Raw genomic sequence first — 57,671 nt, 5'->3', positions numbered from 1 at the left:
GGCATCGAGGTGTCCACGGGCTCGACGGGTGGTCGCGCAGCGGGTGCGTGAGCGCTGGTTGCCGGGGTCGCGGAAGCCGTAGGCGTCGCGGGCGATTGTCTTGATGACCCGGTTTACGCCTTCGGAGCCGGCGTTGGTGATCCCGGTGTGCAGGAACGCAAGAATCTCTGGCCGCCATGTCTCGACGGTCGTGGCTGGGCGCTGCGGTTCGGGAAGGTCGGCGTCGGCGCATCGGCGGTAGAACCGGTACAGCAGATCGCGGACCTGTTCCCGGTCCGGGCGGCTCCGGGCGGCGGCAAGCAGGCCCAGGAGGTCTTCCTTGGCGTTCCACGCGACGGTGATCGGCGCGCCGATCACCCTGGGCAGGTTGGACAGCTCGTCGAGGAGAGCGTCGACGTGCTCGCCGCACTTCCGGGCGGCGGAGCGGATGAGCCGGTTGCGCGGTTCCCACTCGCGGTTGCCCTTGCGGCCGCGGCGGGTCACCGTGACCCGGCGGCGGACCTCGGTGAGGGTCTGGTTCACCAGCCGCACCAGGTGGAAGTGGTCCACGAACAGGGCGGCCTGCGGCAGGACCCGGTGGGATCGCCGACTTGAAGATCGTGCACATGTCATCACGACGTACTGGACCGCGTCGCGCCAGGCTTGTTCGCGGCCGGCCAGGCGATGACCGCCTGGGCGGTGCGGCCTTCGACCTGCCCGAGCAGGCCCTGCTTGCCGGACAGGTCGACGAAGCCGACATGCCAACAGCGCCGGCGGCGCTCGGCCCACACCAGCCGTGGTCAGCGGCCACCGGCCGATGGGCCACGCGGCCGGGTCACCCGCCGGCCCTTCGACCGCCGCGCCCGGGCGCCACGGTCCGGGCAGCGGCGTGCCCGCTCATCAGCGGTGACCAGGTGTACCACCGCCCCGTCGGTGTCGTCGGCGGCCCCGACCACGGCCAGGCCGTCAAGGCCCGACAACCGCGTCGTATCGTTCGCCACGTCCGTAGCTCTTCTGTTGTGATCATCTTGCTTCGACAACAACATGATCTACGAGAGCTGCCGGCATCTATCGGTCAGGGTCCACAGTGGAACCCGTCCGGCGCTCAAACCCCCACCAATTTCGAAGAGCCGTCATGGATCGCATTCCAGGGTCGGGTTATCCCCACTCCGTAGACGGAGGCTGACCCCACAGACCCGCCGACCAGCCCCGCTGTAGCGTCCCGTTCCGGGGATCCCCCCGCTGAGAGACGCTGCCTCCCGAGAACCGAGAGCCCTTCATGATCAGCCCCGAACCCCTGTCCCGCTTTTCGGTCACACCGAGGCGGCAGCTCGGCCTGCTGACCGCTCTGGCCGGAGCGCTCCTCGTCGCCTTCTTCTTCGCGCCCAACGCACTGGCCCGGAGTTCCGTCAGCACGGCGAACGTCAGCGATTCCTTCCGCCGGGGTTTCGTCGCCTACTGGGGTTCGGGCAGCCAGGACTTCCCCACCGAGTTGGACACCACGGTCTCCTTCTGGTTCCGCTTCCATCTCGTGAAGGCCGGCGTCTCCGCGCTGCTCCTCACGGTGGCCGTGGCACTGGCTGTCGTTCTCCGGCGACGTCTACGGCAGCGGACCGCAGGACGGGCCGACCGGCTCCCTCTCGCACTGTCCGGGGTCGTCGTCGCGGCCCTCGGGCTCTTCGCCCTTGTCGCGCTCGTGGCCAATCTGCAGGGCGCGGCGGCGCCGTTCGCCTCCCTGCTGCCCATGCTGACGAGCGGTGGCGCTGACGGCGAACTCGCCTCGGCCCTTTCCGAGGTTCGCCGGCAACTCGCCGTCCATCCCGGCGGCCGTCACTCCCCCGCGCTCACCCTCATGATCGGCGAATTCGCCACCTACCACGCTGTACTGGCCGCCATGGCGGCCCTGGTGGCGCTCGTACTGGCCGGCGTGAGTGTCGTGTTGTGGAGGCGACCGAAGCCATCGACCGATGCGCGTTCGAGGCACACGCTGAAGCTGGGCGGGTACGCCTCGGCGCTCCTGACAGCTGTTGTGCTCGTGATCGCCTTCGCGAACACCACGAACGCGGCGGACTCGTCCCGGGCACTCGCCGGCTTCTTCGCCGGTGGGTGGTGACGCAGCCGTGGCGGGAGCACTCCGGGCGACGTCGCCCACCCTCCGCACCCAGGGCTTGGCCTAGGCTGGGCCCATGTCCGAGAACGACGCGCCACCGAGAGGCTCGGGCACTGAAGCCCCGGGTTCCGAACCGTGGTTGCCCACCACCTTGCAGATCGCCGGGCTTGCCCTGAGCCGGACGGAGAGCCCTCCGTCGCTTGCCTCCTGGACCGGCTACTTCGACGTGCCGGCAGGCGCGAACCCGGCCGGCGTAAGTCTGGTGACCGAGCCGGCAGCCCCACCGGACATGCCCACCCTCCAACTCGCTCACGACGTCGTGAGCCGCTTCGACTTCTTCGTCGACCAGGCCCTGGATTACTGCCGCACCCGACTGCGAGAACGGCACTTCGGACTCACACCCGACGAACTGAGCTGGCTGGACCTGGACCTCCCGGAGTTGCCGCTGGCGGCTCCCGAAGCAACGGTGTGGGCCGACCAGACCTGGGCAATCCGCTTCACCGAGAGCAGACTCCGGTTGGCGGACCCCTACGGAATCCTCGTGACGTTCCACAGAACACAGCCCGCCGATCTCCAGGGTCTCAGCGACGAGCAATGAAGCACTCGTTGCACGACAATGGAGGTCTCCGCGTCGGACTCGAACCCGATCAGCGGTCTGAGGGTGACGACGGATCACCGGGTAACGGTCAGCGACAACTACGCTGACAAGTACGCCGAGTGGACAGTCTCCTACGGGCCCGCCGGGCCCGGCAGCGTCGTGTGGGCCGACATCGAGCACACTCCCGGAGACCGCTCCGGCTCCTGGGGAAGCGGGTGCACAGTCCCGATGTGATCGGCCGACTCGTGGTGAAGCAAACCCCCGTCGAGCCGCACTGCTGGGCGTTGCAGCAGGCCGGCTGCGAGCCTCGTTTCAGAACCCGGTGGGTTGACCGGCTCGAATCTTGATCGCTGCCGAATCCGCTGGTCAGGTTGGCCGAATGACTGAGTTCGGAAGCATCGCCTGGCCACCTGCACCGATCAGGACCGAGCGGCTCGTGCTTCGTGAGCCCGAAGACCGGGACCGTGCGGCCTTCATCGAGCTGTTCGCCTCGCCGTTGGTGGGCGCCTGCATCGGTGGGCCCCGACCGCGTGATGAGCTCGAACGCGCGGTGCCCGAGGTGCCGAGGCGGCGGCCCGGCCTTTTCGTGATCGATCTCGACGGAGCGATGATCGGCATGGTCACATTCGATCGGCGCGACGCCGGGCGTCGCGGGCACGTCGGTCCGGAGGCCGGGGAGGCCGAGCTCGGCTACATGTTTCTGCCGGAGGCATGGGGATCAGGTTACGCCGCCGAGGCGTGCGCGGCGGCACTCGACTGGTTCGCCGACGCGCTTCCCGGCGAGCCGGTGGTGCTCTGCACCCAGACTGCCAACGAACCCTCGATGCGCCTCGCGGCGAAGCTGGGGTTCACGGAGGTGGAGCGGTTCGAGGAGTACGGCGCCGAGCAGTGGTTCGGTGTGTACTCCTCGGTCACACCCTCCGGTTGAGTTCGTCGATGCTTTCCGCGAAGACGACACGGATGACGGACCCCCGTAGCCGGAACCCCACCATGTAGTGGCTACCGACCCGCGCACCCGGACTTTTTCCAGCACCGCGACGAACCGGGGACCTGTCACAGCGGTCACATGAAATGCGATGGCGGAGGCTGGTCAGGGCATGTGACGGTGCGGTCCATGGGTAACTCGAAGGCATATCCCGTTCTCCGGACCACCGACGTGACAATGGCGTACACGCAGGCCAAACGTCTGTGCGCGCTGCTGGCGGAGCGCGATGACGAGGTCGGGCTCTTCGCCGAATTGCAGACGGTCGCAGACCTGCGGCAACTGGCCGGGGTGCTGCCCGAGGCGAAGTTCGACTACGTGGAGGTGCGCACCGGCCCGGCGGGTGAGTACGTCTGGTTCGGCCTCGACATCACGACGGCAGACGACACCACACTGGAGCAGTACCTCCCGCTGTACCTTTTGGAGGACGTCCCGAGAGACAGTGTGGAGGAACGCTTCATGAAGGCTCTCGGGCGGGGCATGGCCGGCATCGGCTGGCACGGGATGTGGCCGGATGAACCGGAAGCGGATCACTACGGGTCGGGGAAATACGACGGAGTCCAAGTCGTGTTCCACGGCGATGACTCCCAGTGGGGCCGGTGGACTGAGTACCACACCGTCTTCGTCCACGTGAACAAGTTCGGTGACCTGGCCAGGGCCCAGAAGCTCGCCGCGCGCATCGGCAGCGAAGTCCTGGGCGAGCCCCAACTCGGATGGTGAGCAGACGCATCTCCGCTTCCGCCACCCGGCAGACATGGCCGGCGGAAGCAAAAGGGGCGGGGCTGGGCAGTTTCGTCCGGATCACCGCGCAGACCAGAGGAAGATGCCCGCGATGTGGAGTCCGGCCAGGCAGATGGTCGCGGTCTTCTCGTAGCGGGTGGCGATGCCTCGCCACTGTTCAAGCGATTGATGCAGCGTTCGACGGTGCTGCGCTGCTCGTATGCCTCGCGGCCGAAGGCTGGTGGCCTGCCGTCCCGGCTTCCAGGCCGCAGCCGTCGGCCGCGCTGATCGGCCGGAACGGGGATTACCGCCCGGATACAGCGCTTGCGCAGGTGCTCGCGGATCGCGCGGGAGGAGTACGCGTTATCGGCCAGCACCACGTCCGGCCTCGTGCGGGGCCGCCCTCGCCGTCGAGGAACGCGAAGGCGGGCCATGACGTGAGCGAAGACGGGTGCCTCACCGGTCCGTCCGGCGGTGAGCACGAAGGCCAGTGGCGGGCATTGGGCATCGGAGGCCAGATCGATCTTTGTGGTCAGTCCGCCCCGGGAACGACCGATTGCGTGATCTGCCGGTTCGCCTGCTGGGGCCCCTTTTTACGGGCCCGGCCGCGTGCTGGTGTGCGCGCACGATGGTGGAGTCCACCGAAGCAGCCCGGTTGAGGTTGTCGTCGGCGTCGGCCTGTGCGACCAGCGCGGTGAACACCCGCTCCCAGGTGCCGTCGGGGGACCACACCCGCAGCCGGCTGTAGACGCCTCGCCAGTTGCCGTACTTCTCCGGAAGGTGGATCCACTGCGATCCCGTCCGGAATTTCCAGGCGATCGCGTCGATCACTTCTTGAGCTGATCCCGCCACCGGCCACCCCGCCGCGGTGTCCGATCTGGGAGTATCGGCTCGATTCGCGCCCACTGCGCGTCAGTCAACGGCACACACGAACAACGACCGGCGATGCTGGTCGGAACGGCGCCGCTGTCAGGCGGTCGGCCCGGTGCGGAGCCGCCGCGCGTCCCGCACGAGCGTGCACAAAGCGCTGAGGAAGATCACGGTTCCAGCCACGAGCCAGCGAAACGAGGCCCCAGAGCGGTACTCACGCACGGCAAGAACGAGCAGCACCACGCTGGCAAGGACGCCGAAGGCCGAGATCAGAGCGCTGATGCGGTGAGTCACATGGACATCATCAACGACAACCCCGGCCGGCGGAAGTGATCCGAGCGAACCGGCCTAGGCGACCCCGGAAGCGTCCTTGGACCGTCGCACGACGGCCGCCCCTCGCAGTGCGACGGCGCACCAGACGGTCACCAGGAGCAGCGCGGCCGCGGCCAGTCCCGCGACTTCGAGGGGCTCCGGCCGCCAGCCCAGGGACAGCCGGGTGCCGATCATGACGGTGCCGAGGAGGACCTCCGACGGGGAGTAGACGGGCACGTTGGCCGCCACGAACCGTAGGATGGCACTCAGCCCCAGGCCGATCACGGCCCAGGCGAGCAGATAGGGCCAGAGCGCTCCCGGCGCGGCGGGCGGCAGGCCGTACTCCTCCGGGCCGATGCGGAACAGGGCGCCCAACCACCCCACCGTCACTCCGGCGGCGGTGACGAGCGCCGCCCACAGCGCATGGCGCCACAGCGGGCCGGACCGCACTCGCTCGTCCTCGTGCTCGTCCTCGGTGCCGACGGAGTTCGTGGTCTCAGGAAGATCCATCACACCCGATGAGACGCTCACCGGCCGCCGAACGTTGCGTCGCGGACGGTGTCGCGAGCATGCCGAAAACACCGCGGCCTGCCCCGAGGGCCGTAGCTCGTCGGCGACGAGCCCTCCATGATCCAAAGGAGAGGCCCTAGCCGCCCGCGCCGAGTCGCACGCAGATGCGGGCGAGGGCGAGCGAACGCTCCAGGTCCTCGCGGCTCCACGTCCTCGTGACGTCCGCCCCCCTGCGGGTGTCGAGCACCCTCGTCAGGTGCGGCCGGAACTCCGGAGACCTGTCGGCGGCCAGCTCGCCGCCCTCCGACTTCGAGACGATGCGCCCGGTCAGGACCGTCGCCAGCAGTCGGGCCGGCCCCAGGGACATCCACTCGACCTCGAACGTGGACACCGGGTGGGCCGTTTCGTTGTTCAGGTAGATCTGTTCGGACAGGGTGATCCTGTTGCGCCAGTACTGGTCCAGATTGGTGCGGGAGAAGCTGATCGCGCCGTCGCGCGCGGTCTCCTCCTCGATCGGCAGCCCGGCGTTCCCCGGAGCCACCGCCGTCATCGCTCCGTCCTCCGCGAGGGGGACGCGGACACCGGACTGGACGATGTTGAGCCAGGTCGCCCAGTTCATCGGTCCGTCCGTCGACTCGGGGTGCAGGGCTCCGGCGACCGACGCCACGACGGACGGAAGGGCGTCAGGGCCCTTGGCCAGACCGTCTCTTGTCACGTACATCGCATCGATCGTGTGACCGTATTCGTGCTCGGAATTCTCGTGAAGCGGCGATACTGCGTCGCGTGCCCTCGAATCCAATGCGTTCTCCACCACACAGACGAGGTCGATGTCGCTGTTCGCCTGCCAGTCGCCCAGCGACGCGGATCCCACCACCACGACATCACGGAGAGTGTCGCCCAGGGCGTCGGTCAGTCGATTTGTGAAACGCCGTGCGAGAATCCACGGTTCCTGGTCGGGATCGATCACGCATGGAGAGGTCAACTCAGCGCCTTTCTTCGTATTTTTCATCGTGCGTGCAGGGCGTCCACCGAAGTCGGATCGAGGCCGGCGCCATACCGCTGTGGCGGGCAGGACCTTACCCGGGCTCTGACTCCTTCCCTCTTTCGGTTGGCCAACATTGAGCCATTTCCGCTTCGTTCACCGAAACTATTACCCCGGCCCGGGGACAGCACGGGAACGTCCCGGAAGCCGCCCGGAACAGCCCGGAAACCGGGCGACACCGGGCTGATCCGATCCGGTGGTTTCGCGCGAATCAATGGCGCATCGGGCGACTGTGTGCTTTCCGGTTGCCTCGAACAGCGCGGCGCGCGAGGTCAAGTGATTGGTCGCGCCTTATCAATGACAGTGATATTTCACCAGCGCCAGTATGTAACGGACTGCTCTTGGAGAAGGAATGCCCGCACGCGTCATGAGGCCGGTCGCGGTGACGGCCGAAAGCCGGGGTGGCGCGTCGCGGTGGGGACACGAACCGAGTATTCGCTAGAACGGGAGTTTGGAAATGCGGCGCAGCGGTGAGACGGTGCCGTTGGTTGGTTCCGTCCGGCGGGGAGACCGATGGACGGCCGAAGGGACTGCGCGCGGGCCGGCGGCTGGGGGCGCCACTGAACTCGGACACCAGGACCCGGCTCTCCGCGGCGTCCGTCCGACGCTGCAGACCACTGAACTGGGCAGCGTCACGGCGCACCGGATCACATTCCGAACGACTGGTTCCGCTCCCCATGTGCTGGAGGCCGGTACCGGGCGGCACGCCCTCGTGCTCAGTTCGCTCGGCGAGATCGGAGTGGCGCGTGCCGGGCGCGAACTCATCGTTCGGGACGCGGCGGTGGCGCTGTGCGATACCCGGCTTCCCCTGGGCATCAGCCCGACGCGACGGACCCGGACGGCCGAGGCGGTCGTGATGGTGTTCCCGGGCTCCGCGATGCCGACGGTTCCGCCGGACGTCGGCGCGCCGCAGCACAAGGTCCGTGACGCGGCCGGTTCCGGGCCGCTGCTCCGCTCGTTCCTGGTCGAGGCGGCAGGCCGGGCGACCGGGCTGGGTGCGCCCGAGCTGGCCCGGTTCGGTGATGCCGCCCTGCACCTGGCCGCGGCGGTGCTGGAGCGGCACTTCGTCGATGCCGGCGAAGTGTGTCCGCAGACCCAGCAGTACGAGCTGATAACGCGCATCCGCGGATTCATCGACCGCAATCTCGGCGACTGCGGTCTCACGCCGAGCCTGGTCGCCTCGGCGCATCACATCTCCATTCGCTATCTGCAACGGCTGTTCAAGACAGCGGGCAGCACGCCGTCGGAATGGATTCGGCAGCGGAGGCTGGAGAACAGCCGACGAGAACTCTGCGACGCGCGGCTGCGATCGGTTTCGGTCCGCGAGATCGGCCTGCGCAACGGCTTTACCCAGCCCTCCGACTTCAGCCGGGTATTCCGTGCCGAGTACGGAGTGCCGCCGGGCAGGTTTCGCGAAGACTGGTTCCGGCGGGACGCGATCAGCCAATCAGGTGGTCGCGTCACGGCAATGACAGATACTGCGGTGGTCTGAAAAATCAAGTAGAGGCAGGAAAGCGAGAAACCCGGTTCGCCATTGGCGGACTTGGCTGATCCGTTCCGCGGGAGGAGTCACGCCGTGACCGTGCTGACGTCCAGGACCGATCTCGACATCGACCCCGACAAGCTCCGCGAGTCGGTGGCAAGCCTGTTGGAAAAGCATCCGCTGGCCTTCGAGGGGACACGGCAGCTCGCACTCCAGCACCGGCCGGCGGCGACGGACCCGTGGTACGAGGGCTGCCTGCGGCAGTCGTTGATCTCCTCGGACTCCGACTTCACCGAGGTGCACGCCGAGCTGCAAGACAGCTACCTGGGCGAGGTGTTCGACCGGCTCCCGTTCAATCCCATCCGTACCAGGATCATGGCACTGGACCCGAAGCACTGCTATTCGGTGCACCGGGACATGACGCCGCGATATCACCTCGCGGTCACCACGAGCGAGCACGCGCGTTTCGTCTTCGTCGAGCACGACAAGGTCGTGAACGTCCCGGCCGACGGAAACCTCTACTACGTCGACACCCGGCATCTGCACAGTGCGTTCAACGGGGGCGACGACATGCGAATTCACATCGTTTTCGGCACGGACAACGAGCAGGAATAGCGGCCGGAGGAGTCGGGCGTGACGAATTTGGTGGCGCATTGGGACCACCGCGCCGGGAATTATGACGAAACACCGGGCAATTCGCTGTCGTCCGAGCAGGCGGAGGCCTGGAAGTCGATGCTCGCGGAGGCTTTTCCCACTCGTTCGGGAACGCTCCTCGACATCGGCTGCGGAACGGGCACCTACGCGTTGTTGTGCGCGGAGCTGGGTTTCGAAGTCCACGGTGTGGACACCTCGGAGCGGATGATCGCGCGGGCTCGGGAGAAGGCGCTCGGACGGCGAGGACCGGACGGCGGACCCGCCCCCAGGTTCTCGGTGCTCGACGCGCAGGACATCGACGGCCGGTACGACGCGGTGTTCTCCCGTAACGTGCTGTGGACCGTGGCGGACCTCGGCCGGCTGGCCGGGGCGGTGGCGGAGCACACGACACCGTCCGCCGTGTGGGTCGCCGTCGAGACGATGTGGGACGGCCGTCCGAACGGCGACTTCCGGAAGACGGGCAAGGAGCTGCCGGGGTTCGGCGGCTGGCACCCCAACGTCCTGCGCGACGTGTTCGCGCGGCACGGATTCGCCCGCACCACCTGGTCCAGCATCTCCAACCGGCCGGAGCTGGCGACCGCGGACAAGGACGTCCACGTACTGTTCCGGGCAAGCCGATGATCACCATCATCACGGGCCCCTGGGCGCTGTCGAGGATGGAGCTCGCACAGGCGGTCGCCGGTCGGCTCGGCGATGTCGATGCCGTGGACGTCGTCGACGGAGAGCAACTGGGCTTCGCCCTGATGCAGTTCCGTACCGACCTGCCGGAGAATTTCCAGGAGGCCCCTGTCTGGCAGGCGCTGTTCACGACGCTGTGCGTCCACACCGCCCGGCACGGCAACGGCTGCGTCCTGGCACCGATGAACATCCATTCGAGCGAGCGGCTGTCCCTCCTGCGCGCCGCCATCACGGGCCAGGGAGAAGCGGTCCGGGTCGTCGGCCTCCGGGCGCCCCGGGATTACTGCGAGCGGCTGGCCGACACCTTCTCGTTCTTCGAGCGGGATTCGGCGGACTACCACCGCGTACGGAACTGGCAGTTGGCACGGCTGGGCGAGTACCTGGAGTTCGTCGAGGACCCGCGGGCTCCGGTCGACCACTGGATCGATCTGCTGCCGGACGCGTCGTCGCAGTGGTTGGTCTCGTCGATCGCCCGGACGATGACGCCGCCACCGGCGAAGCGCTGAGTGGTGCTCATGACGATCCTTGTGGAGGAAGTCGTGACGGAGACACAGGACGCGGAGTGCGTGGTGGCGTACCGGCGTCTCCGGCAAGGGGTGTCCACATCGCGCCAGATCGGTTACGGCCGCAACATGTACCCGGCCGCTCCGGAGCTCGTGGCGCGGATTCGTGCCCTGATCACGGTGCTCTTCGAACAGCAGCGCATGACGGACTACTCGACCGGGTTCGACGGCTCCGACCGGCACCTGATCAGCGCGCTCACTGCGAAATGGCTGCGCCGTTCCGACATCGGGCCCGGCGATGTGTTCGTCATGTCCGGGTCGACGGAGGCGATCAGCGTGGTCACCGGGTATCTCGCCGGACGGGGGTACGAGTACGTGCTGCCGCTGCCCTGCTACTACGCCTTCGAACAGTCCGCCCGCCGTTGGGGCATGCCGGTCGCCGCCCACTACAACGGCGACGGTCAGCTGTACGGCACCCGGTCCGGCGCGCCCGAGGCCCTGGTCGACATCGTTCCCAACGGCGTGACCGGCCGGCGTTTCCGGTTGCCCGGCGGGGCCGGTGACGACTTCCGCATCCTCGATTCGGTGTTCCAGGTGTCCGCGGCGGCCGGCAAGGGGTCCGCGGTGGACGACCGGCATCTGCGCGAGGCCGTCCGGGACCTCGATCTCGGCCGGGGCTGCGTCATGCTCACCGCGAGCAAGGACCTGTCGGTCCCCGGACTGCGCGCGGGTTTGCTGATCACCAGGAATCCCGGCCTCAGACGGTATCTGGAGGCGGACCGGTTCGAGCGCTGCTACGCGCTGAACCCGTTGTCCACCGGTGTCGTCGCGCTGTACGTCGCCCTGATGTGCGCACGGGCGGCACAGCGCAAGGGCACCGCGGCGCCACGGCCTCCGCTGCTTCCCCCCGAGGTCGCATCGGGCCGGCCGGCCGCCGGCGACCCCCTCGCGGCGATGCTGTGGGAATCGCCGGTCGTCGACACCCTCGACCGGTACCTGCGCGGCATGGCTCGGCACTACGCGGCGGTCCTCACCGTCTACCGCAACCGGCTCGCGCCGCTCGGCATCGATCTCGACTCCCGGTATCCGGAGACCGGCTACTCCCTGTTCCTGCCGCTGCCGGTCCGGGTCGACGGACCGGAGGGCGCGGTCATGTGGTGCAACCGGATCGGCCGGGAGGCGGGGCTCAAGCTCAACCCGGCGGCGATCTTCGGGGGCAGCGACGAGCCGTGGGCGGTCCTGTACGACTGCACCCGCCCCTGGGTGCGGTTCAACTGTTCGGTCGCGGAGCCGGATGCGATCGGCACCGTGAGCATCCTCGAAACAGCGTTGAGGTGATGAGGTGACGGAGCGAACTGGCGGAAATACATCGGCGGGCGTCGACCCGCTGATGCTGGGCAGGGCGATAGCCGACGCCGACCGGCGGGCCGCGCACGCCCTCAACCTCGTACCCAGCGAGAACCGGATCTCGCCCCTGGCCTCGGTGCCACTGGGTTCCGACTTCTCCAACCGGTATTTCTTCAACACCGCGGGCGACCCCATGTTCTGGGAGTTCCGCGGCGGGGAGGACATCGCGCACATCGAGGCGCTGGGGGCCGGGGCGCTCCGGCGGATGGCCTCGGCGCGGTACTGCAACGTACGGCCGATCTCGGGGATGAGCGCGATGATCCTCACCGTCGCCGCCCTGTCCGCACCGGGCTCGACCGTGGTGAGCGTCGACCAGGACTCCGGCGGCCACTACGCCACCCCGGCGCTGCTCACCAGGCTCGGCCGGCGGTCCCGTCTGCTCCGCTGCGAGGACGGCCGGGTCGACGCCTCCCAGCTGGCGGACGCGCTCGCCCCCGGCGATGTGGACCTGGTGTACGTGGACGTGCAGAACTGCGTCAGGGTGCCGGACTTCGCGACGATGTCGGACGTGGTGCGGAGGGTGAGTCCGGCCACGCGGCTGTACGTGGACGCCAGCCACTACCTCGGCCTCGTCCTCGGCGGTCTCGTGGAGAACCCGCTGGCCTGCGGGGCCGACGCCTTCGGCGGATCGACCCACAAGTCGTTCCCCGGACCGCACAAGGGTGTGATCTTCACCGACGCCGAGGACATCGACGAGAGCCTGCGCTCCGCCCAGTTCGACCTGGTCAGCAGTCACCACTTCGCGGAGACCCTGGCACTGTCCCTGGCCGCGCTGGAGGTCGAGCACCGGATCGGGGACTACGCCCGGGCGACCAATGACAACGCGCGACGGCTCGCCGCCGCACTGGCCGACGCGGGGTTCCGGGTCCACGGCGACAGCCGCACCGGCTACACCGACACACACCAGGTGTGGGTGGCCCTGGAGGGCCCGGCAGAGGCGTACGCCCTGTCGAACAGGCTGGCCGAGGAGGGCATCCGGGTCAATCTCCAGTCGTCGATGCCGAGGATGCCCGGCGTGCACCTGCGCCTCGGTTCGAACGAGATCACCTTCGAGGGCGCCGGTCCGCAGGCGGTGGAGGAACTTGCCGCCGCCCTGGCCACGGCGCGGGAACGACCACTCGGACCGCGGACGGTGAGCAGGATCCGCGCCCGGTTCGGTCCGCCCTTCTACACCGATCCCGAGAAGCTGAGAGTGGAGGCCGGGCTGTGTACGTGCTGACCGGAAGGCCCTGCGGTGCCGGTGCCGGGGACGTGGCCGACCGGACCGTCTTCGACGTGCGGGAGCGCGTGGCATGCAACTGATGAGGTCGGACTACGCGGAACTGACCGCACACGGCCGCGGATACGTGACCGATCTGCTGGAGCCCGACAGGACGTACGACATGCTGGAGGCCTACGGCTTCGCGGTGACGCGGAGCCCGGCCGGGACCGTGTCGACGCAGGACGCACACCGGGAAATGGCGGTGATACGCGCCGACTTCGGCCTGGGGGAACCCTACGCCCCGCTGCTGTACCGCGACCGGAACGCGCCGCTCGTCACCGAGGTGACGCGGAAGGCCGACTCGGACCACCCGGCCTTCCACACCGGTGCGGCCCAGGGCTGGCACACCGACGGGCTCCTGGAGGACATCGGAGCCATCCGGACGACCCTGCTGTACTGCGTACGTCCGGCGCACGGAGGCGGCAGGACGTCCCTGCTCAACGCGGGACGGGTGTTCGACGAGTTGCGGACGGAGGATCCCGAGGCGGCCGAGGTCCTGTTGCGGGGCACGATCCTCGGCAGGCGGTCGACGATCCCCGGCGCGGTCCGCGAGGCCGTCGGTCCCGTGTTCGCCGAGCTCGGGGACGGCCACTACGCCACCCGGTACGGCGAAGGACAGGTCGAGCGCTGGTACCCGAAGGACGTCGCGGAACAGCGGTCCCTCGCACGCGCGCTGGGCTACTTCAGGGCCCGGCGGGACGACCCGGACGTCCGTATCGACCTGCTTCTCCAGGCCGGCCAGTGCCTGATCTTCCGCAACGACGTGCTGGCCCACGGCAGGGAGAACTTCACCGACGACCCGCGGTGCCCGCGTCTGCTGCTGCGCAGCCTGCACACCGACGCCCCGGGGCGCACGTCATGAGGGCCTCCGTCATCGTCCCGATGGCCGGGGAGGGGACGCGCTTCGGGGCCGCGTACCCGAAGGAACTCCACGCCGTGGGCCCGCACCGCACCGTGCTGCACTGCTGCCTCGAACCGCTGACCGCACTCGATCTGACGGGGGTGCGGATCGTCGGTGTCGTCGGCGCGGGCCGGGCCCGGTCCATGGATGTGATCGGGGCGGAACTGGGCGGACGCGGCGCGGAGGTGGTCTTCACCGTGCAGAACCCGCGGCGGCACGGACCGGGCCTGGGCGGTGCCGTCCGCTCCGGTCTCCCCTACTGCGAGGGGGTCACCGCCGTGGTGCTCCCCGACCAGATCTTCACCACCGAGGACCCGGACGACTTCGCGGAGGCGATGGACATGGCTCGGCGGCACGGCCGGTCGGCACTGGTCCACCGGACCACGGACCCCGAGGTCCTGCGCGCCGACGGCGCGGTGGCGCTCGACCGCAGGACCGGTCTCATCACGGCGTGCGAGGAGAAACCACAGCGGGGCCTCGACCGGTTCGACGGGCTGTGGGTGGTCCCGATGGTCTCCCCCGGCCACCGGGAGCTGCTGGCGACGGTGGCGAGCGACCCGGCGCGCGTCCTGTGCGGCGCGGCCTACGTCGAGGTCGGGAGCTACGTCAACGTGACGCGGCCGTCCGATGTGTGGGGTCTGCGATGACCGGCGTACTGATGGACTGCACGGGGCACCGCGTCGACTGGACGTCGCTCGGCGGAATCGGGCTGCGCGCGCGGGAACTCGCCGCGGAGATCGCGCGGGTCGCCGACGTCACGGTCTTCTCACCGGGATCGCTTCCCGAGCCGCTCGGTGCCGGGGTCCGGCTGGTGACCCGGGAGGCGGCGTGGGCCGGTGAACTGCGGCAGTGCGACATGGTCTATTCCTTCGACTCGCCGTCCCCCGAGCGGCTGTCGTCCGTGATCGACAGCGGCAGGCCGGTGATCGTGGAGAACACCCCGCCGCTCGAACACGCGCTGTACCCCTCGCTGGTACGGAACGCGGACCGCGAGAACGTGTACCGGAACACGGTGGAGGCGTACCGCCGCCAGTTGGCGAGCGGGGCGTTCTTCACCTGCCGGTCGGCCGTGGAGCGGGCGACGCTCGTGGCGAACCTCTGTGTCACCGGGCGGGTCACGGTGGAGGCGATGCGGGCGTCGGGGGCGCTCGACGGGCTGATCTCCACGATCCCCATCGGGTTCTCGGAGTCCGCCGCCGCGGCGGCACGGGGCGAACTGTCCCGAGCGGCCCCGGAGCGGACGTTCCGGGTGGTCTGGTCGGGCGGCCTGTGGGCGTATCTCGACCCGGTATTCGCCCTGGACACCGCGCGGATAGCCCGGAGCCGCGGGGTGCCCGTGGAGCTGGTGTTCCTGTACGGGCGCGAGAACGCCGACAACGCGGTGGTGCTGTCCACACTCCTCGACGCCGTCGAGGAGCACGGGTGCGGCGACTTCGTGACCGTGCGCCGGACCCCGCTCGGCCGGGCGGAGCACTTCCGGGTGCTGGCCGGTGCGTCCGCGCTGATCTGCGTCGGCCGGCGGGGCGTCGAGAACGACACCTGTGTGCGGCTGCGGGCCAGGGATTCGAGGCTGTTCGGCCTCCCCACCGTGCTCGACCGGCACGGCCCGACGTTCGACGAGTTGACCAGGGACGGGCTGGCCCACGGCGCGGACGACCCCGAGGAGGGCGCCGACGCCCTGGCGGCGATCCACCGGCGGCGCGGGGACCGCGCGCCCCTCGACTCGTACGCGTACCGCCGTACCGCGCGCGACCTGTGCGCATGGATCGAGAACGGGAAGGGGGAACGATGAGTTCCGGGGAAGAGACGGCATCGGCCCTTGGGCGTCCCTGGCGGGCTCCCCGCGACCACTCCGGGCCGGTGTTCGTCGCCGGGCGGGGCGCCTGGCTGGTCGACCGCGGCGGGCACCGGGTGATCGATGCGACATCGGGTGCCCTGAACGTGTTCTGCGGACACGGTGTCGAGCCGATCGTGGACGCCCATCTGGCACAGCTGAGGGTCCTCGCCCACGTCGACATGGCCCAGGGGCTCACCGAGCCCGCACACCGGCTCGCGGACGCGCTCCGGGACATCCGGGGACACGGCGGCGAGCGGTTCTTCTTCGCCAACAGCGGTTCGGAGGCGATCGAGCTCGCCATCGGGCTCTGCTCGCGGTACTGGGCCGCGGTCGACAGCCGGCGGACGGGCATCGTCACCTTCGAGCGCGGCTACCACGGCTCGACCGCGCTGTGCCAGTCGCTGTCCGGCCTGCCGCAGACCAGCAGCGCCCCGGGCAGGTCCGGGACGGGCGTCCACCATCTGACGTTCGGCGAGTTCACCGGCGCCGGGCAGCGGTCGGCGGCGGCGCGTGAGCACATCACCGCGCGGCTGCGGACGGTCCTGGCCGGTTCGGCGGCGGGCACGGTGCTCGTGGAGCCGTTCCTGAACGTCGGCGGCGGCATCCGGCTGCCCGAGGGGCTGCTCGGTGACATCCGCCGTGTCTGCGACGAGTACGGGGCACTGCTGGTGCTGGACGAGGTGTTCACCGGCGTCGGCCGGACCGGGGCGTGGTTCGCCCATGAGCACGCGGGCGTACGCCCCGATCTCACCGCTTTCAGCAAGGGCTTGACCAATGGTGTGTGCGCGTTGTCCGCCGTCGCGGCCGACCACCGTGTGCTCGACCGGCTTCCCGCCGGGAGCATCGTGCCGTACGGCCACACCATGTCGGCCTCGGCCGCCGCCTGCGCGGCGGCGGACGCGACGCTGGAGCACATGCGCCGGACCTGGGCCGTCGCCGCGGCCCGTGCGATCGGCGCCAGGCTGCTCGGCGCGCTGGAGCGGGAGCTGCTCGGTGCCGACGGTGTGGTCGATGTGCGCGGACACGGTCTGGCGCTGAGCGTCGAGCTGGACGGCGTGGAATGTGCCGGGAGCGTCCAGCGGGTGGTCTACGACCTCGGCGCCTACACACGGCAGCAGGGCAGCACGATCCTGCTCGCACCGCCCGCGTGCCTGAGCGGCGCGGAGGAGGACCGGCTCGTCGACCACATGGTCACCGGGGTCCGCAAAGTGGTCGCAGCACGATGAGGAGCCGACGATGACAGAGATGTTCGGCGTCGACGACGCCCTGGAGCACATCGAGCGGCTTCGCCACGGCGAGGCTCTGACCACGGAACGGGCGTCGGCCGTTCTCGGCCTCCACCGGACGGGCCGGCTGGCCGACTACCAGCTGTCCGCCTGGCTGGCGACCATCGCGGCGAGAGGACTGCGGTTCACCGAGACCGTGGCCCTGACCAGGGCATATCTCGGCCCGGACCGACGGGGGGCAAGGGTCCGCGGCGGCGGGCGGACCGTTGTGGACAAGCACAGCACAGGTGGCATCGGCGACAAGACGACGCTGGTGGTCGTGCCGCTGGTGGCCGCGCTCGGAGTCCGGGTCTGCAAGCTGAGCGGACGGGGGCTCGGCATCGCCGGGGGAACGATCGACAAGCTGGAGAGCGTGCCGGGGCTCCGGCTCGAATTCACCGGGGCGGAGCTGGCCGCGCGACTCGCCGCGGACGACGTCGTCATCGGGTCCTTCTCCGGTGAACTCGTGCCCGGTGACACCGCGACGTACGACCTGCGGTCGGTGAGCGGCTGTGTCCGGTCGGCGCCGCTGATCGCCGCGAGCATCGTCAGCAAGAAGGTGGCGGTCGGTGCCGACGCGGTCGTCTTCGACGTCAGGTACGGAGCCGGGGCGCTGGTTCCCGACCACGGGGCGGCGCACCGGCTGGCGGGGCTTCTGGTCCGGCTCGGCGGCGAGTTCGGCCTGCGCTGCCGGGCGGTGCTCAGCGACGGCTCCGTCCCTCTGGGCACGGCCGTCGGCAACGCGGCGGAGGTCGACGAGGCGGTCGGGCTCCTGCGCGGAAGCGGTGACCGCGGGCTGGCGGCGGAGTGCGAGGCCCTCGCCGTACAGATGGTCCGGGCGGCCGATCCGGACGAACCCGAGGACAGGATCCGGGACCGGCTGCGGGCGGCGATCGGCTCCGGGGCCGCGCTGTCGAGCTTCGTCCGGATGCTGACGGCGCAGGGCGGCGACACCGGGCCGGTGCTCGGCGGGGGCGGGTACTGGCGACCGGAGGCGCGGACGGCGGTGCTCGCGCGAAGGGCCGGTTGGGTCACCGACGTCTCGGCGCTGGGCATCGGACGGGCCTCGCTGAAGCTGGGGGCGGGCAAGGTGTTCGCGGACGACGTCATCGACCCGCACGCCGGGATCCGGCTCACCAGACAGTTGGGAGCGCGCGTGGCCGAGGGGGACGTCCTCGCCGAGGTGTTCCACCGCGACGGGCTCGACAGCGGGGAGGCGGTGGAGCTGGTGACGGGGGCCGTCCGGGTCGGCCCCCGGGAGAACTGCCGGGTACCGCGTGAGCCGGAGTCGGTGTCCGAAGCCGATGTCCACACGGACGGGACGGGGATGGTCCATGTCTGACGTGATCGCGACGCCCGCTTCCGAGCGGGAGCTGCGGGAGTACCTGTCCCGGATGCTGCGCTGGCATTTCGGCGAGGAGACCGGGTCACGGTTCTGGGTAGGACATCGCAGCGCACTGCCCTTCGACCCGGTCGCCGACATCCACACCTTCGACGACCTGCGCCGGTTCCCGTCCCGGGTGAACGAGCTGCGCGAGGTCCGGGTCGAGGATCTGGTCCCCCGGGGGCTGGCGGCGGAACCCCCGCCCTACGTGGTGGAGTCCGGCGGCACGACCGGCAGGCCGAAGCGCGCCGTCCTGTCGCGGACCCGGATCGAGCAGTTGGTCGACATGTACTGCGCGTACGTGCCGGAGGCCGAAGGGCACACCATGCTGTCGCTGTTCCCGACCGGCCCCCACCTCGCGGGGAACTGGCAGCGGCGGTGGGCGCGGCGGCTGCGCGTGCCCTACCTCCAGGTGGACATCGATCCGCGGTGGGTGAAGTCCGGGATCGGGGCCGAGGTGCGGCAGCGTTACGTGGAGCACGTCCTGGCCCAGGCCCGGGACGTACTGCGCACACAGCATGTCGGACATCTGCTGGTGACCCCTCCGCTGCTGCGCGCGTTGGCGCGGTCGGAGGAACTGGCGGAACGGGTGCGTGCCACGGTGCGGGTCATCACCTGGGGCGGGGCGCGCATGACGCGCGAGGAACTGTACGAGTACGCGCGACTGGTGTTCCCGGACGCCGCATTCGTCGCCACCTACGCGAGTTCGATCACCGGCACCCGGGCGCTGCTCAGGCGGTCGACGGCGTCCGACGACCTTCCGGTGTTCGACCCGGTCGGCCCCGAACTGTTCCTCCGTGTCGTCGCCCCGGACACGCGCAGGCCCGTGCCGTACGGGGCACGCGGCCAGGTGCTGATGCACACGGTCACGCGGGACATGTTCCTGCCGAACAACCTGGAACGGGATCTGGCCGTGCGCGTGTGCCGGGGCGAGGAGTGGCGGGGCGATTCGGTCGCGGACGTAGTACCGATGGCGGAGTTCGAGGGCAGCCGGGTAGTCGAGGGGATCTACTGATGGGGAACGGCCGGGAGGGGCAGAAGGTCCCCGTGGTGCGGGCGACCACCGCCGGCGAGGTCGGCGGGGTGCAGTTGCGGCCGTCCGGCTTCGCCCTGTGGCGGGGTGTCCCCTACGGAACGGTCCCGCCCGACGGCGGCCGGTTCGCCGTCCCGGTGCGGCCGCGTCCCTGGGACCGGGTGCGGCCGGCACTGCGTCACGGCAGCATGTCCTGGCAGCTCCCGCCCGTCTACGACCGGACATCCGGCAGCCTGCGGGATTTCGGTTTCGCGCGTGCCGCCGTCCCGGAGCAGGAGGACTGCCTGAACCTCAGTGTGTACACACCGGACCCCGGACGTGCGCGTCTTCCCGTTCTCGTCTGGTTCCACCCGGGCATGCAGGTCGCGGGGTCGGGAAACATGCCCGGCAGACACCCGGAGGTACTCAGCCGCAGCCACGGCGTCGTCGTGGTGACGATGAATTTCCGTCTGGGGTGCTGGGGTCACCTCTTCCTGGACGACCTGGTCGGGCGGGACACGGCGAACCTCCGACTGCGGGACCAACTCCTCGCCCTGGCCTGGGTGAAGGAGAACATCGCAGCCTTCGGCGGCGACGACACCAACGTCACCCTGTTCGGGGAGTCCGCGGGGGCGCACAACATCGGCTCCCTCCTGGGGTGCCGCGCCGCCGACGGGCTGTTCGAGCGGGCGGCGCTCTACAGCGGCGGCTGCGAGAACGTGGTGTCGCGGGACGAGGCCACCGGGTTCGCCCGGGAGTTCCTGGAATGCGCGGGCCTCCACGACGCCCCCGGGCGAGTCCTCTCCGTCCCGAACGTGCACCTGAAGGTGGCGCACGAACGCCTGCTCAGGCGGCACGAGATCGTGCACTACCGGGATGTCGTGGACGGCGTGCACCTGTCGCGTCCCCCGATCGAGGCCATCGGGGCGGGGGCGGCGGGCAAGGTCGACCTCCTGGTGTCCAACACGGCGAACGAGGCCGGTCTGTGGGATCGCCTGATGCCGGGCGGGGCGCGCGTGGTGGCGCGGGGCGCCGGGGCCGTGGCGGCCCGGTCGGCGCGGTACGGATCCGACCACGAGCGGTTCATCAACGAGGAGTTGTTCCTGCGCCCGTCGCACGACCTGCTGCGGACCAAGGCCACGTCGGGCAGCGGCCGGTGCTGGTACCAGGTGTACGACCACGTCCCCTCGGACCACGGCTTCGCCGACGCCGACCGCGCGTTGCACGGCATGGACCTCGCATCGCTGCTGCTCGATCTCTCCGCCCCCGGCGCCGCGTCGGAGGCGGACATCGTGGTGGCCCGCCATGTCCAGGGGGCGCTCGTGGACTTCGCCCGCGGGAGGGGCCCGTCGACCGGCGGTGTCCCCTGGCCGGTGTACGACGGCGCCGCGGGGAAGCTCGTCCGCATCGGCCGGGAGCCGCGGGTGGAGGCCGCCGAGTGGCCGCTGGACGACGACCGCACGGCAGCCGGCCGGTAGAGGATCGGGGGCGACGGGGAGTGCGTACGGAACTGCGGGCGTCGCCGTCGTGGACGACGCGGCTGATCAGGTCGTGGGCCGCCGAGCGGCCGGCGGCGGTCTGCGCCGTGGTGCTCGCGCTGGTCGGCGCCGGAATCGATCTCACCACGCCGCTGGTGATCGGCTCCGTGGTCGACGGGCTGGCCACCGGCCGGGCGGTCGCCCGCTGGGCGCTCGTCCTGCTCCTGGTCGCCGCCGTCCTCAGGTTCGTCGTCCAGTTCGGCCAGCGCGCGACCGCGAGCCGCTTGGCGACGCGGGTGCAGCACGAGCTGCGGGTGGCTCTGCTGGCGTCCCTGTGCCGCTACTCCGGTGAGCAGCAGGACGCGCTGCGGCGGGGCGAGGTGGTGTCGCGTTCGGTCACCGATCTGCAGGTGATCCAGGCGTTGTTGGCCCTGGCCCCGCAGGCGGCCGCGGCGGTGTGCCATGTCACGGTCCAGATCGTGGTCATGTTCGTGCTGTCCCCGGTGCTCGCGCTGGCGACGCTCGTCACCGTGCCGCTCGCGGGTGCGCTGGTGGTCCGTTCCAGGCGCCGGATCCACGCGGCCACCTGGCTGTCCCAGCAGGCCGCCGCCGACCTGACCTCGTTCACCGGCGAGGCCGTCGCCGGACTGCCCGTCACGAAGGTCTTCCAGCGGGAGGACCTGGTCGAGAGCCGCTTCCGGGCCCTGGCCTCCGCGCTGTTCGGGCGGCGCCGGCTCGTCGCCCGGCTGAACTCCGTGTTCACCCCCGTCCTGATCACCCTGCCGCAGTTCGCGCTCGTCCTGGTCATCGGAATCGGCGGGGCGATGACTCTGCGGGGCGATATCGGCGTCGGCACCTTCGTCGTGTTCGCCACGTACCTGCTCACCATGACCGGGCTGGTCCGGTTGCTGGCCGGGGTGGTCTCCGCGACCGCGCTCGCCCGTTCCTCCGCCGACCGTATCCACGCGGTCATCGACAGCGGCGGCCACGAGCCGGACACGGCCGACGACGGCTCCCGGGCGCGCCGCGGCGGCGGTCTCGGGGTGGTGCTGTCCGATGTCGGGCTGACGCTCGGGCCGGAGGCGCGCGACGTGCTGCGGGGCATGAGCCTGACGGTCGCGCCCGGGGAGTGCCTCGGTATCGCGGGCCGGGCCGGCGCCGGGAAGTCGGTCCTCGGGCTGCTGCTCCAGGGGCAGTACCGGCACACCTCGGGGCGGGTCGAACTCGTGGACCGTGCGGGCGGCTCCAGGGCGGCGGCTCCGGGCGACCCCGATGCCGTACTGGTGGCGCAGGAGCCGTTCCTGTTCTCCGGCACCATCAGGGACAACATCCTGCTGGGCCGGGATTTCCGCGGCGACCGGTACGCGTCGGCGGTCGACGACGCGGCTGTGGACACGATGCTCGGCCGCATGCCGGACGGGGACCGGACCCACGTCGGCGAGGGCGGGGCCCGGCTCTCCGGGGGCGAGCGGCAGCGGATCGCCCTCGCCAGGGCGCTGTACAACTCACCTGGCCTGTTGGTGCTCGACGACGCGACGTCCGCCCTGGACACCCTGACGGAGGCGCGGGTACTCGATGCCCTGCGGCGGCGGCTCCGGGACGGGTGCACCGTCGTCGTGACCGGCCGGCGGCGGGTGGTGCTGTCGCTCGCCGACCGGATCGCGGTCGTCGAGGGCGGGCGCGTGGTCGAGCACGGTGGCGCCACGGAGCTCATGCAGCGTTCCGTGCGGCTGAAGGCCCTGATGGGAGAGGAGACGGGGACACCGACACTGGGCGCCGACGAGATCGCGGGCGGCGAGCGGGGCGCGCGCGGGGTGCCGCCGGCGAACGGCGGGCCGGTTCGGGCGCGGGCCGGGTACCAGGGGGATCCGGCGGCGGCGCTCGGTGCGTACGCCGCCCGTCTGCCCGTGGTCGTGGACGAGCCCACGGAGTCGGATCTCGGGAGCGGGCGGCGGGACGGCCCGTTCGGCTTCGGGGAGGCGCTGCGGCCGGTCCGTCTGCCGGCCCTGGCGGCGGTCGTGTGCATCGGCGTCGAGGTCGTCGCCGCCGTGACGCTTCCGGCGGTGGCCCGGGCCGTTCTCGGGCGCTCGGCGGAGCGCGATGTGACGGCGGTCGGGGCGCTGTTCGCACTGGGTCTCGCGGTCACCGCGGTGAGCTGGGTCGCGGGGTGGGGAACGATCCGTACGACCACGCTGGTGTGCGACCGCGTGCTGTTCGCCGTACGACTGCGGTGCTTCCGTCACATTCAGCGCCTCCCGCTGTCCTATGTGGACCGGGTGCGGTCGGGAGGGCTGCTGACCCGGATGACGGCGGACATCGACTCGCTGTCCGCGTTCGTGCAGACGGGTCTGCTGTCCCTGGTCGTCAACCTGTTGCTGGTGCTCGGGGTCGGCCTGGTCGTGGTCTGGATCGCGCCGGGCCACTGGCCGGTCCTGGCGGGGGCGGGGTGTGTGGTGCTGGTCGGGACGGCGGTGTTCCAACACATTGTCTCCCGGTCGTACCCCAGGGCGAGGGAACTGCTCGCGGCGGTCAACGCCGACCTGCACGAGAAGGCACACGGCATCCGCACGGCGCAGATCTTCGGCTGCACCGGGCGGATCGTCGCGGAGTTCGCGGAGAAGTCGGCGGCGTACCGCGACGAGCGCCGGGCCGGGCAGCGTGCTGTGGCATGGTTCTTTCCCCTGGTGGCGCTGACGCTCGACATGGCGCTGATCTCTGTGCTGGCGTCGGACGGGCCGTCCGGGGCGGGTGTCCCCGGCAGCGGGACCGTCGCCGACGGTGGGACCGTCACCGCTCTCATCCTGTACCTCTCCATGCTGTACTACCCGATCCAGCAGATCGCGACGGTCTACGACAGTGCCCAGCAGGCCAGGGTGGGATTCCGGCGAGTCAACGGGCTGCTGTCGGAACCGACCGAGGAACCGACCGGGGAGCCGGTCGGGACGGCGGCCGACAAGGCGGTCGGGGAGCCGGTCGGGGAAGCGGTGGGTGGCGCACCGGCCGGCGCCTCGCGCGTCGGTAAGGACATCCGCTTCGACCGGGTCGGCTTCAAGTACCAGGAGGACGCCCCGTATTCGCTGCTGGACGTCGTCCTCGACATTCCGCCGGGGACGTCGCTCGCCGTCGTCGGCCCGACGGGCGCGGGCAAGTCGACCATCATCAAGCTGCTGGCACGGTTCTACCGCCCGCAGCTCGGGACGATCCGCGTCGGCGGCGTGGACGCCGACGCGATCCCACTGCGCGACTACCGGCTGCGGACCGCCATCGTGCCGCAGGAGGCGCATCTGTTCAGCGGATCCGTCGGCGAGAACATCGCGTTCGGGCGTCCCGGCGTGTCCCCCGCGGAGATCATGGAGATCGTCCGGTCGTTCGGCGTGTCCGAACTGATCGACTCCCTGCCCGGCGGACTGGACTACGACATCGGCCCTCGGGGAACCGCCCTGTCCGCCGGACAGCGGCAGGTGGTCGCCGTACTGAGGGCGCTCGTGTCGTCCCCCGAACTCCTGCTGCTGGACGAGGCCACCGGAGCACTGGACCTGGAATCGGAGCGCAGCGTTGTCAACGCCCTGCGCGGTGACCGGAGCGGGCGCAAGACCGTCCTGGTCGCCCATCGGCTGGCCACCGCCGCGCAGGCGGACGTCATCGCAGTGGTCGAGCGGGGCCGCCTGCTTGAGGTCGGCGGGCACGAGTCGCTGCTGGGATCGGGCGGGCTGTACGCGGAGCTGTGGGCCGCCTCCGGACACGACGGAACAACGATCGACCTAGGACGAGGAGGCAGGGCGTGAAGTCACTGACCTGTGGTGAGGGGTTCCGGTTCAACGGGGCGGTGTCGTTGCAGCGGGGCGAGGACTGGGTGGCACCGTGGCGGGTGCCCTTCGACCGGGCCCGGTTGTACTTCCCGGAAGGCGGCATCGGACGGGCGGGGATGCCGTCCGGGGTGGCCATCGTACTGATGACGGATGCGGAGCACATCGAGCTGGACTACCTGTGCTCGCGGTGCCCGGACAACATCGTCGAACTCGCCGAGGACATCGAGCAGTTGGAGTCCGTCGATGTGGTGGTGGACGGGCGCCGCATCGGTCGGCGCGCGTTGTCGGCCTCCAAGCGGAAGGAGACCCTGCGACTCGGCCTCGGGAGCGGGAGCGGCGGGGTCCGGCCGGTCGAGCTCTGGCTGCCGCTCTATGCCCAGTTCCGCCTGATCGGTCTGCGCATCGACGAGGACGCTACGGCGTCCGTGCCGGCCCCGAACCCGAGGCGGTGGGTGCACTACGGCGGTTCGCTGTCGCAGGGGATGGGTGCGGACTCGCCTCTGAGCAGCTACGTCCAGTCGAGCCGGTGGCGCGACGATCTCGACCTGGTGTCGGTGGCCCGGGGCAAGGGCACCCACCTGGAACCGGTGTTCGCGGATCTGATCGCCGAACTTCGGCCGCGCTACCTGACCATGGCGGTCGGCGGCATGGTCTATCTCACCGGATCGCTGAACCGGTACACGTACCTCACGAACATGCTCGGGTTCGTGAAACGCGTCATCGACGCCGTGCCCGAATGCGAAGTGGTCGTACTCATGCCACCGGCGAGTCCTCGGTATCGCGACCGCAGGGGTCCGGGCGGGCTGACCGTCACGGAGTGGGTGAAGGTGCACGACGCCACCGTGAAGTCGGTCATGGAGTGGGGCGACAACAGGGTCCACCACGTGCGCCAGTGGCCGGACGTCGACGAGTCCGATTTCCTCGCCGACGGCATCCACCTGGCATCGGAAGCACACCGCCGGTACGGGGAGTACCTGGCGGAGCGGATCCGCGCACTCGTGGGGTAGCGCTCGTCGATCCCGTGACGGGCGAGCGGGGCAATCAGGCACGACAACAGGCAAAGGGCGGCATCCGCCCGATGAGGAGGAACGCTGTGAAGGACGCCGAGCAGGCACACGACGACGAGCGGCACGACCCGATCCGGCCGGACGGGCCGACCGGCCCGGCCGAACCCACGGGTACCGCCGCCGAGGACGACCCCGACTGGTTCGACGACGTACCGGACGAGAACGTCGGGGCGGTGCTCTCACTGGACGAACTGGCCCCGCACCCGGGGATCTAGAGACCACGGAGGAGTGTTGTGGGGCCTTCGCACCGAGCCGCCGACCGGGCCGCCACCGGCCCGGCCGACGAGCGGCAGCAGGAAGTGCTGGACTGGTACGCGTCCCGGTCGGGCGGGCGTGGCGCCGAACAGGCGTGGCCCGAGGGCGCGGTGGTCGTCATGGGCCGTGATCTTCTTCCGCGCGATGCCGACCTGGCCGCCATGGGATGCCGTGTGGCCGCCCGGATCTCGCCCGACGACTGGCGGCGGGGCTCCGCCGAGCGGTCGGTCCCGTCATCGGCGGAGTACGTCCTTGTGGTCGTCGCCCGGCAGCGGTTCGATCTCCGGCTCGCCGGGGACATCGTGGACTTCGGGCGCCGGACCGGCCTCCCGGTGGGCGTGTTGCCGGCACGCTCCACCGGGGAACTGGGCTTCATGCTCCGGCGCATGGCGCTGGCCAGACGGACACGGGCCGGGAAGCACGTCCTCGTCGATGCCGCCGACTCGTCGTCCGTCGTGGGTGATGCGGCGGAGTTCGCCGACCCCGGTGCGGCGGGCGTGCACAGCGTCTCCGTGTACGGCCACGGCAATGAATCACACGTGAAGATCGGCGACAGGTTCGTCTGCGCGCACAGTGCGAGCGGCTTCCCCGCGCAGGACTGCGAGTGCGCTCAGCACGGTCTCAGACTGTGCAGGCTCGACGACATCCGCTGCGTATGGATCCATCTGGGATCGTGCGGCGCACTGGTCCCGGACTGGCGACGCAGTCTGCCCGCGACCAACTTCGTTGATTCCTTCGCGAGTTCCTATGCGGCGACGCTGTGCGGGTCGCTCCACCGCATGCCGACGTCGCGCCGGGCGATCGTGGGCCACGAGCTGGAGCAGCTCGACGGGGCCGCGCCGGGCGGGGCCGACCGGTCGGCAGGGACACTGTGTCTGGGCGATCCGGTCCTGCTGCGGCACGGCCACGGCATTCCGGACCGGAAGGCGGCCGTCGCGTCGCTGGCCGACGAACTCAAGGGCATCGAGGCGGGGTTGGCGCGTCTTTCCGAGGACAGGGAGCGGCTGCTGGCGCTGACGCGCACGGTCGACGACGCGCGTGGCATGGTCGTCTCCCTGCGTCTGACGGGAGGCCCTGCCGCGCACGGGGCGCTGGACGCCTGCGCCCGCGGGATCGACAGCGCCTCGGGCTGGGCGGTACGGGCCGCCGCGGTGCTGTCGGCGGCGAATGAACGGACGCTGTACGGCGATACCGTCCGGGCCGACTTCACCCGCTGCGTCGCCAGGGTGGAGGGCCTCGCCGAACGGTTCGAGCGGGAGTTGGCCTCCTGCGTGGCGAGCGTGCCCGCGATCGGGGCCCGGGCCGTCGAGCGCGCCATGAAGGCCGGGCTGCTCTTCGGGCCCACGGGATCACAGGTGCTGTGCGCCTGCCGGGTGTGCGGGCTCCCGGTCCGCGTGGGCACGGCCCGGGGGGCGGCGGACGACCGGGAGTGCTTCTGGGCGCGGTGCGACGTCTGCGGACACCTGGCGAGGTCGTCGGACGGGGAGTGGTTCCCGCTGATCACCGTGGCGGAGCCGGGGGTGGTCGGTGTGCGGCTCTTCGGTGGCACGCGGCCCTCCGGCGGCCCAGGACTCCACGACGGTGCGCGGCCCTCCGGCGGCTCGGAACTCCGTGACGGTACGCGGCCCGCCGCCGGCTCGGAACTCCGTGACGGTACGCGGCCCGCCGGTGGTACGCGCCCGCTCCCGTCCGCGCGGGTGGTCGTCGACATCGACGACGGCGGGGGCCTGCACACCAGGAGCGTGCACAGCATCGCGGCAGGTGACGAGGTGCGCGTGCGCTGCGATACGGGCGGTTCCGGGCCCTCCCTGCGGGTTCGGGCGCTGGTGCTGTCCGGATTCGCGATGTGGTTCGCGCGGGCGACCGTACCGTCGGCCGAGCTGCTCGGCTCTCCGTCCCACCGACGCGAAGGAAGTCATATGCGTGGTAACGCTGTCGGACAGTCCAGGGACGAGGACTCATGAAGGCCGTGTTCGCAACCGCCCCCGATCCCGACGACCCGTTGTCCGCTGTCGTCGTCGGGCACCGCCCCGATCCCGAGGTGCCTGCGGGCTGGGTGCGGGTGGAGGTCCGGGCGGCCTCCCTGAACCACAAGGACCTCTGGACGCTGCGCGGCGTCGGGATCAACCATGACCAGTACCCGCGCATCCTGGGCTGCGAAGCGGCGGGGCAACGGCCGGACGGGGCGAGAGTGGTGCTGTATCCGCTTCTCGATTGTCCTCCGGGCATGAGTGACGAGACGCTGGCGATGCCCGCGGCGCAGCTCGTCGGTGCCCGGCCGGGCACTCTCGCCGAGTACGTCGCCGCTCCCCCGGGGAGCCTGCTGCCGGTCCCGGACCACCTGTCCTGGGAGGAGGCGGCGTGCCTGGTGTGCACCTGGCTTCCCGCGTACCGGATGCTGTTCACGAAGGCGGGGCTGCGTCCCGGGGACACCGTACTCGTCCAGGGCGCCGCGGGCGGGCTGTCCACCGCGCTGATCAGCCTGGCCTCGGCGAGCGGCGTGCGCACCTGGGTCACCGGCCGGTCCGCCGACAAGCGGGCCCTGGCCCGCCGACTGGGGGCGAGCGCCACGTACGAACCGGGGGCCGAACTGCCCGGACCGGTCGACGCGGTGATCGACAGTGTGGGCAGGGAGACGTGGACGCACACGCTGCGCAGTGTCCGGCACGGCGGCACCGTGGTGGTCGCGGGCGCGACGACGGGTGATGTGCCGCCTGCCCGGCTGCACCGGATCTACTTCCACCAGATCAACGTCGTCGGCTCCTTCAGCGGGACGAGGGAGGAGTACGGGCGGATGCTGACGTTGATGCGTACGACCGGCATCAGACCGCTGGTGGACGATGTGCTGCCGGCGCAGGAGGCACGCGCGGCGCTCAAACGGCTCGCGGACGGCGATGTACGTGGCAATCTCGTCCTCACCTGGCCGGATTGCACCGGACCGGCAGCCGGGCCGAAGGCATCGCCCGACGGGCGGACCGGCCGGTGAGCGCCGCGATCGATGTGGTGCGCGAGGCCGGCGACAGCGTTGCCGTTCCACCGTGCGACAGCCGGTTCCATTACGTTCCGCCGTGGCGGGCCGCGACGCTGGGGTCGCTGACGGAGCGGGTCCTGCCCCCGGTCGCCGACGTGGCGGCGCGTTACTCGGCCGCCCGGCCGGACGAACCGATCACCGCCGACGAGACGGCGGCGCTGATCGCCGCGTGCACGTACGTACGACTGCGGGGCGGGGACGACGGCTGCACCCTCGCTTTCGGTGGCCTGCCCCCGGAGCTGGCAGGGCACGCCCGGTCCGAGCGGATGACGGTGCGGGCGGCTCTGGAGTGCGTCGGCTGGTTCGACGCCAATCAGCGTTTCCTCACCGGCGTACACATCGCGGTGGACGGGCCCGCCGGGGCACGGTCTCCCGACGGCGCGCTCTACGGACCGGAGCTGGCACGGCGGTACGCCCCGGCGCGGCAGGTGACGGTGCGGTTCAACGATGTGCTGCGCGGTTTCGCCGAGGACTTCCTCCGCTCGCGCCGCGTCCTGGAACTGGGCACGGGCACCGGCAGGCTCGCACGTAATGTCGCGCCCTTCGTGGGCTCCTACACCGGGATCGAGGCATCGCGCGCGATGATCGACGCGGGGCGCCGGGACGGCCTGGACGTGCGGCACGGCGACATGATGGCGATGCCGTTCGCCACGGGCTCGTTCGATGCGGTCGTCGAGCACGAGAGCATCGACTTCTGCACGGAGCCGTTACTGGCGGCCACCGAGGTCGAACGCGTACTGGCTCTGGGCGGCCGGTTCTACCGCGTCGAGCTGGAGACCGCGCCCGCCGCCGGGATCGGCCGGCTGCAGGGGGCGATCACCGCACGGCTGGCGGACATGTCCGGCGGGGTCTTCCCGTACTGGACCAAAGGGCAGCGGCAGCGTCTGCACAGGTGGCTGTTGTGGCGGGGCTTCGTGCACCGCAGGATCGAGCTCGCGCGATGGGACGAGACCCGGACGCTGCGGGACTGGTTGCAGGGGCTGGTGAACGCGAGCTATCCGTCCTTCTCCGGCATCGACGAGCGGGCGGCATTGTCCGTCTGTGTGGAGCTGGCGGGGGCGGCCTCCATGGGGGATCTCGACACGCGGTGGACGGGACGCGTCGGCATGATTCTGCACGAGTACGAGTGCGTCGACCGGTGCTGTCCCGGACACCGCCCCCGTCCCTGACCGCCCGAACCGAACGCGCCGAAAGCCAGGACGGAGAGAGATGCTGGTATGGATCAACGGCCCTTTCGGGGCCGGCAAGTCGAGCGTCACCGACGAGCTGACACGGATCGTCGACAGGATCATCGTCTTCGACCCGGAAGAGGCCGGCTTCCATCTCCGGGCCTGGGTGCCGATGCCGGAGTCAGGGGACTTCCAGGATCTGGCGTGTTGGCGCGATGTCGTGGCGCAGTCATGCGCGGCGTTCGTGCGGCACTACCCGGATCGCCTTCTCGTCGTCCCGATGACCGTGGTGAACGACGCCTATCGGCGGGAGATCTTCGACATCATCCGGAAGGACACCGGTGACGTCCTGCACGTCTGGCTGTCGGCCGGCAGGGAACTCCTCGCACGACGCATCACCGACCAGGTCGTACACCCGGACGATCCGGTGCGGGACGCCGAGGTCAGGAGGTGGCGGCTCGCGCAGATCGACAGCGCGATGGCCTGCGAGGAGCGGCTGGGGGCGGACACCGTCGTCCTGTTGACGGACGACGCGAGCCCCCGGCAACTGGCCGAACGGATTCTCACCGAGGTGAACGGATGAGACACACGACTGGCGGACAGGATCCGTATCGGTCCGGCTGAGTACCCGGCGATCACCTGTCCGATATGGGAGGATCAGCCGCTGTGAGGACGCTTCCCCTTCAGTCCACCGCACCCATCGGACCTGGTCTGCCGGTACCGCTCATCCTCCGGGCAGCCCACCACCGCACGCATGCCCCGGCCGCACACCGGGCTCCGGCCCGCCCTCCGTTCCGCACCCGATGACTGCCGAAGGCGCCGCGCGTGCGGTCGACGCGACGCGATTGCCCGAGGACGTCATGGCACGCATCGACGCCCTCGCCCCCGGAGAGGATCTGGTGATCACCCGGGGCGGCGAACCTGTCGCGAGGATCTCCGGCGTCTCCGGCGCAGTCGTCATCGGCACCGTCATCGATCCGGTCGCACCGAGCGCGGCGGACGAGGAGCCGTCGGCCGCCGACAAGGGTGTCACGGTCGTCGTGACGGCGATGAAGCTGTCGGATTCGGCCCGCACCTCGCTCTCGGACCAACTCGGCGCGGACTACATCGTGCTCGACATGCACGCGGCCCCCGGATCGGCCGATGTCCTGCTGGTGCCGCCGGTCAGCCCGCAGCTGATCGGGAGCCTGCGCTCGGCGTTCCCCAGGGCCCGGGTCGTCGTCGCCGAGATCGAGGACGACGAACTCGGCGTCAGCTACCAGGGGCCCGTCCGCCGCCTGCTCGACGCGGGCGCCGAGGTGTACCTGCCCCCGGTAACCGTCCCCCAGCTGGCGAAGCGACTCGACCAGACCCTCACCCACCACCGGAGCCGACTCCTCGCCGGCTCCCCCGCCCCGGAGATCGAACCACACCATGAGACGCCGGATTCCCGGGGCGCCTGAACTCGTATCAAGGTCTCGTGGTCACTTGGTGAAGACGAGACTGACGTTGTGTCCGCCGAACCCGAACGAGTTGGCCAGCGCGGCGGACCACTGCCCGGTGCGCCGCTCACCGCGCACCACGTCCAGTTCCACGCGCGGGTCGAGTTCGTCGAGATTGCGTGTGGCCGGCACCGTGCCGTTCTTGAGCGCGAACAGAGCGGCCATGGCGCCAACCGTCCCGGACGCGCCCATCATGTGACCGGTCATCGACTTCGTCGCCGTCACCGCCGTGTGGCTGCCGATCACTCGGCCGATCGCCTCGGCCTCCGCCAGATCACCGGACTCGGTCGAGGTGGCATGGGCGTGCACGACCCCGATGTCCCCCGGGGCCAGGCCGGCGTCGCGCAGGGCCAGTTCCATGGCGAAGGCCTGGCCTTCCGCGTCGGAGGCCGTGATGTGGTTCGCGCTCGAACTCACGGCGCTGCCGGCCAGCGTGCCGTAGGCACGTGCTCCACGGGCCCGGGCGAACTCGGCGCGTTCGAGCACCATCATTCCCGCGCCCTCGCCCATGACGAACCCGGACCGCTCGATGTCGAACGGGCGGGACACGGTCTCCGGGTCCACGGACCGCGTCGAAAGGGCCTTCATCTGGGCGAATGCCGCGATGGTGAAGGGGTGCAGGCATGCCTCCACCCCACCCGCGACGACCACGTCCGCCCGCCCGCTGCTGATCAGGTCCTGCCCCAGGGCAAGGGCCTCCGCCCCGGACGCACAGGCACTCACCGGAGTCCTGGCGCCTCCCTTCGCGCCCAGATCCATGCTCACCCGGGCAGCCGGCCCGTTGGGCATCAGCATGGGGACCGCGAACGGCGACAGCCGGCGGATCCCGGCGCGTTCGAAGATGTCGTCCTGCCCGAGTGTGGTCAGGACACCACCGGTTCCGGTACCGATGACGACGGCGAGTCGTTCCGGCTCGGTCTGCGGGGCACCGGCGTCCTGCCAGGCTTCGCGCGCACTGAGGATGGCGACCTGCTCGCCGCGGTCCAGCTTCCTGGCCTCGGTCCTCGGCAGCAGGGAAGCAGGGTCCACCGTGAGCCCGGCCGCAACGTGCACGGGCAGGTCCGCGGCCCACTCCTCCTCAAGAAAATGCACCCCCGACTTTCCGTCCAGCAGCCCCGCCCACGATGACGGCGCATCGGCTCCCAGTGGCGTCATCGCACCGACGCCCGTCACCAGCACGCAACCGTTACGGGTCACACCAGCCTCCTTGAATTGTAAAGATGCTACATAGCGCTCGACTTGCCCCATAGGGATCATGCCAGCGCCCAGAGGGAAATTCAGGGTAGGAGCAGACCGATTCGCGAGCGAGAGATTGTTCTGTATAAACAATTCATGGAGGGACTCGCCGCGTCGTGGAAACTGACGGCCGGCCACCGGTCGGGGTATCGGCACGGCATGGGGTATCCACCGTCGACGACTGGGCAGGGGCCCGCCACGGGGCGCCGGCGCCCTCGCGCGGACGAGGAGGGTCGCGCCAGGCGCGCACCTCGCACCGGACTGCTTCTCCTGACCGAACCTGATGGAGCGGTGGTTCACCCCGAGCTCACGCGGAAGAAGTCCGGGCGCGCGGCGTCGCACTCGCCCGAGACGCGAACTCGCTGCGCAGGCGCCCCAGCGAGCCGCTGGAGTGTCCGCGCAGCGAGGAAGGCAGGTCGACGGCGGCCGGTGCCGCCGGCGTCAGCCCGACTTCGGCGGGTTCTGCGCGTCGAAGGCGAAGAGAGTGTTCTTGGCCGCGGCCACGATCACCACCCGCCCCGCGACGGTCACGCGCGGGCTCGCGCCCTGCTCGCCGGTCAGGCCGTCGGCCTGCGGATCTGTCGTCCACAGGGGTTTGCCGTCGTGCGGCGACAGCGCGACCACCCGGCCGGTGGCCGAGCTGAAATACAGCGCGCCGGCTCCTGCCACGGGCCCCGACGCGCCCTCCACGCCTGTCTGCCGGGACCACTTCTCCCGGCCGTTCGCGGGGTCCAGCGCCGCGAGGAGACCCGTCTGCCCGCTCACATAGAGGGTGCCGTCCGCCATTCCGGGCGTCCCCGTGTATGTCTTGGCCAGCCGGGAATACGTGACCTTCCGCGAGGCCGGGTCGACCCGCGCCACTCCGTCGTAGCCGGCCAGCGCCGTTCCCTCCATGTGCTCCTGAAGGAGTACGAGCCTGCCGTCGGCCACGCCCATCGCAACGGCGGGGCCGTCGACCGCGATGGGCCTGCCCAGTGTCCCCGAGGCGCGGTCGACCGGGTACAGGGCGGGGTGCTGCACCGCCGAGTCGTCCACCTCCGTGTTCGTCGCGCACATCGCGAGGAGCTGCGGGCCCACCAGGACGGGAGCGCACTGCGTGCCCGCCGGGAACGGCGTCTTCCAGGCAACCCTGCCGCTGTGCGCGTCCCGGGCCTCGAAGCGGGAGTTGAAGGCATCGACCGTCACGACGGCTGAGCCGACCACAACGGCGTCCTGAGTGCGACCGGTCACGGCCCTCGACTGGGCGCCGGACGGCACGGACCACAGCTCCCGGCCGGTGTTCGCGTCGATGGCCACCACCTCGCTGAGCGGGTCCTGCGGGGCGTCCTGGGCCGCGAAGCGGTAACCGAGCACCGTGTCGTCGGTGGCGCCCACCAGGTGCATGCCCTGGACGGGGACGCCCGGACTCTTCGCCGTCCACGCCCGGGAGCCGTCCAAGGCGCTGATACGGGTCGCGACAACGCCGCCGCCCCCGCAGAACAGCGCGTCGCCGCGTGCGACGCAACGCAGCTCGTCGGGGGTGTCCTCGCTACCGCCCGGCACAGTCTTGCGCCACGGCCGGAAGCCGTCCGGAAGTGCGGAACCCGGCTCCGCGACACTGCTGTCCCTGTCACCGCTGTTCGCTCCGAAGCCGCCCGCCGTCAGCGCGGCGACTCCCCCGCCGATCGCCGCCACCGCGACAGCGGCCGCGAGCACGGGGCGCCAGCGGCGACGCAGCCGGCGGCCGATGGGGGCTCTCGTGCTCCCCGTATCGGGTCCGGCCGAGGCATTCGGCGCCGGAGTGGCCGGTGTCGCGAAGTGGTGCTGGGTGATCATGTCGCGGGTGCGGCCCGCGCCCACCCCGTTCGCGTCGGTCCCGCCGAGATCGGCCGGCAGGTCCCGCAGCAGCACGAGGAGTTCGTCCGCCGAGGGGCGCCCCTCGGGCTCCTTGGCCAGGCACGACTCGACGACCACACGCAAGGCCGTCGGCACGGCACCCAGCGACGGCTCGTCGTGCACCACCTGATACGCGGTGATGTACGGGCTGTCCGCGTCGAAGGGCCCGTGGCCCGTCGCCGCGTACACCAGCAGCGTCCCCAGCGAGAAGACATCGGACCGCGGCCCCACGCCGCGCGGCGCCTGCAACTGCTCCGGTGACATGAAGGGGGGCGTACCGATGACCCGCCCCGTCATCGTCAGCGTCTGCTGGTCCACGGCTCGCGAGATGCCGAAGTCGATGACGCGCGGGCCCTCGGGCGAGAGCACGACGTTCGAGGGCTTCAGGTCACGGTGGACGACACCCACCCGGTGGATGTCGCGCAACGCCTCCGCCAGCCCGATCGCGAGCCTCTTCAGCTCCGCTCCGTTCAGCGGGCCTTCCGCCGAGATGCGCTGGGAGAGCGTCTGCCCCTCGATGTAGGTCGTCGCCATCCACGGCTGTTCGGCCTCAGGGGCGGCGTCGACCACGGCGGCGGTGAAGGCGCCGCTCACCCGCCTCGCCGCCGCCACCTCCTGGCGGAAGCGGATGCGGAACTCGTCGTCCCCCGCGAACTGCTGGTGGATCAGTTTGATCGCGACGGGCCGCCCCGAGCTCGTACGGGCCAGAAAGACCGTGCCCATGCCACCCGAGCCGAGCCGTGCCTCAAGCGGATAACCGCCGATCTCGGCTGGATCACCTCCGCGCAGCGACACTCTTCCCGACCTCCCGTCCCCCGTGCACCTCTGCCGCCACGGGCCTGCGTACCTGTCCTGCACACAAACTAGCCGCAGGGCGGTACGGCAGAGTAAAGCGGGTGACGAACAGGGAACCCAGGGCCGCTCCCGTGCCGCACCCGGCGAAGCCCCGCCGACCCGGAGCCGGCCCGGCCCCGGCCATGGCGGCGGTTCAGGACATCACCGACGCCGAGGACCGCGAGCACGCCGCGTGCGCCGTCAGGGCATTCACCGGACAGTGCGGGACGGAGTGACACAAAGCTGTGCACGAAGGTCACGGCCGATGAGCGCGAGCTCCTGGGAGCCATCCGCCAACCACGAACCCGATCGAGTCGTTCCCGCGCGACCGCGCGGCTTCACCCAAAAGGTCACCCGGGGGCGGACGCCCACGTGACGGAACCCGCTGTCCACCCCACCGTTCCCCACGCGTCGACTGCACGCTCACCGGACTCGGCACGACAGTGGAATCCGTTGTGGCCCTCGGAGAACGGGCCGCCGCGTACCGCCACGAGAGCGACGACAACCGACGCCGCTACGACGCCGGGCAGGCCAGAAGTACCTTCCTCGTTTGACCATTTACCGGATGACCCGTTCGATGAGCCGTCAGGTTCGCCGCCACCCCGAGGAGCCACCACCGAGATGATCCACCTGCGCGAAGTACGTGACAGTGACCTGCCCACCTTCCGGGAGCACCTGTCCGACCCTGCGGCGCAGCGCGTCGCCGCCGTGACCAGGGACTACCACTACGACAGGGAAGCCTTCGACAGCCACTGGACGAGGATCCGTTCCGATCCCGCTGTCCTGATGCGTACGGTGCTTGCCGACGGCGAGGTGGTCGGCCATGCCGCGGTGTACGGACCGCCGGACGAACGGGAGGTCACGTACTGGATAGGCCGAGCGCACTGGGGTCGCGGATTCGCGACGGCGGCGCTCACGGAACTGGTCGATCTCGTCGGTACCAGGCCGTTGTACGCACATGCAGCAGCCGACAACGCGGGCTCGATCCGTGTACTGGAGAAGTGCGGCTTCGCCGTCACCGGGCACGGCAAAGGCTTCGCCCGGGCGCGCGACGGCGAGATCGACGAAGTGCTTCTCACCCTGAGCTGACGGACGCCCGCGCGCACCGTGTTGCGCGTGCCGCCGACGACGGCCGACCACCAGCACCAGCACCAGCACCAGCACCAGCACCAGCACCAGCAGGAGGCTGACGCATGACCGACCCGACGCAGGACGCCCGCTTTCTGCAGGACCCCTATCCCACTTACGCGGCCATGCGGTCCACGAGCCCGGTGCTGCCGGTGTCCAGCGGCTCCGGTGGACACACCGGCTATCTCGTCACCGGCTACGCCGAAGCCAGGGAAGCCCTCTGCGACGCCCGGCTCTCGAAGGACACGGCCGTCTTCTTCGCGGACAAGGGGTCACGACGTCGTCTGCACCCCGCGGTGGCTCACACCATGCTGGCCAGCGACCCTCCCCAGCACACCCGGCTGCGCAAGTCCGTGACCAAGGCGTTCACGACGGGGGCCGTCGCGGAGCTTCGTCCGTTCATCGCCCGGGTCACCGACGAGCTGCTGAATCAGTGGCCCGTCGGTGAGCGCGTCGACTTCGTGGCCGGCCTGGCTGTTCCGCTGCCCGTCATCGTGATCTGCGAGCTGCTCGGAGTGCCGGAGGGCGACCGGCCCGACGTCCGACGCTGGTCCGGAGAACTGTTCGCGGCCGGGAGGCCCGACATCATCGATACAGCCTCGCATGCCATGGCCGACTACATGACCGGTCTCATCGCCGCCAAGCGCCAACACCCCGGCGGCGCTCTCCTCGACCGGCTCATCGCGGCTCGCGACGGTGACGACTGCCTGAGCGAGGAGGAACTGGTCTCGCTGGCGGTACTGCTGCTCGTCGCCGGGCACGAGACCACCACCAACTTCCTCTCCAATGCCGTCCTCGCGCTGCTCCAGCACCCTGACGAGCTGAACCACCTCCGGGAGAACCCGGACAGGATCCCGGCCGCGCTGGACGAGCTGCTCCGCTTCGATTCCCCCGTCAGCACCGCCACCTTCCGGTTCACCACGGAGCCCGTCACGCTCGGCAGCACTGACATCCCCGCCGGTGTCCCGGTGCTGATCGGCCTCGGAGCCGCCAACCGCGACCCGGAACGATTCCCGTCACCCGACCGACTCGACCTGGACCGGGACACCGCCGCCCAGCTCGGCTTCGGCCACGGCATCCACCGCTGCGTCGGCGCTCCCCTGGCCAGGGCCGAGGTGGAGATCGCCCTGCGAGCAGTCCTGACTCGGTTTCCCGGTATCCGGCTTGCCGAACAGCCCGAGCAACTGCGCCGACGTCACACCCGGCTGGTTCGCGGTCCGGAATCGCTGCCGATCCTCACTTGAGGATATCGGGGTGCTCAGACGTCGAACGACATGCCCGGCGGACTGCCCGCGCACGCTTCTGCGAGCAGCGTCTCACCACCGCCTCGCTCCCCGGCTCACAGTCCCATGCGGGCGGGCACCTCTACCGGCGAGTTCACCCGCGCCCGTACCGAGGCATCGGGCAGGGTTCGGAATGAAGTTCGTTGTGATTCCCGGCGGTTGTGCGCTGCACCGGCAGGATCTGTCGGGCGCCCGATGACCTGGGGGCCGCATGGCCCCGCAGCCCGCTGCCGCGTACCCCCCGCGGCGTATGCTTGCGCCGGTCAGGGGAGGAGGCGCCATGGGGCGGATGCCGTCGGCGCAGCGGCGCAGGCAACTGGTCGAGGCCGCGATCCGGGTGATGGCCCGCGACGGCGTCGCGAAGACCACGACGCGGTCCGTCGTGGCGGAGGCGGGTGTCTCACTGAGCGTTTTCCACTACTGCTTCGACTCCAAGCAGGAGTTGCTCGAAGCGGTGATGGACACCATCTCCGAGCACTCCGAGTCGGATGTCCTCAGCACGCTCGTCCGCAGGCCCACCCTGCGCGAGACGATCCGCGCCGGGCTCCAGGCGTACTGGGACCATGTGCTGGCCAATCCCGGCGAGCACATGCTGACGTACGAACTCACCCAGTACGCCCTGCGGGAGCCCGGCTACGAACATCTCGCCCGGCGGCAGTACGAGCGCTATCGCACGGCACACACCAAGGTGATCCGTCAGCTCCCCTCGGTCCTCGGGGTGGAGCTGACGGTGCCCGAGCCCGCGGCCGCCAGGTATCTGGCCGCGCTGACCGACGGGCTCACCCTCAACTTCCTCGTGCTGGGCGACGAGGAGAAGGCGGGCGACGTGCTGGACATCGTCGCGGACCAGATCCTGACGTTGGTGCGGGAGTAGCTCAGCGGCTGTACACCGCTGCCTCGTTGATCGAGTAGCCGTACTTGGTGGCCCGCGTCACGCCGTGGATACGGACGTACCGCGCCTGCACCGGGCTGAACACCGCGTTGTCCAGGCCTCCGTCCCCGCTGTCCGTGGACCACACGGTCCGCCACGTGGTCCCGTCGTCCGAGACCTCGATCCGGTAGGCCCGCGCATATGCCTGTTCCCAGTCCAGGGAGACCTTGCCGACCGTACGGGAGCCGCCCAGATCGAGTCGCAGCCACTGGTCGTCCGACCAGCCGCTCGCCCACCTGGTGCCGGTGTCGCCGTCCACGGCCTTCCCGGCGGCGTAGCTGGTGATCGGGTTCCACTCCGTTTCACTCGCGCTCGCCGCGACGCCGGCGGCGAGGTTGGGTGCGGGCTCGTGGAGTTCGGTCGCCTTCCAGGTGCGGAGGTAGGACTCCGCGCCGCCGAGCAGGTCCTGCACGGTGTCCTTGCCGCCGCTGAGCCGGATCTGCTCGATCCAGTCGGGCACCATCCCGACTTGGGCCGCACCGTCGGTGTTGAAGTCCCAGGTGCGCTGTCCGGTCTGCTGACGGTCGATGACGGAACCGCCGTCGGCGCTGCGGAAGGGGTACTTGACCGCGTTGGGGGCGGTGGGTCCGACCGGTCCCGGCCAGCCGCCGACGCCGTTCATGTCGGTGCCGTAGCCGACTCCGACGCCGTACTTCTGGCGCAGCGGCCTGGTGGCGGCGGTTTCCTTGGCGAAGCTTTCGGCGCTGGACATGTACGAGGCCTTGAAGCCGCCGAGGCGGTAGACGCGCTCCAGCCAGCCGTCGTCCATCCAGCTGTGGCTGGACAGCACGCCGGGGTAGTTCGCCGACTCCAGCAGATCCAGGGCGCGACCGGCCGCCTTGACGCTCATGTGGTCGGCCTCGAACATCATGTTGCGCTTCATCAGCCCCTTGACGGCGTACTCGCCGAGGCGGGTCAGCCCACGGGTGTTGCACTGCGCGTTGCTGTCGTACGTGGGCACCGTGGTGCCGGCCGGCAGCAGCTTGGTCACCTCGGCCGGGGCGGCCGCGTTACCGGCGGGGTTGTCGTGCTGCGGGCCGCTGCACTTCTCCGTGCTCCAGAAGGTGCCGGTGGAGAGGAACTGGCCGATGTTCACGGCCGTTCCGATGGCGCCTGAGTCCATCCGCACCCCGCACAGGGCGTTGTCGAACTTGTGGCACAGGAACATGCTGCGCACACCGAGCTTGTACAGCTCGTCCAGACCACTGTCGATGTCGGCCCTACTGCACTGAGGTACGTCGAGGATCTGCTTGCAGCCGAAGGGCTCCGAGGTCTCGACGCCGAGCACCACGGCGAGCTTGCCGTCCGCGACGACCTGGCGGGCCTGGGTGGAGTCGGTGACGATACGGAAGAAGCCCTTACCGGCTCCGCCGTAGATCTTGTCGATGTAGTCCTGCATCTCGTAGGTCTTGCGGGCTTCGAGACGGATGGCGTCCATCTCGTTGCAGCCGCGGTCCCTGACGTAGATCGAGCACAACAGGCCGTTGGTGACCAGGTCGTTGACCAGGATCCGCTGCCCGCCGCGCCAGGCGCGCTCCAGCCACGCGTAGTAATTCTGCTGGTGGCTCAGGGAGTTGTGGGCGGGCCAGGACTTGAACGACGGCCAGCCCACCGGGTCGTGGTGACCGTCCGAGCCACCGGTGACGTTCTCGAAGAGGGCGAGCGAGCCGTCGGGATAGTGCTCGGGGCAGTCCGCGAGGGCGTCGGCGATGCCCGCTTCGGAGAACGGCTTGCCGCAGATGATGCGGCCGCCGAATCCCTCGTTGGACATCACGTGATTGTGCGCGTCGACGAAGCCACGGACCCGGCCCTGGCTGTCCGTGCCACGGAAGGGTTCGCCGGTGACGTTGATCTGGGAGTCGGCGGAGGGCCGCGCCATGGGCTCCCACCAGGGGGTGTCGGCGCCTACGGCGGGCGGGGAGCCCACACCGAGAGCCAGCAGGAGGGTGACGACGACGGCAAACAGTCCACGTCTGCGGAGAAGGGTCATCCGGGCTACCTTCGCTGTCCGGGATGGGCACGCGCTAACTTACTCGCGCGTAGGTCCCGTCGAGAATGGCGCGGCCCTGACAATGAGTCAAGAGTCCGGGACAGGTGACCTATTTGACACTCCGTCAGTTCTACCGACCGAAGAAGACCCTCCCGGGACGGCCCTCACACCAGCCGCCCACATTTTGCCCGACCGTCACCTCGGCCCACTTTCCTCAAGTCCGGGTCCTCTTGAATACTCCGTCTGCCCCTCTTCAAGGACGGACATCACCGACACAACAGGAGGACCCCCGCAGCCATGACCGAAATCAATCGGCGTCGCTTCCTTCAAATCGCCGGAGCCACCACAGGGTTCGCCGCCCTCTCCGGCTCCATCGACCGCGCCGCGGCCATTCCCGCGGCGCGGCGCAGCGGAACCGTCCAGGACATCGAGCACATCGTCGTCCTTATGCAGGAGAACCGTTCCTTCGACCATTACTTCGGGTCGATGAAGGGCGTCAGGGGCTTCGGAGACCCCCGCCCGGTGACACTGCCCAGCGGCAAACCGGTATGGCACCAGACAGGCGGCGGCAAGGAAACCCTGCCCTACCACCCGGACGCCGCCGACCTGGGCATGCAGTTCATCGCGGGCCTGGACCACGACTGGGCCGGCGGCCACAGCGCGTTCAACAAAGGCAAGTACGACAACTGGATCCCCGCCAAAGGCACCGGCACCATGGCGTACCTGACACGGGACGACATCCCGTTCCACTACGCCCTCGCCGACAAATTCACCATCTGCGACGACTACCACTGCTCGTTCATCGGTGCGACCGACCCGAACCGCTACTACATGCTCTCCGGACACGTCGGCAACGACGGCACCGGAGGCGGCCCGGTCCTCGGCAACCAGGAAGCGGGCTACGGCTGGACGACGTACGCCGAACGCCTTGAGAAGGCAGGCATCTCCTGGAAGGTGTACCAGGACATCGGCGACGGCCTCGACGCGGCCGGCGGCTGGGGCTGGATCGACGACGCGTACCGCGGCAACTACGGCGACAACTCCCTGCTGTACTTCAACAACTACCGCAACGCCAAGCCCGGCGAGCCCCTGTTCGAAAAGGCCCGCACCGGCACGAACGCCAAGGCAGGAGACGGATACTTCGATATCCTCAAAGCCGACGTCAAGGCCGCCAGGCTGCCGCAGATCTCCTGGATCGCCGCCCCCGAGGCATTCTCCGAGCACCCCAACTGGCCTGCGAACTATGGCGCTTGGTACATATCGCATGTCCTTGACGCACTCACCTCGAATCCTGATGTTTGGAGCAGGACCGCCCTGTTCATCACATACGACGAGAACGACGGCTACTTCGACCACGTCGTGCCGCCCTATCCGCCGGCCTCCGCCGACCAGGGCCTGTCCACCGTCGACACCACGCTCGACCACTACAAGGGCAGCATTGGATACGCCGCAGGTCCCTACGGCCTCGGACAGCGCGTCCCGATGATCGTCGTCTCACCTTGGTCCACCGGCGGATACGTCTGCTCCGAGACCTTCGACCACACCTCGATCCTGCGCTTCATGGAGAACCGGTTCGGAGTGAAGGAAACCAACATCTCACCATGGCGGCGTGCCATCTGCGGTGACCTCACATCCGCCTTCGACTTCTCCCTCAAGATCACGGACCCGGCCGACCTGCCGGACACCGCGGGCTACACCCCGCCGGACCGCGACCGCCACAACAGCTACGTGCCGAAGCCACCCGCCCAGGGCGCGCTGCCCCGGCAGGAGGCCGGGGCGCGGCCGAGCCGCCCGCTCTCCTACGACCCCTACGTCGACGGGGCCGCGGACCTCACCACCGGCAAGTACAAGCTGACGTTCAGCGCGGGGGACCGGGCGGGCGCCGCCTTCCAGGTGCGCTCACAGAAGCGCACCGACGGCCCGTGGACGTACACGGCGGCAGCCGGGAAGCCCGTTTCCGACAGCTGGAACTCGGTTTACTCCGGCGGAAAATACGACCTCGCGGTCCACGGTCCCAACGGTTTCCTGCGCACCTTCGGGGGCAACAACAAATCCGCCGAGCCGGAGGTGACGGCACGCCACGACGCCGGCAACCTGAAGCTCACCCTGACCAACCCATCGACCGCTGACGCGCACCTCACGGTGACCAACGCGTACGGCGGCGAGCGCCAGACCTACACGGTCCGTGCCGGCGCCACCGTCGTGCAGAGCTTCGACCTGCGCGCCACCAAACGCTGGTACGACCTGACGGTCGTCGTCGAGGGCAACGCCGGATACCTGCGGCGCCTGGCCGGGCACGTCGAGAACGGTCAGGCCGGTGTGAGCGACCCGGGCATCGCGACCGTGTGAGACCTGCCGCACCACCCGGCGGTCGAAGAGGCACACACTCGGAGAATTGCAGGGCACCGGCGTGACGTGCCGGAGTTCACCGAGATCCTGGACACACACACCAGCAAGCACATCGGCAGGAAAACCCTGCCCGGTCGGGCGGGCTCCCTCATGGGAGGCCACCCGGCCGGGCGGCCGTCGAGCGCCCGCCGTCCGGCGGGGTCAACAAGTCGCTCCGGCTGCGGTGATCGGGGCCCCGGCAACCCGACCCGCTCTCCCCGTCAGGGGCCGAACCCCGTCAATACTTCAGACAAACATTGCGCGGGCGCGATCATCGTATCGAGTTAATGTCGGCGACTTTCCTTGGTCCAGAGGGCGAAGCGGCCATTAGTGTTCCCCTGGATCTGGACGGATTCCAGTGCACATAACCCCTTTTCCTCCTGTTGCCCGGCGACGTCCACATACGCGCGTCGCCGCCCTCACCAAGGAGAACCTGCCCGATGAGTCTTGACTTGAGCCCGGAGGCGCAACTGGTGTTGCCCCGGCAATCCAGCCTGGGCACCGCGGCCGCCCGTAACCTCGCCACCACGACCAAATCCGCCCCGCAGATGCAGGAGATCACCTCTCGCTGGCTGCTGCGGATGCTCCCCTGGGTGGAGACCCAGGGTGGCGTCTACCGGGTGAACCGTCGCCTGGCCTACACAGTCGGCGACGGTACCGTGGAGTTCGTCCAGGAGGGCACCCACGTCAGAGTGATCCCCCGTGAGCTCGGTGAACTGGCCCTGCTGCGCGGCTTCGACGACGTGGAGGTACTGACGGCAATCGCCGATCGGTGCGTCCAACGCGACTTCCGGCAGGGCGAGACGCTGGTCGAGCGCGGGACGCCCGCGGACAAGCTCCACCTGATCGCCCACGGCCGTATCGACCAGACCTCGGTCGGAAGTTACGGCGACGAGGTCGCCCTGGACGTACTCGCCGACGGCGACCGGTTCGGAGAGCACGCCCTCCTGGACGAGGACGCCCGGTGGGAGCACACCGCCACCGCCGCGACCTCGGGCACACTGCTCACGCTGTCACGCGCCGACTTCGCGGCCGTGCTGTCCACAGCGCCGACCCTCCGGGACCACCTCGAAGAGTTCTCATCGCTTTCCCACCGGCGGCAGAACCACCGCGGTGAAGCGGAGATCGCGATGTCGGCCGGCCACATCGGCGAGCAGGAGCTGCCGGGCGCTTTCGTCGACTACGAACTGAACCCGCGCGAGTACGAACTCTCGGTCGCCCAGACCATCCTGCGGATCCACACGAGGGTCGCCGACCTCTACAACGGGCCGATGAACCAGACCGAGGAGCAACTCAGGCTCACCATCGAGGCGCTGCGCGAGCGCCAGGAGCACGAGCTGATCAACAACCGGGAGTTCGGCCTGCTCCACAACGCCGACTTCAAGCAGCGCATCCAGACACACTCCGGGCCGCCGACCCCGGACGACATGGACGAGCTGCTCTGCCGACGCCGGGGAACCAAGTTCTTCCTCGCGCACCCCCGGACGATCGCGGCGATCGGGCGCGGGTTCAACTCATACGGCATCTACCCGGACCACGTCGATCTCGGCGGCCAGCAGGTCCCGGCCTGGCGAGGGGTTCCGATCCTCCCGTGCAACAAGATCCCCGTCACCAAGGAAAAGACCAGCTCGATCCTCGCCATGCGTACCGGCGAGGAGAACCAGGGCGTCATCGGTCTGCACCAGACCGGACTGCCGGACGAGTACGAACCGGGTCTGTCGGTCCGCTTCATGGGCCTCGACGAAAAGGCGATCACGTCCTACCTCGTGAGTACCTACTACTCCGCCGCCATCCTCGTGCCGGACGCGGTCGGCGTGCTGGAGAACGTACAGATCGCCCGCCGGCCCAACTAGCGGCCGAGCCCGAGAGGCTCAGTGCGACACCCAGGACGCTCACGGGAAGTCGCGCATGCCCGAAGAGCTTCGGGACAGCCGCCCACCCCACCGAGGAGCCATGGATGCCCGCGCCTGAGCTGCCACCGCCACAGTCGAGCCTGCCAGAGGCCACTTCCCACTTCGGAGCGCACGTACTCGCTGCCGCGGCGGCCCGCGCCTGCGACATCAAGGCCGCCACCGGCGGCCCACCTTCCGCGCCTTCCTTGCCCGCTCCGCCTCCCCTCGACGCCCCGGGAGCCGGCGTGCCGGCACCGGGCATCGGCCTGGACCGGATCTTGCGCGGCCCCACCGGCCTGGGCACGGCGGGCCTGCGACTGTTCCTGCGGGAGGAGCCGCCGGCGCCTTCGGTCCCGCCGGTGGATACGGCGGAAGGCACACCGGTCCCGGGCCTCTACTACCACCCGGTTCCCGAACCCGACCCGGTGCGGGTCGAGGAGGTCAGCCGGAGGATCAAGTCCTGGGCCCTGGACGAGGTCGCCCTGTATCCCGAGGACTGGGAGGAGGAGTTCGACGGCTTCTCCGTGGGCCGCTACATGGTCGCCTGTCATCCGGACGCACCCACCATCGATCATCTGATGGTCGCCACACGCCTGATGGTGGCCGAGAACGCGGTGGACGACTGCTACTGCGAGGACCACGGGGGCTCGCCCATCGGCCTGGGCGAACGCCTTCTGCTTGCGCACACCGCCCTCGACCCCCTGCACACGACCAAGGAGTACCAGCCGCAATGGGCGAAGTCGCTCCACGCGGACGCGCCTCGGCGCGCCTACCGCTCTGCCATGGAGCACTTCGTCCGGGCGGCCGGCCCGTCCCAGGCGGACCGGCTCCGGCACGACATGGCCCGGTTGCACATGGGGTACCTCGCCGAAGCCGCCTGGGCACAGCTGGGCCACGTCCCGGAGGTGTGGGAGTACCTGGCGATGCGCCAGTTCAACAACTTCCGCCCCTGCCCGACCATCACCGACACCGTCGGCGGCTACGAACTGCCGGCGGATCTGCACGCCCAGGCCGCCATGCAGAAGGTCATCGCACTCGCGGGCAACGCGACGACCATCGTGAACGACCTGTACTCGTACACCAAAGAACTCGATTCACCGGGCCGGCATCTGAACCTGCCCGTCGTGATCGCCGAGCGTGAGGGCCTCTCCGACCGGGACGCCTATCTGAAGTCGGTCGAGGTCCACAACGACCTCATGCACGACTTCGAGACCGAAGCCTCAGCCCTGGCCGCCGCCTGCCCCGCCCCGAATGTGCAGCGCTTCCTGCGGGGCGTCGCCGCATGGGTCGACGGCAACCACTACTGGCACCGATCCAACACCTATCGCTACAGCCTGCCCGACTTCTGGTAGGAGAATGGACTCATCCGTGATCAACACCGAGCTCACCGCCACCGCCACCGCCCTGCGCAACCCCCGTCCGGCGACGCCCTACCAGAAGGACATCGCCCGCTACTGGGATGGAGAGGCCAGGCCCGTGAACCTGCGTCTCGGCGATGTCGACGGCCTCTACCACCACCACTACGGCATCGGTGAGATCGACCACGCGGCACTCGGCCACGCCGAGGACAGCGAGAGCGAGAAGAAGCTGATCGCCGAGCTCCACCGACTGGAGTCGGCGCAGGCGGAGCTCCTGCTGGGGCACCTGGGCGACATCGGTCGTGACGACACTCTGGTGGACGCCGGCTGTGGCCGCGGCGGCTCGATGGTGATGGCGCACCAGCGCTTCGGTTGCAAGGTCGAAGGTGTCACGCTGTCGGGCAAGCAAGCCGACTTCGCCAACGGCCGTGCCCGTGAACTCGGCTTCCAGGACCACGTCCGCGCCCGGGTCTGCAACATGCTCGGCATGCCCTTCGAGACCGGGTCGACCGCGGCGTCGTGGAACAACGAGTCGAGCATGTACGTCGACCTGCACGATCTCTTCGCCGAGCATTCCCGCGTCCTCACGGTCGGCGGTCGCTACGTGACCATTACCGGCTGCTGGAATCCGCGGTACGGCCAGCCCTCGAAGTGGGTCTCGCAGATCAACGCGCACTTCGAGTGCAACATCCACTCGCGCCGCGAGTACCTGCGCGCCATGGCCGACAATCGCCTCGTGCCGCAGGCCGTCGTCGACCTCACCCCCGACACCCTGCCCTACTGGGAGCTACGGGCCACGTCTTCGCTGGTCACGGGAATTGAAGACGCGTTCATCAACTCCTACAAGGACGGGTCCTTCCAGTACCTCCTCATCGCGGCCGACCGCGTCTGACCTGCTGCTGACCGGGGCCCGGGCACGCGCATGAGCGGCACGTCCGGGCCGGCGTCAGCCGTGCCGGGTGGGGTGGGGTGGGGTGGGGTGGGAAGCTGTCGCGCTCGGCTTTCCACCCCACGCCGGTCAGCCCCTCAGCAGGAGAGGTTGCCGCCGCCGACGTCGGTGCCCAGGACGGAGACGAACTGCTTGTACAGGTTGATCCGGTCGTTGCGCTCGTCCGGGTTCTTGCCGTCGCACTCCAGGGCGCCGTTGATGCTGCGGATGGTCTCGCCGAAGCCCTTGTCGTTGACGATGGCGTCGTGCGGGGTCATCGTCCCGGCGCCCGACTGTGTGTTCCAGAACCAGAGTCCGGTCTTCCAGGCAACAGCCGGATCCCTCTCCACCCGATACGGGTCGTTCAGCAGGTCGAGGTTCAGGGCGTCGCCGGCGGCCTTGTAGTTGAAGTTCCAGCTCAGCTGCATCGGCCCGCGCCCGTAGTACGCCGCCTGTCCGGCCGGGCAGCCATAGGGCTGTGAAGCGTCGCAGTAGTGCGGATAGTTGGCGGTGTTCTGCTCGACGACGTACCTCAGCCCGCCCGTCTCGTGGCTGACGTTGGCGAGGAAGGCCGCCGCCTCGCGCTTGCGGGTGGCGTCGCTGCCCGCACCCGCGAACTGCGGGTATGCACTCAGGGCGTCGACCAGGCCGCCGTAGGTGTAGAAGGAATTCCGGCTCGGGAACATCTGGTTGAACTGGCCCTCACCGACCACGAAGGAATCGGCGGTGGCCGGTGCCGTCTGGCCGGCCAAGGAGAGGGTGCCCAGAACAGCGGCCGAGGCCAGCATGGACAGGGTGCGGGAGAGCTTCATCGTTCCTCGGTTCGGTGGTTGGCAGGTGTGTGTTCCGAGTTGCAGAGCAACGGGATCATCGTGATCGCCAACTCCGAGGAAGAGTGCCCGAAAGAACCGAAACCACCCACTCGGATCACGTTTGGTCAGTCGGCTGATGAGCATTCACTCCAAGGTGAGTTCCGTTCGGCCCCGGCTGATGGCGATCGCGTACCACCATCTCGACACCTCAGACACCACCAGGAAGAGGCCCTCGCCCCGTGACACACCAGAACCACACCCGCACCACGGCAGTCCCCGGCACGTCGGGCGAGCCGGCCCGGCCCTGGATGCCCCGCCAGGAGTGGGTCAGGACCCAGCCCCGGACGCTCATCGCCTCGTGCGGCCTGTTCCTCGACCAGCGACGCCGCATGCTCATGCTGCGCTACTCCCCCACCGAACCCGGTGGCGGAACGTGGTGGCTGCCGGGCGGAATGCTCGACCACGGCGAAGACCCGCAGAGCGCCGTACGGCGGGAGATGTACGAGGAGACCGGGATCGAGCTGACGTCCGCCCCGACGCTGATCGGCTACGACCACCGAGCCGATGTCGGCGGCACCGGACCCGTCGTCGACTTCTTCTGGTACGGCGGCGTCATCAGCGGCCCGGTCCGTCTGAGTCCGGAGCACGACCGGCACGCGTTCATCGGACTGGACGACCTCCCGAACACATCGCTCACCGCGCACGCACACACGCTGACTGCCCTGCACCGGGCTGCTACGACCGGCACCGTCGTCTGCCTGCGGGAAGGCTTTCCCCATCGGGCCTGACGGGTCGTCCATGCGGTGCCGGCCGAGGCGCCGATCGCGGTCGGGACAACCGCCGGAGACACCCGGCATGGGCGCTTCCGCACGGAAGCGCCCATGCCGTTGTGTTTCAGCCGAACCAAGTCTTGACGGCGAGCCGCATCCCTTCGGGGGCGCCGGCCCAGGCGACATGGCCGTCCGGCCGGATGAGCACCGTCGGGGCGTCGAGTTCCTCGTTCGGCGCGGCGTCCACCACATCGACCTGGTCGGTCGGCACGGTCACCGGTGCGCCGGTCATGTTCAGCACCACGCCGCGACCGGAGTGCATCAGCCCGGACACCGCTTTCGGTCCGTCCGCGGTCTCGACCGTCACCTCGGGGATCCGGGTGCCGGTCAACGGGTGGTCTCCCGGCATCGGGTATCGGATTTCCGTCAGCATCCGGACCAGATGGCGTGTGACGTCCGGGAGTTGCAGCAAGTCGGACATCACCTCCCGCAGCGGCTCGACCTGGTCGAGCGGGTGCATCAGGGCGACCTGTGCCTGGGCCCGACGGCAGGCGAGGCGGCCGACCGGGTGCCGCTCCTCGTGGTAGGTGTCCAACATGGACTCCGGGGCGCGGCCGGCGGCTACCGCGGCCAGCTTCCAGCCGAGGTTCACCGCGTCCTGGATGCCGGTGTTGAGCCCGTCCCCCGCCGACGGCGGGTGGGCGTGCGCCGCGTCACCCGCGACGAGCACCCTGCCGTGCCGGTAGTGCCGCGCCAGCCGGGTGGGGTAGCCGTAGCGGGTCATCCACACGGGATCCTGTAGGTCCGGCGCCTTCCCGGTGATCCGTTCGACGCTGGCGCGTACCTCTTCGACGGTGACCGGGACGTCCTCGCCCTGCGGTTCACCGGTGAACTCGACGGTCATCACCCTGATCTCGCCCGGCTTGAGCGGCAGCACACCGAACTGGCCCTGCTGGAAGAGACCGACGTCGAACTGGTCGTTCTTGCCCTCGAACACCGGTACGTCCGCGAGCACGCCGTAGTACGAGGGCGCGAGCACCTCGAACTCGAACCCGGCCGCGTCGGCCACCCGGCCGGCCGGGCCGTCGCAGGCGACGAGGTAGGCAGACCTGATATCCGTACCGTCGGCCAGGCGCACGGTGACGCCGTCGTCGTCCTGCTCGACGCCGACGACCTCGGCACCCCTGCGGAGCTCGACGCCGAGTTCCGTCGCGCGATCGGCGAGGCGTGCCTCGGTGACCGCCTGAGGCACTATGAAGTAGTGGTCCTCCGGCAGTTCGGTCAGGTCCAGGTAGAACAGTCCGAAGTGGGTTCTGGGCCAGAGCGGTGTGCTGTCGTCGACGAACCGGTCGGCCAGTCCGCGTGCCCGCAGCGCTTCGAGCGACCGGGGGTGCAGCACCATGCCGCCCGATGACCGGCCGCGTTCAGCCCTGCGTTCGAGCACCGTGGTCGGTACTCCCGCAAGGGCCAACTCGCAGGCGAGCATCAGGCCGACCGGTCCGGCGCCGGCGATCGTCACCGGGCCGGTCGTCCTTGTCTCGGTCACAGCTCACTTCCCGTCTTCTCCAGAGATTCCTTGATCGCGCGGAGGAACAGCACCGCGTCGCGCCCGTTGATCACCCGGTGGTCGTAGGCCAGCCCGATGTGTGCGACCAGCGCGATCCGCGCGCCGCCGGTGTCAGTACCGCTGTCCGCGCCGGGGACGAGTTCGGGCCGGGCGCCGCCGAGCGCCAGCGCGCAGACCTGGCCCGGGAACACGATCGGTACGGCGACGGTGACGTCCTCGTCGTTGTGCAGCGTCACCGCGATCGTGCCGCCCGTCAGGTCCTGCTCGCGGAAGGCACCACGCAACGCCTTGTTCCGGAACTCACCTACCGAGGTTGCGATCTCCTCCAGCCCCATGGTGTGTGCGTCGCGCACGACGGGCACGTACAGGCCCTTGCCGATGTCGATGGTCACTCCGACGTGCGCACCGTCGGCGATCGACACCGTGCGCTCGTCCACGAGAGAGGCGAAGAACATCGGGAAGCGCTCGCGCAGGCCGGCGACGGCCATGATGAGGAACTCGGGCACCCCGACGAGCTTGCGCCACTCGCCGGTCAACGACCGCGCCTTGTCGACCACACCGCCGACCTCGACCCGGATCACCGTGTACGCGGAGGGAATGCTCTGGTGCGAGAGCGTCACCGTCCGTGCGACGGCCTGCTGTCCCGCCGGCAGAGTCACGGTGTTCCGGTCTGCTGCGGACTGTGCGGTCAGCCGCTCGACGTCGCTGCGCCGGACGACCTTCACGCCGAGCGTGCGGGTCAGTTCGGGGTCGATGCCCAGCTCCGCCAGCAATTGCCGGGCCGGGGCGGTGATCACCGGGCCGCCGTTCGTGCTCGACGCCGCCGCCTTCGCATTCTCCGCCGGTGCGGCCGGCTCGGCGCGTGGCGTCCCTGCCGGGACCACTCTGCCGATCAGGTCGCCGGGCCGGCATTCGGCGCCTGCGGGCACCAGGTGGTGCAGCACGCCGCCCGCGTCGCTGACCAGGTCCTCGGCGGCCTTGGACGTCTCGATGGTGGCCACGTCGTCGTCCGCGCCGATCGGCTGCTCGTCGCCGACGAGCCATTCGAGCAGGACGTAGGAGTCGTCGTTGTTGTTCAGCTTGGGCACACGGATCTCAGCCACGGACGGCCTCCACGACGGCGCGGCGGATCCCCGTGTCCTGAAGGAGGACCTCGGCCTCCAGGTGTGGCGCGGTGGGGATGATGCTGTCGGCGGAGTGCGCGAGGACGACGGGGCCGTTCAGGCTCTTCCACAGCCGGCGGTGCAGCCGGTGCGCGACCTCGGCACCCCATGTGCCGTCGGCCGTGCTCTCCTCAGCGACCACGATCGCACGGGTGCCGCGCAGCACCGGCAACAGGGGTTCGACGTCGAACGGGTGCAGCTTGGCCGGCACCAGGACCATGCACGTGATCTCCTCGTCGAGCAGGAGCGACCTGGCTGCGGCCAGTGCGCGGTGCACCACACCGCCCGGCGCGATCACCACGCAGTCGTAGTTGTCCTGGTCCTCGACGAACACCCTGGCCACGTCCGGTGTGAGCAGGTCGTAGGAGAACAGGTCGTCCACCGTGGAGTCGGTGAACAGGCGCTGGGTGTAGAGCACTTTGTCCTCGAACACGATCGCGGGCTCCGCCGCGTCGATGATGCGCTCGAACAGACGGCGGTTGTCGTGCAGTGGCGTCAGCTCGTACAGCGAGAGCCCGGGCAGGCCGATGAAGTGCTTCTGCAGGCTCTGGCTGTGCGTCGGACCGTACCCGCGGCCGCCGCCGGTCGGGCAGCGCACGATCAGTGGCATCGGGCGCCTGTGCCCGTACATGGACACCGACTTGCTGGCGAAGTTGGCGATCTGGTCGAACGCGAGCGCGACGAAGTCACCGAACATGATCTCCACGATCGCCGGTGCGCCGGCGAGGGCCAGCCCGGCACCGACACCGACGATTCCGCCCTCGCTCAGCGGCGTGGCCAGCACGCGGTCGGGCCACTTGGTGGACAGTCCCCTGGTGACCTTGAACGCGCCACCGTACGGGTCCACGACGTCCTCGCCGAGCAGCATGAGGTCCTGGTTCGCGGCGAACAGATCGTGCAGGGCGTGATTGAGGTTCTCGGCGACTCTCACGGTATCCACCTGCTCGGCGGCAGTGCGGCGACCTCGTCCGCCACGGCGTCGACCAGCTCACGCGCGGCGTCGTCGAACCGCCGGAACTGCTCGACGTGGCCGACCGGGTAGCGCTGGTACCAGTCGTGGTCCACGGCGGCCCGGCGTTCCGCCTCCGGCCGCGCGTCGTCGCCCTTGCTGTGCGGCCCGACGCGGTGGGTGATCAACTCCACCACCAGTGGCCGGTTGCGCCGCCGCACCCGGTCGACGGCCGGTGCCAGCTCCTCGCGGAGCACATTGACGTCGGTGGACTCGCTGCGCACGTGGTCGGCGCCGAACGCCGCGGCTCGCGCTCCGATGCTGCCGGCCAGTTGTACGGACGTCGGGGTCGACTGCGCGATCCCGTTGTGTTCGACCACGACCAGCAGTGGCAGCTCCCACAGCCGCGCCATGTTCAGCGCCTCGTAGACGGCACCTTCGCCCCAGGTCCCGTCACCGATGTACGCGCACGCCAGCGCGCCCGGCTCGGTGCGCTTGAGCCGCAGCGCGACGCCGGCGGCGACGGGCAGGCTCTGCCCCTGCACACCGGTGGAGAGGTAGCGGTCACGCAGGATGTGCTGGCTGCCGCCGACACCCGAGCACACCGCGCCGTCACGGCCCATGATCTCGGCGAGCAGGCCGCGCGGGTCCTCGTGCCGTGCCAGGTAGTGACCGTGACCGCGGTGATTGCTGAACACGTGGTCGCGCTCGTCGAACAGTCCTCGCATCGCTACGGGGACGTACTCCTGGCCGAGGCAGGTGTGGGTGGTGCCGTTCAGGCTGCCCTGGGCGAACAGGTCGAGCAGCTTCCACTCGAAGTGCCGGATGGTCAGCATCAGGAACAGGTCGTCGTCGTCCAGGGCCGACAGATATGGCCCGGCCGGGGCCGTGACTGTCTCCGTCATGTACGCGTCCCTTCCTGTGCGGCGATCTCCGCGGCGACCTCGCGCAGCGTCGTCGGCCCCAGGAAGGTCTCCAGCGGGAGGTCCACCCCCAACTCCTTCTGCACGTGCAGGATCAGCTCGACGAGTTTGACCGACTCCATGCCGATGTCGGCCAGGTTGTCGTCCGGTCCCGGCTCGGTGCCGAACACGGTCAGCCAGATCTGTGCCAGCTGCGCGACGGGTTGCATTTCAGATGCCTTCCAGGTCGTCCTGCAGGTCACTGCCCGGCATCTCGACCGCGTAAGATGCTTCGATCCACTTGCTTGCCTCGACGCTGAGCCCGACCGCGCGGTCACCTGGTTCGAGCAGCGGCAGCAGCCGTTCGAGTTGGAAGAACGGAAGGGCGTTGGCCGTGTTGCCGATCTCGGTGACCCGGCTGACGACCTTCGCCCCGTCCATGTCCAGGGCGTCGACCACACGCTTGGTCATCCGGCCGGACAGCTGCGGCGGCAGGAGGTAGTCGATCTCGGTCCGCTTCCACTCCAGCCGGTCGAGCAGATCGGCGAGCGCCCGATTGGCCATCGGCCCGGCCGACTGCTCGACGCCCTTGAAGTCCTCGCTGACCGGGAGCTCGTCGGGGATCCGCTCCGCCGGGCCGTACCAGGGAATGACCTGACCGGGTTCGCGTCCGAGTCCGACGAGTTTGCACGACACGTGCCGCAGTACGGGACCGCCTTCGCCCGGCCTGGTGTCGAGCACGGCGGCGCCCGCGCCGTCGCCGAACAGCATGGCGTTCACCTGCACTTCGGGCGGGGCGTCGGCGAGATTCAGATCGAGGTCGAGGTGGTGGGCGCTGGTGTCGGCGCCGAGGACGAGCGCGGTGCGGCACCGGCCGCCGGCGAGCGCCTGGGCGGCGACGTCGAGTGCCTGAAGTGCACCCGTGCAGCCGGACTGCATCTGGTACGCCGGAACCCCGTCGATGCCGAGCCGGTCGGCGACGAGGCAGGCGGTGGACGGCATGAGCAGGTCGGGGGTGGCGGTGCCGAGCACGACCAGGTCGATGTCCGCACCGGTGAGACCCGCGGCGGTCAGCGCCCGCCGTCCCGCCGTCTCGCACAGGTCGGTCAGCGAGTACCGCACCTCACCGGTCTCCAGGTTCCTGGCGAAGTGCCGAGTGTCGGTGCCGACGAAGGCGTCGATCCACTGCTCCCACACCGCCGGCATGCCGAACCGTCGCACCAGCGTCGCGTTGTCGACCGGAGGGCCGGGCAGCGCCGTCCCGACCGCGACAACGCGGATGTCGTGGGTGTCCATGTGCGTCCTTCCTCAGACGGGTTCACCGTCATGGTGGTCAGCGATGCTTAGCGGTCGCTTAAGAAGCGCTACGGTCGCAACTCCCTGTCGAGGAGCTCGAAGATCTCCTCGTCCTCCGCGGTCGCGAGGTCGGTGGTGTCCGGCTCGCGGAGGGCGTCCAGGACTCCGCGAAGGCGTTTGGCCACGGCCGTTCGCGTCTCACCGGCCGCGTCGACGACAAGCTGCTCCAGCGCGCGGAACACACTGTCGTGTGCGGTGAGGGGGTCGGGGCGTTCCGGCTCGCTGCTGAGGTGGCGGGCCAGCCCGGCGGGGGTGGGATGGTCGAACACGAGCGTCGTTGCCAGCTGCATCCCGGTGGCCGAGATGAGCCGCTCCCGCAGCTCCAGTGCGGTGAGCGAGTCGAAGCCGAGATCCATCAGGCCGCGTTCCGCATCGATCGTGCCGTGGATGCCGAGCACCTCGGTGATGGTCCTGCGCACCAGGGCCAACGCGAGCGCCTGCCGCTCCTCGGGATCCCGGCCGACGAGGGTGTGCGTCCATGCCAAAGGCTTCGATTGCCGTGCCCTTGTCCGTACGACCTCGCCGAACACGGACGGGGGTGCCTCGGCGTTGGAGTTCAGCGTGGTCGGGATCAGGACGGCGGCGCCGGATCCGACCGCCGCGTCGAACAGGGTGAGACCGGTCTCGGCGGACATCGGCACGATACCGAGTCGGGCCATCCTGGCGCGGTCCGTTTCGGAGAGGGTCGCACCGAGACCGTCACCGGACCACAGCCCCCACGCCAGCGATGTGGCCGGGCGGCAGTTGGCCAGGCGGTGGCAGGCCAGGGCGTCGAGGAAGGAGTTGGCCGCGGCGTAATTGGCCTGGCCGGCGTTCCCGATCGTGCCGGCGACGGACGAGAAGAGGATGAAGGCGGACAGGTTACCCGCGAGCTCGTGCAGATGCACCGCTCCGTCCACCTTCGACCGCCACACCGCGTCGAGCCGCTCAGGGCTCAGCTCGGTCACCGTGGCATCGTCCAGAACAGCCGCCGCGTGCACGACCGCGGTCGGCCGGTGCTCGTCGAGCAGCGCGGCGACGGCATCGCGGTCGGCGATGTCGCACACCGCCGCCCTGACCCGCGCACCGGACGCGGTCAGCTCGCCGAGCAGCGCGTGGGGCATTTCCCGTCGCCCGACGAGAAGCAGGTCACGCACACCGTGGTCGGCCACCAGGTGCCGGGCCAGTCGCTGCCCGAGCACCCCGCCCGCGCCGGTGACGAGCACCGGTCCGGTGCCGAAGTCGGCCTCCCCCGGCTCGGGTGCCGTGCGGACGACCCTGGGGCGCAGCACCCGCCCATCCCGCAGCGCGACCTCCGCCTCACCGGTGGCGATCGCCGCGGTCAGGATCTCCTCGGACGCGGGCGTGCCGTCGGTGTCCACGAGTACGAACCGGCCGGGATGCTCGGTGCGCGCGGTCCTGACCAGCCCCCAGACCGGTGCCTGCCACAGGTTGGGGACGTCCTCGCCGGGCAGGGCGGCCACCGCCCTGCGGGTGATCACGGTGAGGGTCCGGCCGTGGTCGGCCGCGATCCATTCCTGAACCGCCGCCAGTACCCCGGCGGTCGTCTCCCGGGTGTTGCCGGACACGGTGAGCACGTCTTCCGGCGAGCCGCCGGCCGGGCGAACCGGGAGCTCGGCCCAGTCGAGCCGATGCAGCGAGCGGAGGTGGTCGGTGGCGAACGTGGCCGGCCTGGTCACCAACTCCTCTACGACCAGCACCGGTTCGCCGTCAGGGTTGCAGATCGTGATCCGGTTGGCCGGGTCGATGTGCACCCGCAGCGTCGTGCCGGCCGGCCTGAACAGGCGGACACCCCGCCACGCGAACGGCACTACGACCTGACCGGTGGTCTGATCACCGGTGAGGGCGAGTACGTGCAGCGCGGCGTCGAACAGAGCCGGGTGAATGTCGTAGCCGTCGTTCGGCACCGGCAGCTCGACCTCGGCGAACCGGTCGTCGCCGCGCCGCCACGCACGTCGCAGCGCCTGGAAGGACGGGCCGTAGTCGAGACCGCGCTCGGCCAGCTCCTGGTAGGCGTCCTGGATGTCGAGCTCGGGTGCGTCCGGCGGCCAGACCGGCGGCGTGACCTCGACGGTCCGCTCGGAGAGCCTGCCGGTGGCGTGCCGGGTCCAGTCCTCCCCCTGCCGGGCGTGGATGGCGACGGCGTCACCGTCGACCGTCACCTCGACCTCGGCCTCGGCCGTGTCGTCGACGACGAGCGGTGCTTCGTGGGTCAGTTCCTCCACGGTTCGGCCGGCGCGCATGGCGAGGTCGAGCAGGGCCGTTGCCGGAACGAGTGGTGTGCCGTTGATCGTGTGCTCGGCGAGCCACGGGTGCTCGCGTGCACCGAACCTTCCGGTGTGAACGGTGTGGCCGGTGGAGAGGTGGACCGTGGTGGTGATGAGGGGGTGGGATCCGGTGGTGGTCTTGCGGGTGGGGTTGAGCCAGTGGCGTTGGTGTTGGAAGGGGTAGGTGGGGAGTTCGGTGTGTGGGGTGTGGGGGTGGGTGTGGGTGTGTGGGGTGTGGGGTTGG

The 57,671-nt window shown here is 69.8% G+C and carries 49 protein-coding genes and 1 pseudogene (1 of these 50 running past the window's edge); 34 read left to right on the top strand and 16 right to left on the bottom strand.

Going from position 1 to position 57,671, the window contains the following annotated elements; all coding sequences use genetic code 11:
- Positions 1–768, bottom strand: partial view of a transposase gene (locus ACFVH0_RS31945; protein ID WP_385825920.1) — the 5' portion only. Its footprint begins 96 nt before the window's first position; 768 of the gene's 864 nt are visible here — the first part of the coding sequence; it begins with the start codon at positions 766–768; the stop codon falls past the left edge of the window.
- A 490-nt stretch (positions 769–1,258) separates the two neighbouring features.
- Between ACFVH0_RS31945 and ACFVH0_RS31940 the strand changes: the two genes are divergently transcribed.
- The 4 genes from ACFVH0_RS31940 to ACFVH0_RS31925 all read left to right on the top strand — a co-directional run bounded on the left by ACFVH0_RS31940 (position 1,259) and on the right by ACFVH0_RS31925 (position 4,389).
- Positions 1,259–2,092 carry a tat (twin-arginine translocation) pathway signal sequence gene (locus ACFVH0_RS31940; RefSeq protein WP_385825918.1) on the top strand — a complete coding sequence of 278 codons (834 nt, stop codon included), beginning with the start codon at positions 1,259–1,261 and terminating at the stop codon, positions 2,090–2,092.
- Between the two features lie 136 nt (positions 2,093–2,228).
- Complete coding sequence (locus ACFVH0_RS31935; protein WP_385825916.1) at positions 2,229–2,687, top strand: hypothetical protein; 459 nt, start codon at positions 2,229–2,231, stop codon at positions 2,685–2,687.
- 379 nt (positions 2,688–3,066) lie between these two features.
- Complete coding sequence (locus tag ACFVH0_RS31930; RefSeq protein ID WP_385825932.1) at positions 3,067–3,615, top strand: GNAT family N-acetyltransferase; 549 nt, start codon at positions 3,067–3,069, stop codon at positions 3,613–3,615.
- 186 nt (positions 3,616–3,801) lie between these two features.
- Entirely contained in the window at positions 3,802–4,389 is a 588-nt protein-coding gene (locus tag ACFVH0_RS31925; protein ID WP_385825914.1) for a hypothetical protein, read from the top strand.
- 81 nt (positions 4,390–4,470) lie between these two features.
- Here the strand turns inward: ACFVH0_RS31925 and ACFVH0_RS31920 are convergent.
- From ACFVH0_RS31920 to ACFVH0_RS31905, 4 genes and pseudogenes are all read right to left on the bottom strand, one after another.
- A pseudogene (locus tag ACFVH0_RS31920) lies at positions 4,471–5,315 on the bottom strand (IS5 family transposase).
- 43 nt (positions 5,316–5,358) lie between these two features.
- Complete coding sequence (locus ACFVH0_RS31915; protein ID WP_385825912.1) at positions 5,359–5,553, bottom strand: hypothetical protein; 195 nt, start codon at positions 5,551–5,553, stop codon at positions 5,359–5,361.
- Positions 5,554–5,607: 54 nt separating this feature from the next.
- The gene (locus ACFVH0_RS31910; protein WP_385825910.1) at positions 5,608–6,081 is read right to left on the bottom strand and encodes a hypothetical protein; all 474 of its coding nucleotides are present in this window, start codon (positions 6,079–6,081) and stop codon (positions 5,608–5,610) included.
- Between the two features lie 136 nt (positions 6,082–6,217).
- The gene (locus ACFVH0_RS31905) at positions 6,218–7,048 is read right to left on the bottom strand and encodes a nucleotidyltransferase domain-containing protein (protein WP_385825907.1); all 831 of its coding nucleotides are present in this window, start codon (positions 7,046–7,048) and stop codon (positions 6,218–6,220) included.
- Between the two features lie 754 nt (positions 7,049–7,802).
- On the opposite strand from ACFVH0_RS31905, the gene ACFVH0_RS31900 reads away from it, so the two are divergent.
- From ACFVH0_RS31900 to ACFVH0_RS31800, 21 genes are all read left to right on the top strand, one after another.
- Positions 7,803–8,615 carry a helix-turn-helix transcriptional regulator gene (locus ACFVH0_RS31900; RefSeq protein ID WP_385825905.1) on the top strand — a complete coding sequence of 271 codons (813 nt, stop codon included), beginning with the start codon at positions 7,803–7,805 and terminating at the stop codon, positions 8,613–8,615.
- An 84-nt stretch (positions 8,616–8,699) separates the two neighbouring features.
- Positions 8,700–9,221, top strand: coding sequence for a hypothetical protein (locus ACFVH0_RS31895; RefSeq protein ID WP_385825903.1), 522 nt, complete (start codon positions 8,700–8,702; stop codon positions 9,219–9,221).
- A gap of 18 nt (positions 9,222–9,239) precedes the next feature.
- Positions 9,240–9,881 (top strand): class I SAM-dependent DNA methyltransferase, encoded by a 642-nt coding sequence (locus tag ACFVH0_RS31890; protein ID WP_385825901.1) that lies wholly within the window; start codon positions 9,240–9,242, stop codon positions 9,879–9,881.
- Complete coding sequence (locus ACFVH0_RS31885) at positions 9,878–10,444, top strand: hypothetical protein (RefSeq protein ID WP_385825899.1); 567 nt, start codon at positions 9,878–9,880, stop codon at positions 10,442–10,444. Before ACFVH0_RS31890 ends, ACFVH0_RS31885 begins: the two co-directional genes overlap by 4 nt.
- A gap of 33 nt (positions 10,445–10,477) precedes the next feature.
- Complete coding sequence (locus tag ACFVH0_RS31880) at positions 10,478–11,779, top strand: hypothetical protein (RefSeq protein WP_385825897.1); 1,302 nt, start codon at positions 10,478–10,480, stop codon at positions 11,777–11,779.
- Positions 11,780–11,783: 4 nt separating this feature from the next.
- Positions 11,784–13,067, top strand: coding sequence for a hypothetical protein (locus ACFVH0_RS31875; protein ID WP_385825895.1), 1,284 nt, complete (start codon positions 11,784–11,786; stop codon positions 13,065–13,067).
- A gap of 73 nt (positions 13,068–13,140) precedes the next feature.
- Entirely contained in the window at positions 13,141–13,971 is an 831-nt protein-coding gene (locus ACFVH0_RS31870; RefSeq protein WP_385825893.1) for a TauD/TfdA family dioxygenase, read from the top strand.
- Positions 13,968–14,657 (top strand): hypothetical protein, encoded by a 690-nt coding sequence (locus tag ACFVH0_RS31865; RefSeq protein WP_385825891.1) that lies wholly within the window; start codon positions 13,968–13,970, stop codon positions 14,655–14,657. The genes ACFVH0_RS31870 and ACFVH0_RS31865 overlap by 4 nt, the downstream gene beginning before the upstream one ends.
- Positions 14,654–15,802 (top strand): hypothetical protein, encoded by a 1,149-nt coding sequence (locus ACFVH0_RS31860; protein WP_385825889.1) that lies wholly within the window; start codon positions 14,654–14,656, stop codon positions 15,800–15,802. Before ACFVH0_RS31865 ends, ACFVH0_RS31860 begins: the two co-directional genes overlap by 4 nt.
- The gene (locus ACFVH0_RS31855) at positions 15,799–17,073 is read left to right on the top strand and encodes an aminotransferase class III-fold pyridoxal phosphate-dependent enzyme (protein WP_385825887.1); all 1,275 of its coding nucleotides are present in this window, start codon (positions 15,799–15,801) and stop codon (positions 17,071–17,073) included. The genes ACFVH0_RS31860 and ACFVH0_RS31855 overlap by 4 nt, the downstream gene beginning before the upstream one ends.
- 10 nt (positions 17,074–17,083) lie before the next feature.
- On the top strand, positions 17,084–18,454 hold the full coding sequence (locus tag ACFVH0_RS31850; protein WP_385825885.1) for a thymidine phosphorylase: 1,371 nt from the start codon (positions 17,084–17,086) through the stop codon (positions 18,452–18,454).
- Positions 18,447–19,511, top strand: coding sequence for a phenazine antibiotic biosynthesis protein (locus ACFVH0_RS31845; RefSeq protein ID WP_385825883.1), 1,065 nt, complete (start codon positions 18,447–18,449; stop codon positions 19,509–19,511). Before ACFVH0_RS31850 ends, ACFVH0_RS31845 begins: the two co-directional genes overlap by 8 nt.
- Complete coding sequence (locus tag ACFVH0_RS31840) at positions 19,511–20,986, top strand: carboxylesterase family protein (RefSeq protein WP_385825881.1); 1,476 nt, start codon at positions 19,511–19,513, stop codon at positions 20,984–20,986. Before ACFVH0_RS31845 ends, ACFVH0_RS31840 begins: the two co-directional genes overlap by 1 nt.
- 20 nt (positions 20,987–21,006) lie before the next feature.
- Complete coding sequence (locus tag ACFVH0_RS31835; protein ID WP_385825879.1) at positions 21,007–24,771, top strand: ABC transporter ATP-binding protein; 3,765 nt, start codon at positions 21,007–21,009, stop codon at positions 24,769–24,771.
- Complete coding sequence (locus ACFVH0_RS31830) at positions 24,768–25,802, top strand: hypothetical protein (protein ID WP_385825878.1); 1,035 nt, start codon at positions 24,768–24,770, stop codon at positions 25,800–25,802. Before ACFVH0_RS31835 ends, ACFVH0_RS31830 begins: the two co-directional genes overlap by 4 nt.
- 86 nt (positions 25,803–25,888) lie before the next feature.
- Positions 25,889–26,077 carry a hypothetical protein gene (locus tag ACFVH0_RS31825; protein ID WP_385825876.1) on the top strand — a complete coding sequence of 63 codons (189 nt, stop codon included), beginning with the start codon at positions 25,889–25,891 and terminating at the stop codon, positions 26,075–26,077.
- Between the two features lie 18 nt (positions 26,078–26,095).
- Positions 26,096–28,081, top strand: a complete 1,986-nt coding sequence (locus ACFVH0_RS31820; RefSeq protein WP_385825874.1) for a hypothetical protein — start codon at positions 26,096–26,098, stop codon at positions 28,079–28,081.
- Positions 28,078–29,103, top strand: a complete 1,026-nt coding sequence (locus ACFVH0_RS31815) for a zinc-binding dehydrogenase (RefSeq protein WP_385825872.1) — start codon at positions 28,078–28,080, stop codon at positions 29,101–29,103. Before ACFVH0_RS31820 ends, ACFVH0_RS31815 begins: the two co-directional genes overlap by 4 nt.
- A complete protein-coding gene (locus ACFVH0_RS31810) occupies positions 29,100–30,317 on the top strand; it encodes a class I SAM-dependent methyltransferase (protein ID WP_385825870.1) in 1,218 nt (405 codons plus the stop codon). Before ACFVH0_RS31815 ends, ACFVH0_RS31810 begins: the two co-directional genes overlap by 4 nt.
- Positions 30,318–30,357: 40 nt before the next feature.
- Positions 30,358–30,900: a tunicamycin resistance protein gene (locus ACFVH0_RS31805; protein ID WP_385825868.1), complete on the top strand. Its 543-nt coding sequence runs from the start codon at positions 30,358–30,360 to the stop codon at positions 30,898–30,900.
- A gap of 220 nt (positions 30,901–31,120) precedes the next feature.
- Entirely contained in the window at positions 31,121–31,759 is a 639-nt protein-coding gene (locus ACFVH0_RS31800) for a hypothetical protein (RefSeq protein ID WP_385825866.1), read from the top strand.
- Between the two features lie 21 nt (positions 31,760–31,780).
- Here the strand turns inward: ACFVH0_RS31800 and ACFVH0_RS31795 are convergent, their stop codons facing one another.
- Complete coding sequence (locus tag ACFVH0_RS31795) at positions 31,781–32,995, bottom strand: beta-ketoacyl-[acyl-carrier-protein] synthase family protein (RefSeq protein WP_385825864.1); 1,215 nt, start codon at positions 32,993–32,995, stop codon at positions 31,781–31,783.
- Between the two features lie 480 nt (positions 32,996–33,475).
- Positions 33,476–35,704, bottom strand: a complete 2,229-nt coding sequence (locus tag ACFVH0_RS31790; RefSeq protein ID WP_385825862.1) for a PQQ-binding-like beta-propeller repeat protein — start codon at positions 35,702–35,704, stop codon at positions 33,476–33,478.
- Between the two features lie 101 nt (positions 35,705–35,805).
- Between ACFVH0_RS31790 and ACFVH0_RS31785 the strand changes: the two genes are divergently transcribed.
- From ACFVH0_RS31785 to ACFVH0_RS31770, 4 genes are all read left to right on the top strand, one after another.
- Positions 35,806–35,979: a hypothetical protein gene (locus tag ACFVH0_RS31785; RefSeq protein ID WP_385825860.1), complete on the top strand. Its 174-nt coding sequence runs from the start codon at positions 35,806–35,808 to the stop codon at positions 35,977–35,979.
- Between the two features lie 385 nt (positions 35,980–36,364).
- Complete coding sequence (locus ACFVH0_RS31780) at positions 36,365–36,832, top strand: GNAT family N-acetyltransferase (protein ID WP_385825858.1); 468 nt, start codon at positions 36,365–36,367, stop codon at positions 36,830–36,832.
- 104 nt (positions 36,833–36,936) lie between these two features.
- The gene (locus ACFVH0_RS31775) at positions 36,937–38,115 is read left to right on the top strand and encodes a cytochrome P450 (RefSeq protein ID WP_385825856.1); all 1,179 of its coding nucleotides are present in this window, start codon (positions 36,937–36,939) and stop codon (positions 38,113–38,115) included.
- Positions 38,116–38,434: 319 nt separating this feature from the next.
- Positions 38,435–39,028 carry a TetR/AcrR family transcriptional regulator gene (locus ACFVH0_RS31770; RefSeq protein WP_385825854.1) on the top strand — a complete coding sequence of 198 codons (594 nt, stop codon included), beginning with the start codon at positions 38,435–38,437 and terminating at the stop codon, positions 39,026–39,028.
- Between the two features lies 1 nt (position 39,029).
- Here the strand turns inward: ACFVH0_RS31770 and ACFVH0_RS31765 are convergent, their stop codons facing one another.
- A complete protein-coding gene (locus ACFVH0_RS31765; protein WP_385825852.1) occupies positions 39,030–41,075 on the bottom strand; it encodes a discoidin domain-containing protein in 2,046 nt (681 codons plus the stop codon).
- A 297-nt stretch (positions 41,076–41,372) separates the two neighbouring features.
- Here ACFVH0_RS31765 and ACFVH0_RS31760 point away from each other — a divergent pair, with 297 nt between their 5' ends.
- The 4 genes from ACFVH0_RS31760 (at position 41,373) to ACFVH0_RS31745 (ending at position 47,605) form a co-directional block, all read left to right on the top strand.
- On the top strand, positions 41,373–43,424 hold the full coding sequence (locus ACFVH0_RS31760) for a phosphocholine-specific phospholipase C (RefSeq protein ID WP_385825850.1): 2,052 nt from the start codon (positions 41,373–41,375) through the stop codon (positions 43,422–43,424).
- A gap of 479 nt (positions 43,425–43,903) precedes the next feature.
- A complete protein-coding gene (locus ACFVH0_RS31755; RefSeq protein ID WP_385825848.1) occupies positions 43,904–45,316 on the top strand; it encodes a family 2B encapsulin nanocompartment shell protein in 1,413 nt (470 codons plus the stop codon).
- A gap of 104 nt (positions 45,317–45,420) precedes the next feature.
- On the top strand, positions 45,421–46,707 hold the full coding sequence (locus ACFVH0_RS31750) for a family 2 encapsulin nanocompartment cargo protein terpene cyclase (RefSeq protein ID WP_385825846.1): 1,287 nt from the start codon (positions 45,421–45,423) through the stop codon (positions 46,705–46,707).
- Between the two features lie 16 nt (positions 46,708–46,723).
- On the top strand, positions 46,724–47,605 hold the full coding sequence (locus tag ACFVH0_RS31745) for a geranyl diphosphate 2-C-methyltransferase (RefSeq protein WP_385825930.1): 882 nt from the start codon (positions 46,724–46,726) through the stop codon (positions 47,603–47,605).
- Positions 47,606–47,739: 134 nt separating this feature from the next.
- Here ACFVH0_RS31745 and ACFVH0_RS31740 read toward each other — a convergent pair whose 3' ends face one another.
- Positions 47,740–48,453, bottom strand: a complete 714-nt coding sequence (locus tag ACFVH0_RS31740; protein WP_385825844.1) for a chitinase — start codon at positions 48,451–48,453, stop codon at positions 47,740–47,742.
- A gap of 239 nt (positions 48,454–48,692) precedes the next feature.
- On the opposite strand from ACFVH0_RS31740, the gene ACFVH0_RS31735 reads away from it, so the two are divergent.
- Positions 48,693–49,241 (top strand): NUDIX hydrolase, encoded by a 549-nt coding sequence (locus ACFVH0_RS31735; protein ID WP_385825842.1) that lies wholly within the window; start codon positions 48,693–48,695, stop codon positions 49,239–49,241.
- Positions 49,242–49,347: 106 nt separating this feature from the next.
- Here the strand turns inward: ACFVH0_RS31735 and ACFVH0_RS31730 are convergent, their stop codons facing one another.
- The 7 genes from ACFVH0_RS31730 to ACFVH0_RS31700 form a co-directional block, all read right to left on the bottom strand.
- Positions 49,348–50,769, bottom strand: a complete 1,422-nt coding sequence (locus ACFVH0_RS31730) for an FAD-dependent monooxygenase (RefSeq protein WP_385825841.1) — start codon at positions 50,767–50,769, stop codon at positions 49,348–49,350.
- A complete protein-coding gene (locus tag ACFVH0_RS31725) occupies positions 50,766–51,893 on the bottom strand; it encodes a 2-oxo acid dehydrogenase subunit E2 (RefSeq protein ID WP_385825839.1) in 1,128 nt (375 codons plus the stop codon). Before ACFVH0_RS31725 ends, ACFVH0_RS31730 begins: the two co-directional genes overlap by 4 nt.
- Positions 51,886–52,884: an alpha-ketoacid dehydrogenase subunit beta gene (locus tag ACFVH0_RS31720; protein ID WP_385825837.1), complete on the bottom strand. Its 999-nt coding sequence runs from the start codon at positions 52,882–52,884 to the stop codon at positions 51,886–51,888. The genes ACFVH0_RS31725 and ACFVH0_RS31720 overlap by 8 nt, the downstream gene beginning before the upstream one ends.
- Positions 52,881–53,807, bottom strand: coding sequence for a thiamine pyrophosphate-dependent dehydrogenase E1 component subunit alpha (locus tag ACFVH0_RS31715; RefSeq protein WP_385825835.1), 927 nt, complete (start codon positions 53,805–53,807; stop codon positions 52,881–52,883). Before ACFVH0_RS31715 ends, ACFVH0_RS31720 begins: the two co-directional genes overlap by 4 nt.
- Positions 53,804–54,034, bottom strand: coding sequence for an acyl carrier protein (locus ACFVH0_RS31710; protein WP_385825833.1), 231 nt, complete (start codon positions 54,032–54,034; stop codon positions 53,804–53,806). Before ACFVH0_RS31710 ends, ACFVH0_RS31715 begins: the two co-directional genes overlap by 4 nt.
- A gap of 1 nt (position 54,035) precedes the next feature.
- Positions 54,036–55,100: a 3-oxoacyl-ACP synthase III family protein gene (locus tag ACFVH0_RS31705; protein ID WP_385825831.1), complete on the bottom strand. Its 1,065-nt coding sequence runs from the start codon at positions 55,098–55,100 to the stop codon at positions 54,036–54,038.
- A gap of 68 nt (positions 55,101–55,168) precedes the next feature.
- A partial coding sequence (locus ACFVH0_RS31700) for a type I polyketide synthase (protein ID WP_385825829.1) occupies positions 55,169–57,671 on the bottom strand: 2,503 nt, incomplete at its 5' end.

Origin of the sequence: Streptomyces sp. NPDC127117 (assembly GCF_042677325.1) — a bacterium.
Classification (GTDB): domain Bacteria; phylum Actinomycetota; class Actinomycetes; order Streptomycetales; family Streptomycetaceae; genus Streptomyces.
This window is presented reverse-complemented; position numbering and strand designations above follow the sequence as displayed.

What these genes read in the sequence shown, in the direction of transcription:
- ACFVH0_RS31940 (WP_385825918.1), top strand. Translation starts at nt 1,259, where the DNA reads ATGATCAGCCCCGAACCCCTGTCCCGCTTTTCGGTCACACCGAGGCGG.
- ACFVH0_RS31930 (WP_385825932.1), top strand. Translation starts at nt 3,067, where the DNA reads ATGACTGAGTTCGGAAGCATCGCCTGGCCACCTGCACCGATCAGGACC.
- ACFVH0_RS31925 (WP_385825914.1), top strand. Translation starts at nt 3,802, where the DNA reads ATGGGTAACTCGAAGGCATATCCCGTTCTCCGGACCACCGACGTGACA.
- ACFVH0_RS31910 (WP_385825910.1), bottom strand. Translation starts at nt 6,081, where the DNA reads ATGGATCTTCCTGAGACCACGAACTCCGTCGGCACCGAGGACGAGCAC.
- ACFVH0_RS31885 (WP_385825899.1), top strand. Translation starts at nt 9,878, where the DNA reads ATGATCACCATCATCACGGGCCCCTGGGCGCTGTCGAGGATGGAGCTC.
- ACFVH0_RS31870 (WP_385825893.1), top strand. Translation starts at nt 13,141, where the DNA reads ATGCAACTGATGAGGTCGGACTACGCGGAACTGACCGCACACGGCCGC.
- ACFVH0_RS31865 (WP_385825891.1), top strand. Translation starts at nt 13,968, where the DNA reads ATGAGGGCCTCCGTCATCGTCCCGATGGCCGGGGAGGGGACGCGCTTC.
- ACFVH0_RS31860 (WP_385825889.1), top strand. Translation starts at nt 14,654, where the DNA reads ATGACCGGCGTACTGATGGACTGCACGGGGCACCGCGTCGACTGGACG.
- ACFVH0_RS31855 (WP_385825887.1), top strand. Translation starts at nt 15,799, where the DNA reads ATGAGTTCCGGGGAAGAGACGGCATCGGCCCTTGGGCGTCCCTGGCGG.
- ACFVH0_RS31850 (WP_385825885.1), top strand. Translation starts at nt 17,084, where the DNA reads ATGACAGAGATGTTCGGCGTCGACGACGCCCTGGAGCACATCGAGCGG.
- ACFVH0_RS31845 (WP_385825883.1), top strand. Translation starts at nt 18,447, where the DNA reads ATGTCTGACGTGATCGCGACGCCCGCTTCCGAGCGGGAGCTGCGGGAG.
- ACFVH0_RS31840 (WP_385825881.1), top strand. Translation starts at nt 19,511, where the DNA reads ATGGGGAACGGCCGGGAGGGGCAGAAGGTCCCCGTGGTGCGGGCGACC.
- ACFVH0_RS31815 (WP_385825872.1), top strand. Translation starts at nt 28,078, where the DNA reads ATGAAGGCCGTGTTCGCAACCGCCCCCGATCCCGACGACCCGTTGTCC.
- ACFVH0_RS31805 (WP_385825868.1), top strand. Translation starts at nt 30,358, where the DNA reads ATGCTGGTATGGATCAACGGCCCTTTCGGGGCCGGCAAGTCGAGCGTC.
- ACFVH0_RS31800 (WP_385825866.1), top strand. Translation starts at nt 31,121, where the DNA reads ATGACTGCCGAAGGCGCCGCGCGTGCGGTCGACGCGACGCGATTGCCC.
- ACFVH0_RS31780 (WP_385825858.1), top strand. Translation starts at nt 36,365, where the DNA reads ATGATCCACCTGCGCGAAGTACGTGACAGTGACCTGCCCACCTTCCGG.
- ACFVH0_RS31775 (WP_385825856.1), top strand. Translation starts at nt 36,937, where the DNA reads ATGACCGACCCGACGCAGGACGCCCGCTTTCTGCAGGACCCCTATCCC.
- ACFVH0_RS31770 (WP_385825854.1), top strand. Translation starts at nt 38,435, where the DNA reads ATGGGGCGGATGCCGTCGGCGCAGCGGCGCAGGCAACTGGTCGAGGCC.
- ACFVH0_RS31765 (WP_385825852.1), bottom strand. Translation starts at nt 41,075, where the DNA reads ATGACCCTTCTCCGCAGACGTGGACTGTTTGCCGTCGTCGTCACCCTC.
- ACFVH0_RS31760 (WP_385825850.1), top strand. Translation starts at nt 41,373, where the DNA reads ATGACCGAAATCAATCGGCGTCGCTTCCTTCAAATCGCCGGAGCCACC.
- ACFVH0_RS31755 (WP_385825848.1), top strand. Translation starts at nt 43,904, where the DNA reads ATGAGTCTTGACTTGAGCCCGGAGGCGCAACTGGTGTTGCCCCGGCAA.
- ACFVH0_RS31750 (WP_385825846.1), top strand. Translation starts at nt 45,421, where the DNA reads ATGCCCGCGCCTGAGCTGCCACCGCCACAGTCGAGCCTGCCAGAGGCC.
- ACFVH0_RS31740 (WP_385825844.1), bottom strand. Translation starts at nt 48,453, where the DNA reads ATGAAGCTCTCCCGCACCCTGTCCATGCTGGCCTCGGCCGCTGTTCTG.
- ACFVH0_RS31715 (WP_385825835.1), bottom strand. Translation starts at nt 53,807, where the DNA reads ATGACGGAGACAGTCACGGCCCCGGCCGGGCCATATCTGTCGGCCCTG.
- ACFVH0_RS31710 (WP_385825833.1), bottom strand. Translation starts at nt 54,034, where the DNA reads ATGCAACCCGTCGCGCAGCTGGCACAGATCTGGCTGACCGTGTTCGGC.
- ACFVH0_RS31705 (WP_385825831.1), bottom strand. Translation starts at nt 55,100, where the DNA reads ATGGACACCCACGACATCCGCGTTGTCGCGGTCGGGACGGCGCTGCCC.